A 56,897-nucleotide genomic window follows, 5' to 3' on the forward strand; every position below is an offset into this window, starting at 1 on the left:
AGAGAAAGGTCCATAGACGGATTTCGAGAGTTCCACCACCGCAAATGCACCTGGGTTGCCAGCGACAGCCGTGGCCAATTCGTTGTTGCCTGCGGCATTGGCATTTTGCGTCAGCGTATAGAGCGCGGCAGTCTTCGTCGTGCTGGCACTGTTGGCACCACCGTACACCTGACTCAGGGTTTTGGCGCCACTCAGGGCAGCGGCATCCACCGCATTCTGCAGTCTGGTCTTGTTCAGCATGATGTGTCCGCCGTCCAGAGCCAGCGCCGCCATCATGGTAATTGCCGCCAGTGCGATCACCATCAGTACGCTCACCGCTCCTTCCTGGCGCCTTGGCGTCGCAGTGAACGGCCGCTGAATACGAAGATTCATTATCAAGCCCTCATTTGCCGATGCTGATTCGGATCGGCTCCGCCAATACCTGGGTGTCCAGGCACCTGTTGCACTCTGTCAGCGAATCTTGACTACGTTGGTTTCGATGCCGCGGATAATGGTGATGGCTCCGCCACGCTCGCCACTGCTGCGCTGCACCACGCGTTTTGGCTCCGTCGCAGTGGCCACCACCATGGCCGGTGCGGCTGGCGCGACGGTCGCTATTTTCTTATCGAGGTTCAGCGGGTTGCGCAGCGCCAGTTGCAACTTGCCTTCCGTCTGAGCCGTGACCAGGGTTTCCGCCTCGGTAGCCGACATCTCCAGCGTCACTGCACGCACCACCACCGGTTGGGTCTTGTCGGTACCCGCCGTCTGGTCCACCGCCAGTACACGCAGGTTTTCGAGGATGGTCCTGGACACGGCGCTGTTACTGCCGGCACTGGTAGTTTTGGTCGCCAGTACATCGACCCGGTTGCCCGGCAACAGGAATCCGCCTACACCGACCACATCGTCCACACGGACCGATATGGCGCGTTTGTCGGGGGCAATCAGAGAAGCCAGGGTGCTGCCACCCAAGTGCTCGCTCAGACGCGCGCCGCGCACGATGTCGCCCTTGAGGATGTCGAACGTTGCGATCTTGCCCACTGCTTTGTCACTGGAGTCGAAGGCGTCATCCGGGATCGTGTCCATGGGCATGCGCATGGTTGTGACCTGCTGGGCCTCGACCATTTGCCCGAATGGAATCTCTACCGTGGCGACCACCACGCTTCGAAGATGGTCATCCGGGGTGGCATTGAGCCGCGCGCTCAGCCAGGAATCGGCCATCCATGCAGCACCAAGGCCCATGACCAGGGAAACGCCTATCAGGGAAAGAGTACGAGAGCTCATGTCAGTATCTCCGGTTCAAAGAAAGTCGAGCTGGACGAAGTAGTTGTGCCAGGCCCATTCCAACTCTTGCGGTGACAAGGGTCCGGAACCGCCCATATAACGCTGACGATCGAGCGCCATATTCAGGAGATCGCGGGGATGGCAAGGCACCAGAGGCATGCCTTCACTTGCATAAAGCCTTTGCAGGACATAACGCAGCAGCAGCGGGTCAAAAGGAATGCCCAGGCGCTCACTTTCCTGACGCCAGATCTTTTCGTACTCCTCGGGCTTCAGGTAACCGAATTGCAGCTTGTAGCCAATCCGGCGAAGGAAGGCCTCATCGGCCAGTTCCAAAGGATTGAGGTTGGTGGAGAACACCAGAATCAGATCGAACGGCAGCTCGCAATGGCGACCGCCGCCCAGGTTGAGGAAGTCGCGTTTCTCTTCCATCGGGACGATCCAGCGATTCAACAGCTCGGCGGGCGCCATGCGCTGGCGTCCCATGTCGTCGATGATGAACAGGCCATTACTGGCCTTGAGCTGCAAGGCGGCCTGGTACTGACGGGTGTAGGGGTCATAGCGAACGTCCAGCTGTTCCATGCTCAACTCACCGCCCGTAATGACGATCGGGCGTTTGCAGCACAGCAGTCGACGGTCGATCCCTTCGTTGAGCATCAGATTGTTCGGTTGACTGTTGTCATCCAGACGCTGATGCACTTGTGGGTCATAGATCTCGATCACCGACTCGTTGATCACGATGGCGTAAGGCACCCAGATGGCCTCGGCGAACAGACGAATCAGCCGACTGCTGACGTAGGTCTTGCCCGTACCCGCCGGGCCATAAATCATGATCGCGCGCCCGGAATTCAGCGCCACGCCCAACTGATCGAGCATCCCTTCGGTAAGCACCACGCCAGCAAGAGCGTTGTGCATATCGTTTGAGTTGATGCGGCCGTGGTGAATGGTCTGCAATTTGATCAGGGAGCGGTAAGTACTCACCGGGAAAGGAGCTGCGCCGATGTAGCCACTGCGCGACAGGGCATCGCGGGCGGCGCTGCGACCACGTTCGGTCAGGCCATAACGCAGCATCTGCCCACTGGTGGTTTGCGGCCCAACCTGACCCAGCACTTCGACCCGGCCATCCTTGCGCAGAAACGACAGAACTTCTTCCAGTACTGCGCCGGTCAGCGCCAGGCGCTCCACCAGACGCGACATGTCCAGTACACCGGCGTCATACAAATGCTTGCACACCAACTCACCAAGGAAACTGTCGCTCAGACCAGTTTCGCGGATGGTGCACGGCTGAGGAGCCAGTCGTTGCACCGCTTCCCGATCGCTGGGGTAGGCATCACTATCGACGATGACGTGCATGACTAACCTCCCAATCCACCGGCAACGAGTTGCCAGTAGACGCTGTTCAAAGTGCCGATCAATATTGCAATCGAATAAGGGAAAGGCTTGCCGGCTACTTCATCCGAAGTGGGCGCCAGATAAGCCTGCGCTCTCACAATCAGCCAATAGCGCCCCAAGGTTTGAAGTAATTGACCGCGGAACAGCACGATCAGGAAACCGCATACGCCGCCGGCAATCAGGCTAAACAAGGCGGCCCACAACGCGTAATGAACGGGTAAAAAACTTCCAACCATGGCCATTAACTTAACGTCACCGGCGGCCATGCCACCCACGGCGTACATCGGCAGAAACAGCCCAAAACAGATCAGCATACCCAACAGGCTGTCACCCAATCCGCTGACACCACCTGAATAAGTCTGACCGACCAAGCCCAGGGCAAGGCCAAACAGAACCAGCATGTTGGGAATACGGTGGCGAAGCAGATCGCTCACCACCGCGACGCCCAGCAGTCCTAGCAGTACAACTGTCGACACTAGCAATTCCATGGACATGGCGCGTCTCCCCTACCGGACTATCGTTAGCAGGCAGCACCTTTGACTGCAGCGCACAGCGCTGTAATCCTGGTGTTCACCTCGCCGCCCAAAAGAACAAACATTGCGGCAACAGCTACCGTAATTAACCCGCCGGCCACCGCGTATTCCACAATGGTCAGGCCATCTTCATCTTTGGCGAATTTGCTGATCAAAGTTCTGGCTGTTTGCAGATTCATTTCCTGTACCTCACTTCGGCGTTTATCTGGCTTAGAAAGTACATTTGGCGGGGACAGCGCGAAGTCCATCGAGTTGGCCGGTCTATCAGCGGAACAGTAATCACCGGTGCTCCATGGATTTCGCCGCGCCCCACCATCGTGAGTTGCCGTTATCAGCAGGCAGCACCTTTTACCGCAGCGCACAGTGCTGTGATTCTGGTGTTCACGGCGCCGCCCAAAAGAGTGAATATTGCGGCAACAGCCACCGTAATCAGCCCACCGGCCACTGCGTATTCCACAATGGTCAGACCGTCTTCATCTTTGGCGAACTTCACTACCGAAGCCTTGATTGTTTGCATGATCATTTTGCCCACCTCACTCGAATGTTGTTTTTTCGGGAGGCAGTACGTTTTGCACTGCCTGATGCAACCCTAGTCAGGGGCAAGGCATGGGCGTTAGGAAGATTTTGCACATCGCTAGGACTTTTTTGCGGGACGGCCAAATAAGGTTCATTGGCCTTTGCAGAAGTAACGGCAGGGGTAAAACAAGGCCTGGAAATGCAATGGCAATTACCGTTGATTCACAAGCGACGAGCGGTTGACGCCGGGTGCATCGAAGACACGCCAACAAACAGTCGACCTTGGCTGACTTCTTGGCAATACATAGAGCGAATAGAACTAAATTCCGTCTTTCTTATCAGCATTTAGTCTGCTAAGTGATAGCACATTAGCAATACTACTCAGCGAAGAGGGGCACGTAGAACCACAGAGTAGAGACATGACGTCCAATTTGACCAGAAGGCCATCGCTGCTGTGGTTCGATCTGACTCACGATCGTTCCACAAAGGAACTGATCGCGCAGTTCGAGAGCACCTGCGACTGCAAATTGACGAAAAACTCCCTGTTGCCCCACGGAGAACAGGCAGACATGATCTGCATTCATTTCGATCGCCCCGACACCCCCGGCTTGAGGTTGTTGCTGGAGATCAAACGCACCACCCCCACCATCCCGATCACCATGTTCACCGTGCAGCACTCGGAGGAACTGGCCGTCTGGGCCATGCGCTCCAGCGTCTGGGAATACATGGTGTTGCCGCTCTCATCCACTGAGAGAAAGCGTTACCTGACGGCAGTGGTACAGCTGTGCGAGCTGCGCAGAAATGCCAACGGTCTGGGTCAGACATCGCAGATCGATCACGCCCCGACCCTGCCGGACAGCATCCGCCTGACTTCCGGGCACCAAAAACACCAGGCGCTGAGCCATATCATGCTGTACATCGATCAGCACTTTCGGGACAGCATCGATCAGAGGGATTTGGCCAAGCGTTGCGGCATGACGACATTTCGCTTCAGCCGCCTGTTCAAGGAAGCCAATAGCGTTGGCTTCACCGATTACATCCTGAACAAGCGCATGAACTTTGCCAAGCAACTGCTCGACAATAGCCAGATGCCGATTACCAGCATCGGCTACGAGGCCGGCTTCAAGGACCCGTCCTACTTTGCCCGCGCCTTCAAGCAGTTCGCCAACTGCACGCCCAGCGAATACCGCTTGGCCCGCCAACTTAGAGCGGTAGCAGCGCAACCGCCGCTGGAAGATACCACCGCTGAAGTGCTCGAAAGCCTGGTGCAGAGTCTTGGAAGTTGAGACAACTTTTTACGCGCACAAAAAAACGCCGCTCAATGAGCGGCGTTTTTTTTGAATTTGGAGCGGGAAACGAGACTCGAACTCGCGACCCCGACCTTGGCAAGGTCGTGCTCTACCAACTGAGCTATTCCCGCAAATGGCGTCCCCTAGGGGACTCGAACCCCTGTTACCGCCGTGAAAGGGCGGTGTCCTAGGCCACTAGACGAAGGGGACACGCTGCCCGGAACACATGGTGTGTGTTTCGGTGCCCAGATCCGCATCCGAAGATTTGGTTCTGGTTTCACTCAGCCCTGCCCGAAAGCAAAGCCGTTTAAAACTGGAGCGGGAAACGAGACTCGAACTCGCGACCCCGACCTTGGCAAGGTCGTGCTCTACCAACTGAGCTATTCCCGCATTTGGCGTCCCCTAGGGGACTCGAACCCCTGTTACCGCCGTGAAAGGGCGGTGTCCTAGGCCACTAGACGAAGGGGACACACGTACAACATTCACTCCCTACCGCGTTTCGCTGTGTGCTTTACGCTGTAAGTGGCGCGCATTCTATGGATGGATTGAGGGGTCGTCAACCCCCAGATATAAATTTATTTAAATCAATGACTTCGCCCTGCTTTCAGAAGCGATTCAGGCTTTTCCGTCGCCTGACCTTTGGCGCCTATATTCTGGCATCCAGCAAGGCGCTATAGTCCACGCCGAGATGATGGCAATGTGCACCTCACACGCTATTTACTTATATATGCAGCAATACGGCCGATATAAGCAGAGCCATAGCCGATCAACTCGTCGAGCGGCCCTAGGCGCCCAAATGCCAAGCTACTACACTCGACTCGCACGCGAACCCCATAAAGAGGTCTTACCGGTGACACCACTCATGATCACCCTGCTAGTCATAGCCGGGATCGCACTATTGATCGCCATTGGCTACATGAACCATGTGGTGGAAAACAATAAGCTGGAAAAGGCCCGCACTAAGGTTGAACTCAACGACCGTCTGCGTCGCTGCGGCGAAATCACCGAGACCTTCCCCGGTCAGTTGATGACACCGGCACTCAAGCTGCTGTTGACCCGTCTGGAGATGAACGTCTGCCAGCGCCTGTTGAACCTGGAAAAAACCAACACCACGCTAAAGGCACGGATTGCCGAGCTGAGTGGCTTGGTCGCCCAGGGTGAATCGATCCCGGTCAACAACCCGCCGGCACCGATCCAGACCGAAGCCAAGGCCAAGGACGTGCGTTTCCTGCTCGAGGCTCTGCATGGCCAGATCACCCGCGCCGCACAGGATGGTTACCTGCCGACCAACGAAGCCAAGCACTGGATCCGCGAAGTCCGGCACATCCTGGTGCTGCTGCATATCGAGTTCTTCAACAACCTCGGCCAGCATTCCCTGCAACAGAACCAGCCCGGCCAGGCCCGCCTCGCGTTTGAACGCGGTGTGCAATACCTGCGCAAACAACAGGAACCGCAGATTTACGCTGAACAGCTGGAATACCTGGAAAAACTCCTGGCCCGCGCCAACGCCCAGGTCATGGACAAGATCGCGCCGGTGGAAGGCGAGATGAATCAATTGACTGAAGGCCTCAAAGACGTTGAGGCTGATGCCGACTGGAAGAAGAAAGTGATCTACGACTGATCATGCAAATGCTGAAAAGCCACCGGGTCAGGTGGCTTTTTTTTGCGTTGGGGTTGATGGGCGAGTCGTCAAGCCGCCAAGATCAAAAGATCGCAGCCTGCGGCAGCTCCTACCGAAGCCTGCGATCTTTGCTTCTGCTCTTTTCTCCTACAGCCTGAAGTGCCCCACCATCCCCTTCAACTCAACCCCCAACTGCGCCAGTTCAATACTCGACGCCGCATTGCCCTGCATCGCCAACGAAGACTGATCCGCACTGGCCCGAATACTGGTGACACTGCGATTGATTTCCTCGGCCACCGAGCTCTGCTCTTCGGCAGCCGCCGCAATCTGCTGGTTCATCTGCTGAATCAACGACACCGCCGCCGCAATACTTCCCAACGCACTCTCGGTCTGCAACGCATCGCTTACCGCCAGCTTCACCAACTCGCCGCTGCTCTGAATCTGCTGCACCGACGACTGCGCCGCCGAGCGCAAGGCACTGACCAATCGCTCGATTTCTTCGGTCGATTGCTGGGTTCGCCTGGCCAGCGCCCGAACCTCATCGGCCACCACCGCAAAGCCCCTGCCCTGCTCGCCGGCCCGCGCCGCCTCGATGGCCGCATTGAGCGCCAACAGATTGGTCTGCTCGGCAACGCTTTTGATCACGCTGAGCACCGTGCCGATGTTCTGGATTTCCGCACTGAGGCTTTCGATGCTGGCGCTGGCCGAGGTGGCCGAGTCGGCCAATTGTTCGATTCGCGCCATGCTCTGACGCACCACCTGCTGGCCGCTTTCGACCTTGCCATCCGCAGTCTGCGCCGCCTGGGCGGCCTCCTCCGCGTTACGTGCCACGTCGTGCACCGTGGCGGTCATCTGGTTCATCGCGGTCGCGACCTGCTCGGTTTCTTCCTTCTGGCTGCTGACTTCAAGGTTGGTCTGCTCGGTCACCGCCGACAGCGAGTGAGCAGAGCTTGCCAACTGCTCGATACCGGCCTGCAAACCACTGACGATACTGCTGAGCCCCGCGCCCATTTGTTGCATGGCTTGCATCAACTGGCCGATCTCGTCACGGCGGGTCACTTCAATCGTCGCACTCAAATCACCCGCGGCGATCTGCTGAGCGACACGGATCACGCTGCGCAGTGGTGCAACGATCAACCGGGTGATCACCCACGCGGCAATCAGCCCCACCAGCAAGGCCAGTGCCGAGGAGCCGATGATCAACAGCGAGTTCTTTTTCAGCTCTGCCTGCATCGACTGATCTTCGGCGACATAGGCCTGGTCCACCCGCTCCACCACTTGAGCGGCGCGCTGGTGAAGTTGCTCGTAGACGGCCTTTTCCTGCGCCAACAGACCGGTGTACTCGGTGAGTTTTTCACTGAAACTGGCGATGTGACCGGACACTTCATTGAGAACCGTCTGGTAACCCTCATCCTTGACCGTGGTTTTCAACTGCCCGATCTGGGTCAGCGCCTGGTCGGCCTGCTCGATCTTGCCCTGCCCGGCGCTGTCGTCACCCTTGCGACTCTGGTCCAGACGTACACGCGCTTCGTTCATGGCCTGCAACATCAGCTGCGATACCTGGCTGACCTGATTGGCCTGCTCGATGAATTGCGCGCCGTCCTTACCTTCGGATTCCTTCAAGGTATAGGCGCCATCGTCAGCAAGCCCGTTCTGCAGCACATCCAGGTTATTGGCCACGCTGGACACCGACCAACTGGCCATTTCCAGCGCCAGGTCCTTGGACTGACTCAGCGAGACGAACTCGTCAAACGCCTTGCGATAAGCCCCCAGTGACTGTTCGACGTCATTCATGACCGGCACGTTGGCCGCTGACTGGGCCTTGAGCCGGGTCGCCAGAGCGATCAGAGCGTCCACGCCTGCGTGCAAAGCCTCTGTGGTTTTCGGGTCACCGTGCAAGGCGTAGTCCTGCTCAAGCAAGCGCACCTTGAGCAAACCGCTATTGAGCGACGACATCTGTTTGAGCCCGTCAAAGCGATGACTGATGGTTTGCAGGGACCATACGCCGATGGCCGCCACCAGGGCTGTCAACAGCAGCACCAGTACAAACCCGACACCCAGTTTTTTTGCCATACCGAGGTTGGCAAAACGTCCTTGCACGGCCGAAATCATTGCGCTTAGTCCCCTGCCATTGTCTGTGGATGCAGATTCGCAATGGGCTTGTGCCAACACAAGTCTCTGGCGTCGGAATAATGGCAAAAAGCTACGCCCACGTCGTTTTCAGAATGCTTGAGGTCGATCCCGAGCGGTGGCCTGAAAAAATGCCCGGGCGCGAGGATCACAGGCATAGGCCACGTTGATGCGCTGCCAGTCATGGGTTTCACCGGTGGGGCTGAATGCCGTCGGACAAGACAGCAGGACACCGAAGCGCCGCGCCTGTGTCCGCACCTGAGTGTGATCGGACTTGCGCGATCGCGCCCAGATGAACAGGCCACCCACAGGTTTGCCGAAGACCTCCCATCCCGCGTCCTCGAGCACTTGCAACGCCGCCTCTCTGTCGGTGCTCAAACGCTGGCGCTGGCGCTGCACCAGTTTGCGATAGGCGCCGCTGGCCAACAGACGCGCCAGCACCGATTCGCAAAACCGTGAAGCGCCCATGCTGCTGATCATCTTGACCTCTGCCAGTCGCGAAATGACGTCGGCACTGGCCACGACAAAGCCGACCCGCAACGAACTGCTGAGCGTTTTGGAGTAACTGCCGACGTAAATCACGTTGTCATCGATGCCCAATGCCGCGAGACGCGTACCCGGGCCGCTGTGCAAGTCGGCATAGACATCGTCTTCGATCACCAACACGCCATGTTTTTGGGTCAGCTGCAGAACCTGCTGGGCCACCGCCGGTGTCAAACTGCTGCCAGTGGGGTTGTGATAGAAGCTGTTGATGAACAATCCACGGGGCTTGTGCTTCAGCAACAAGGCTTCGAGCACCTGGGTGTCTGGCCCGCGCGGGGTTCGTGGCACCTCGATCATGCTGACCCCGTGCAGCCTGAGCAGATCGAACAGCCTCGAATAGCCGGGACTCTCAACCACCACGCAATCACCCGGTTTGAACAAAGTGCGCACGATCAGATCGAGCCCATGGCTGGCACCTGCCGTGGTCAGGACTCGACTTTCATCCACCGCGATATTCAGCTGTTTCAGCCGTTTGACGATCTGCTGGCGCAGGGCAAGCAGGCCCAATGGCGTGCTGTAGTTGAACAACCCGGCCATATCGGTGCGGCTGACCTGGCGTATGGCGTAGCTCAGATCGTCGGTCTCGCGCCAGCTTTCGGGTAATCCGCCGCAGCCCAGCTTCAGTTCGCCCACAAGGCCGTTCTGCCGCTGCTCGGCCCCCTCGAACCAGGGAATATCCCGTTGCCCCTGAACGGCCAGCGCCGTTGCCGCGACAAAGAAACCGGCCCCATTACGCGTCGCCAACACCTCTTGAGCCACCAGCCGTTCACAGGCCTCGACGACACTGGATTGACTGAGCAGATTGATCCGCGCGATTTGCCGCACGGAAGGCAAACGCGTCCCTGGCGGCACCTCGTACCGACGGAGCCAGTCGGCCATTGCGTCGACGATTTGCTGTACGACCGGCACCAATGCCTGTCGATCGATTCTCAACTCCATGAGCAAGCAAACTCCTGTCCGTTTTGCGGAAAACAGTTAATCACAGGAGCGCTCGATGGTATGTGCGACAAAGCCGCCAAAACCCTCGGATCTAACCATTTGAAACACATTACCCGGCGCCTTCAGGGAACCGGCGCCGAACAATAAAAAATGTGGGAGCGGCGGTGCGGCACTCCCACAAGTTCCGCACCATCGCCGCCTAAAACATTAAAACGCCGTGACGCCACCATCCACCGCCAGCGAGTGACCGGTGGTGAATGCCGCGCCGTCGCTGCACAGGTACAGCACCGCACTGGCAATTTCCTCGACTTTGCCGATACGCCCGACCGGGTGCATGGCATTGGCGAACTCGCCCTTTTTCGGGTCGACTTCATAGGCACGACGGAACATGTCGGTGTCGATCACCGCCGGGCACACCGCATTCACGCGAATCTTTTTCTTCGCGTATTCGATGGCCGCCGACTTGGTCAGGCCGATGACTGCGTGTTTCGAAGCTGCGTAAATACTCATCTTCGGCGCGGCGCCCAGGCCGGCGACCGAAGCGGTGTTAACGATCGCACCACCGCCCTGGGCCAGCAGCAACGGCAACTGATACTTCATGCACAACCAGACACCTTTGACATTGACGCCCATGATCGCGTCGAACTCATCGACCGTGCCTTCGGCCAGTTTGCCTTTCTCGATCTCGATACCGGCATTATTGAAGGCATAGTCGAGACGGCCGTAGGTATTCACCACCTCGTCCATCAGATTTTTTACCTCGCTTTCCACAGTGACGTTACAGCGCACGAAGGTCGCTTCACCGCCAGCGGAGCGAATCAGCGCCACAGTGCCTTCACCGCCAGCCGCATCCAGGTCAGCGACCACCACTTTCAAACCTTCGGCGGCGAACGCCAAAGCGGTCGCGCGGCCAATACCATTGGCCGCGCCTGTCACAACGGCGACCTGGCCGGAAAACGTCATGCTCATTGTTATGTCCTCGAAGAGAAGAATGCGGGGGATCGCGTGTTTTCAGTTAGCCACAGCGCCCTGTGACACGGCAGCACTATCAGAAGGCCGGTTGAGTGCCCATGAGTTGCAGTGATAGAACGTGCGCCCTGACTATCACTGCACTGGATCGACGTGCATTCGCAGCGTCAGCCAACCTTGCGACATCGCCAATGAAGGTCTATCAACAAGGCTTCATTCATCTTGAGTGCCTGTCATGACTACCCAGACCAATCGCCAGTTCCTGCTCGCCAAACGTCCCGTGGGGGCGGCCACCCGTGAGACGTTCACCTATCAAGAAGTACCGGTCGGCGAACCGGCGGCGAGTCAGATTCTGGTCAAAAACGAATACCTGTCCCTGGACCCGGCCATGCGTGGCTGGATGAACGAGGGCAAGTCCTACATCCCTCCGGTCGGCATTGGCGAAGTCATGCGTGCATTGGGCGTAGGCAAAGTCATCGCTTCGAACAATCCGGGTTTTGCCGTGGGGGACTACGTCAACGGCGCCCTCGGTGTGCAGGATTACTTCCTCGGCGAGCCGCGAGGTTTCTATAAGGTCGATCCGAAACTGGCGCCGCTGCCACGCTATTTATCCGCGCTGGGCATGACCGGGATGACCGCCTACTTCGCCCTGCTCGATGTCGGCGCGCCGAAAGCTGGCGAAACGGTAGTGCTCTCGGGCGCGGCCGGTGCGGTGGGCAGCATTGCCGGGCAAATCGCCAAGATCAAAGGTTGCCGGGTGGTCGGCATTGCTGGCGGCGCGGACAAGTGCAAATTCCTGATCGAAGAACTGGGCTTTGACGGTGCCATCGACTACAAAAACGAAGACGTGCAGGCCGGCCTCAAGCGCGAATGCCCGAAAGGCGTCGACGTGTATTTCGATAACGTCGGCGGCGATATTCTCGATGCCGTGCTGAGCCGGCTGAACCTGAAGGCACGGGTGGTGATTTGCGGCGCCATCAGCCAATACAACAACAAGGAAGCGGTCAAAGGCCCGGCCAATTACCTGTCGCTGTTGGTCAACCGCGCGCGGATGGAAGGCTTCGTGGTGATGGATTACGCCGCACAGTTCGCCGCTGCCGGGCAGGAAATGGCCGGCTGGATGGCCAAGGGGCAGCTCAAGAGCAAGGAAGACATCGTTGAAGGTCTGGAAACATTCCCGGAGACGCTGATGAAGTTGTTCAGCGGCGAGAATTTCGGGAAGTTGGTGTTGAAGGTTTAACCCATACCCGCAAACAACACTAACCCATGTGGGAGCGAGCCTGCTCGCGATAGCGGGGAATCAGACAACATTTATGTCGACTGACACTCCGCAATCGCGAGCAGGCTCGCTCCCACATTTGGATCTGCGGCGTTTGGTTAAGCGAGTTCTGCGACAACGGCCGCCAACGCCTTCGCCGGATCCGCCGCCTGGCTGATCGGACGGCCGATGACCAGGTAGTCGGAACCGGCCTCCAGCGCCTGACGCGGGGTCAGGATACGACGTTGATCGTCCTGGGCACTGCCCGCGGGGCGAATCCCCGGGGTTACCAGTTGCAGCGACGGGTGAGCGGTTTTCAGGGCCCGGGCTTCCAGAGCCGAACAGACCAGACCATCCATCCCGGCCTTTTCCGCCAACGCGGCGAGGCGCAGCACCTGCTCCTGCGGCTCGATGTCCAGACCGATAGCCGCCAGATCCTCACGTTCCATGCTGGTCAGCACGGTCACGCCGATCAACAACGGTTTCGGGCCACTGCGCTTATCGAGCACTTCACGGCAGGCGGCCATCATGCGCAGACCGCCGGAGCAGTGCACGTTGACCATCCACACGCCCATTTCCGCAGCCGCCTTGACGGCCATGGCGGTGGTGTTCGGAATGTCGTGGAACTTGAGGTCCAGGAACACTTCAAAACCCTTGTCGCGCAAGGTGCCGACGATTTCCGAAGCGCAACTGGTGAACAGTTCTTTACCGACTTTGACCCGGCACAGCTTCGGGTCCAGTTGATCGGCCAGCTTCAGTGCGGCGTCACGGGTAGGGAAATCCAGGGCGACGATAATAGGCGTCTGGCAGGCGGACATGAGTGGGCTCTCAGGCAAGTCGAAATCGGCGCGCATTGTAGCGGAACCAGCGACGCTGCGGGACCCGATGATCGGTAATTCGTCGTCGCGGCTCAGACAAGACTAGTCCCTGCGTCAATTGTGTCGAGCCCGATACACACACGACACGCCCACAACACCCTTCAACGCTACCCTCGGCAGCCGCAACAGGTCCTACAGCACTTCCCGCCTCACGGCCGGACGCCTATGCTGAAGCCACAACCTCGCAGCCTATCTTTGTGGTTGGCAGCCTATCTGGCAGATGAACGCACGCATGCACAACTCCCCAGCACCTCTGAACGACGATCAAAAAGCGCCGGCCGACGATAAACGCTGGAGCATTCGCGCCCTGATCGTCGACGATGACGTCCCGATCCGCGAACTGATGATCGACTACCTGGCCCGGTTCAGTATCCACGCCAGTGGCGTTACCGATGGCGCTGCCATGCGTCAGGCGCTGCAAGCCGAGCATTTCGACGTGGTGGTGCTCGACTTGATGCTGCCCGGCGAAGACGGTTTGTCGCTGTGCCGCTGGTTGCGCGCCGAATCGGACATTCCAATCCTGATGCTCACCGCCCGTTGCGAACCCACCGACCGGATCATCGGCCTGGAACTGGGCGCCGACGACTATATGGCCAAGCCATTCGAGCCGCGGGAACTGGTTGCACGGATTCAGACCATTCTGCGTCGAGTGCGCGACGATCGCACCGAACAGCGTGCGAATATCCGTTTCGACACCTGGCGGCTGAACAGTGTGCTGCGCCAATTGATCGCCGCGGATGGGCTGGTGGTGCCGCTGTCCAACGCCGAATTTCGTCTGCTCTGGGTGTTCATCGAACGTCCGCGCCGGGTGCTCAGCCGCGAACAGTTGCTGGACGCCGCCCGTGGTCGCTCGATAGAAGCCTTTGATCGCAGCATCGATTTGCTGGTGTCACGCCTGCGCCAGAAACTCGGTGACGACCCGAAAGCCCCACAGCTGATCAAGACCGTTCGCGGCGAGGGTTATCTGTTCGACGCACGAGACATCGGCTGATGCGTGCGCGCTTCGATACGCTGTTTGGCCGCCTGTTTGGTGTGCTGCTGCTGGCGATCGTACTGGCGCATTTGTTAGCGTTTTTCTGGTTCAAACATTACGGACCGCCCCCTCCGCCTCCCCCGCCGCCGTCGGAGTTTTCCGAGCGCTTCGACGGACAACGCCCACCGATGGACCCGCGTTTCGACCACCGGCCACCGCGGCCGTGGTTCGGCGGGCCACTGGTGCCACTGACCTTTCAGTTTGTCTCGCTGATCATCGCCGCCTGGTACGGCGCCAAGCTGCTGACCCGACCGATTCAGCGCCTGAGCGATGCCGCCGAACGCCTGAGTGAAAATCTCGACAGTCCGCCGCTGGATGAGTCCGGCCCACGGGAAGCGCGGCAAGCGGCCCACACGTTCAACCTGATGCAGCAACGCATCCTGCAGCAAGTGCAGCAGCGCTCGCGAATGCTCGGCGCGGTGTCCCATGACCTGCGCACGCCGCTGTCGCGACTCAAGCTGCGGCTGGAGAAGATCGACGATGACAAGCTGCAAGGCCAGATGCGTCAGGACCTGGACGACATGATCAGCATGCTCGATTCCACCCTCACCTACCTCCACGAACAGCGCACCAGCGAGGCGCCACAATGGATGGACGTGCAGGCGCTGGTGGAGTCCCTGAGCGAAAACGCCCAGGACCAGGGCGCCAACGTCCTGACCTGTGGCCATTGCGCACCGTTGCAGGTTCAGCCGATGGCCTTGCGCTCGTGCATCAACAACCTGCTGGACAACGCCCTGCGTTATGCCGGGGACGCGCTGATCACGCTTGAGGACAGCCGCGAGGAACTGGTGATTCGGGTCATCGATCATGGCCCGGGTATCGCGGAGGATAAACGTGAAGCGGTGTTCGAACCGTTCTTTCGCCTGGAAGGTTCACGTAATCGCAACTCCGGCGGCGTCGGCCTGGGCATGACCATCGCCCGGGAAGCAGCGGAGCGTTTGGGTGGGCAGTTGAGCCTGGAAGAAACCCCCGGCGGTGGTCTCACGGCGGTCATCCGCCTGCCGCGCCTCTGAGCCACACCCAAATCCAATGTGGGAGCGGGCCTGCTCGCGATAGCGGTCTGTCAGTTGAATTGATATTGAATGTACCGCCGTCATCGCGAGCAGGCTCGCTCCCACAGGGTCAGGGTCCGACCGGACAAATGTGTGTACCGGACGGTACAAACCCCACATACCCACGACAACTTGCCCCTTGAGGCTGCAAAAACCGGTGCACCCACCGGTTTCCCATTCCAAGGAGTGAGCACAATGATCGGTAGTGTCAGCAACTACACGAGCTATACCAGCACCAGCAGCACCTCCACCAACAGCGCCCGCAGCCAGCAATTCCAGAAAGAACTGCTCGCCAAACTCGACAGCAACAGCGACGGCGCGGTGGATCAGGACGAACTCAAGAGCGCCCTGTCGCAGAAATCCGACGATGGTCTGCTGGTCAGCCTGAGCAAGAACTTCAGCGACCTGGACAGCGATGAAAGCGGCAGCCTGAGCAGCGAAGAAATGGCCACGATGGCCCCTCCGCCTCCACCGCAGCGTGATCAGGCACCGAACACCGAACTGGCCGATGCGCTGATCAGTGCTCTGGACACCGACGGCGACGGCGCCATCAGCAGCGATGAGCTGAGCAATGGCTTGACCAGCGCCGGCAGCACGGCCGACAGCACAGAAGTCTTCTCGGCCCTGGATAAAAACGAAGATGGCACCGTCAGCCAGGACGAACTCGCCGCCAGCCTGACCCCGCCGCCACCGCCACCTCAACAGATGTCCGGTGAAGAACTGTTCAGCCAGCTCGATGCGGACAGCGATGGCAGTGTCACCCCCACCGAACTGAGCAGCGCCCTGGGCAGCGACAGCACCTCGTCGACCAGCACCGACACAAGCGCTGCGTTGCTCAAAGTGCTCGATAGCGACAGCAGCGGTGGCGTCAGCAGCGATGAACTGAAAGCCGCCCTGCAAGCCGGTCGTGAGCAGAACTCCGACAGCTCGACCAATCAGTTCAACGTGACTGAAGCCCTGAACAAAATGATCGCCAATCTGAGCAAGCAGTATTCGCTCGATAACGTGGCGACCGTGGGCAAATACCTGAACGTGGCCACTTAAGTCAAAAGCCTCGCGGGCAAGCCTCGCTCCTACAACATGCGGGCAGACACATGACCTGTAGGAGCGAGCGGTGCGGCGATCCGACTTGCCCGCGAAGAGGCCCTGTGCCGCAACCAAAAACCTCAGGGCCGGCGATCTTCAACCCGAACCTGACTCTTGCTCCAATCGGTCAACAGGCTGTACGCAACTGCCAACAACGTCGGGCCAATAAACAAACCGATAAACCCAAACGCAATCAACCCGCCAAACACCCCGAGCAGCACAATCACCAACGGCAAATTCCCGCCCCGACTGATCAGGTACGGCTTAAGTACGTTGTCGACCCCGCTGATGATGAACGTCCCCCAAATCCCGAGGAACACCGCCATTCCGTATTCACCCTTCCAGGCCAACCACGCCGTGGCCGGAATCCACACCAACGGCGGCCCCATCGGGATCAGACTGAGCAAAAACGTCACAATCCCCAACACCAGCGCCCCGGGCACGCCGGCAATCAGGAAGCCGATCAACGCCAGCACCGCCTGAGCCGCCGCCGTACCGATCACGCCATTGACCACCCGCTGCACCGTGCCCGCCACCAGGTCGATGTAATACCCGGCGCGGTCGCCAATCAGCCGTTCCAGCAACCCATGGACAAACACCGCCAACCGCGGCCCGTCCCGGTAGAAAAAGAACACAAAGACAATACTCAGCGTCAGCTCGAGAATCCCGCCGCCAATCTGCGCACTGCGTGCCAGCAACCAGTTACCGACCTGCCCCAGATAAGGCTTGATCGCCAGCATCATCGCCGCGCCTTGCTGATCGATGCTGTTCCAGATACCCACCAACCGCTCGCCGACCAAGGGGATACCGCCCAGCCAGGTCGGGGCTTCGGGCAGACCATCGACCTGCACATCCTTGATGAACGCCGTGGCATCGCGCACGTGATCCGCCAGGTTGAACCCCAGCCACACCAACGGCGCCGCCACCAGCAGCATCCAGCCCACCGTCAGTAACAGCGCCGCCAGGGATTCACGGCCATGGAGCCAGCGGGTCAGCAGACGCATCAGCGGCCAACTGGCAAACGCCAGCACCGCGCCCCAGAACAGCGCCGACCAGAACGGCGCCATCACCCAGAAGCTCGCGCCAAACAGCACCAGGAGCAGGATCTGCACCAACAGCCGATCGTTATTGGGCATGTAAAGTCTCGAAAAAGTGAGTCAGCAAAGAGTAGGCGAACGCGCCGAGCACGTTCACCTGATGAAGCTTATCGCAACAGTTCGATGTGCAGGCCAGAGCCTTCGACACTGCCGGTCTCCATCCGCGCTGCCCGTACGCCCTGCCCGATCAGCGCCTGGCGCCAGGCTTCGGCATTTGGCCCTGACACATTGACGCGCACCGTGGTGTCCAGGTTCAGGCCTCGGGAGACCAAACGCAGCCAGGTGTCGTCAGGGTCACCCGCCAGTTTGGGGAAATCCAGTTTTCCGGTGCTTTTGAGCTGCCGCAGCAACGTCGCGGACGTCGGCAGCAGATCGCCCAGCGGCGCCGCGGCGTCGAACTGCTCGACGTGCAGATAAGCTTTGCGATTGCCGCGAGTGATGCTGTAAAGCGCGACGAGCGTGTTGTCCTGTGGCGCGGCCAGTCGCAGCAGCAAATAAGCCTGCTGATCATCGGCGCCATAGAGTTTGGCGTTACTGAACACTTCATTGGCCCACAGGCTGCTTTCGCCGCAATCGCGGGCCTGGCACCAGAACAGCAATTGGGCGCCTTGCTTTTGCAAGGCTTCGCGGGCGGCAGTAAACGCTTCTGTGGAGGAATGTTCCGGCGGTAACTCGTAAGTCACCGAGGAGGTTTGCCCGCGCGCGCTGACCTGACCGTCAAAGCGCAACTGACCGCTGATCTTGCGGATCGAGCCCAGCGGGTAGATCCGCTCAAGCTCCACCGCCGGGCGATAGTCGACGATCTGTGCATCGGCCATGCGCGGCACGATCGGCAGGTCCTGACTGCCCGGGATATCAGCGGCAAACAACCAGGGACTGAAACTGCACAGCGCCAGCAGAGTAAGAGAACGCATGGATAGACTCATCGGATCAGCATGGCCTGGGCACCCTTGACGACACTGGCGTCATCGATGCGCTCGGGCACCAGCAAACCACGCTGCACCGCGGGGCGCGCCTCCATGGCTGCCATCCAGCGTTGCAAGGCGGGTAAACCGTCCACCGCCACGCCGGACCAGTCATGACCGCGAACCCATGGGAAGGTCGCGATGTCGGCAATGCTGTACTCGCCCGCCAGAAACTCTACGGCTTGCAGACGCGTGTCGAGCACTTCATACAGGCGCCGGGTTTCATGTTGATAGCGGTCGATGGCGCCCTGGAGTTTTTCCGGGAAATAGCGGAAAAACACGTTGGCCTGGCCCTGCATCGGCCCGATTCCGCCCATCTGGAACATCAACCACTGCAACACCACCGAGCGCCCCTTGGGGTCTTGGGGCAGCAGCTTGCCGGTCATTTCAGCGAGGTAAATCAGAATCGCACCGGACTCGAACACGGCGAAATCGCCATTGGCACGGTCGACAATCGCCGGGATCCGGCCATTGGGGTTGATCTTGAGGAAGCCCTTGGACTTCTGTTCCTTTTTGTCGAAACTCAAGGCGTGCACCGTATAGGGCAGGCCGAGTTCCTCGAGCACGATAGAGACCTTGTGGCCATTCGGGGTCGCAGCGGTGTACAGATCTATCATGGTTGTCTCCCATTTCAACCCGCCCAGCCTCGACAGTTGCCCGGCGCAAGTCAAGGAACGGCGAAGAACCGATTGAAACAGTCTGCGACAAGGTCGGCACCGGATTCGTCATTCAGGTGCAAATGATGGCCGCCAGGCAGCTGTTCACGGCTAAAGGGTAGACGCTCCAGCAACTCGGGATGTTTGGCGAGCATGCCGTCGGCCGCGACCACCAGGTGGGCAGGACAACTGACGCGCTGGACGAAGGCCATCGCCTGTTCAGTGGTCAGACGTAGCGGCGACGGCAGCGTCAGGCGGTTATCCGTGCGCCAGGTATAACCGCCCGGCACCGGCATCAAGCCGCGCTGAGCCAGTAATTCGGCGGCTTCGCGACTGACCGCCACCAAACCTTTCATTCGTGCTTCGATGGCCCGGTCGAGGGTGTTGTAGACCGGTTTGCGTTTTGCCCGCAGATCCAGCTGCGCTTGCAGGGCCATGCCCATGCGCTCGGCGGCGTTTTCGCCTTTGTCTGTAGGAGGAATGATGCCGTCGATCAAGGCCAGGTGGGTCACCCGCTCCGGCAACGACCCGGCCAGCAACAGCGAGACGATCGCCCCCAGGGAATGCCCCAGCAGTGCAAAACGCTTCCACCCCAACTGCTCGGCCACTTGCAGCACGTCATGGGCGTAATCCCACAACGCGTAACCGGCGCCGTTCGGCCGATGCCCCGAGTGACCGTGCCCGGCCATGTCCAGCGCGATGATGCGCAAGCCTTTGAGCTTGGGCGCCAGCCGGGCAAAGCTGTTGGCGTTGTCCAGCCAGCCGTGCAGTGCGATCACCGGCAAGCCGTCTTCGGGGCCGAACAAGTGCGCCGCCAACTCGATATGTGGCAGGCTCAAGCGAACTTCTTCGACGACGCGGCTCATGCGCAATCCTGTTGGCTGCGACCTTCCCAGCGACTGAACAGATTCTTCAGCAGCGCGGCCGTGTCTTGTGGACGTTCGAGGGGAAACATGTGGCCGCCGGGCATGGTCAAGGACTCGCCCAGGGGCATGCGCCCGACGGAACGGGCGTGATGGCGCATCACCACGCGGCTCTTGTGCCCGCGAACCACCGCCAATGGCACTTTCAACTGCCGCGCGCGGCCGGGGCTGGTGTGAGGCACGCCGCGGTAGATGCTGATTTCCGTGGCCGGGTCGAAACGCAGGCGCAGTTTGTCGCCGACTTTTTGCAAACCATATTGAAGATAGGCGTCGAAACATTCCGGGTCGAAGCCGCGAAACAGGGTTTTACCGGCGAAATACAAGCGGGCCGCGTCCAGATCGGCAAACTCTTCCCGTCGCCCCAACGTACGGCCGGCCGGGGTCAGGCGATCGATGAAACCGAAGCGCTTGGCGGCACGGATCACCCATTGATCGGTACGGGTCAGTACCGGGGAATCGAGCATCACCACGCCACGATACAACTCAGGGCTACGCAATGCGGCGTGCAAGTGCAGCACGCCGCCAAAGGAGTGGCCAACGCCCCAGACCGGTTCAGGCTGTTGCTTGAGATGATGAATCAGCTCATCCACCAGATTGTTCCAGTTGTCGTCCGCCGGAAAACGCGGGTCATGGGCGTGCTGCTCCAGATGCGTCACCTGATACTCGGGCGCCAGCGCCGCGAACAACTTGCCGTAGGTCCCCGAAGGAAAGCCATTGGCGTGGGCGAAAAATATCTGTTGCGACATACCGGCAAATCCATGAGCGAGAACGAGGGTTGATTGTCCGTAAGACGGAGTCCTGCAGCAATGACCATAACTGCCAGGAATGGTGGTAGGAGATGTCGCCGCCAAAATTAAAAGATCAAAAGATCGCAGCCTTCGGCAGCTCCTACCGAAGCCTGCGATCTTTTGATCTTGCTGCTTCAACGCGCCGGAGGATTCTCCCCCAACGGCACCACTGCCATGGTCAGCCGCGACACACAACTGGCCTTGCCCTCATCGCTGGTCAAACGGATGTCCCAGACATGCGTCGTACGACCAATGTGAATCGCCTTGGCCACCGCCGTCACGCGTCCACTGCGCAGGCCGCGCAAATGGTTGGCGTTGATTTCCAGGCCCACGCAGTAAAACTTGCTGGCGTCGATGCACAGGAAACTGGCCATCGAACCGACGGTTTCGGCCAGCACCACCGAGGCGCCGCCGTGCAGCAAACCATAAGGCTGGTGCGTGCGATGGTCGATGACCATGCTCGCGGTCAGGGACTCGTCATCGAAGGCTTCGAAGCGAATATCCAGCACTTCGCCGATGGTGTTTTTCTGGATTGCGTTCAACTGCTCGACGTTGGGAGTGGTGCGCCACAGACTCATCGTTGCGTTCCTTTATGGGTGTTGTTCGTCGCTCAATCCTGCCACAGCACCGCCTCGCTGCGCTCGCTCCATTCTGCAAACCGAGCACCGTAAGCCGCTTCGATCATGTTGCGCTTGATCTTCAGGGTCGGTGTCAGGAAGCCGTTCTCTACCGCCCAACTGTCCTTGACCACCACCAATCGACGCAAGCGCTCATGCCTGTCGAGGACGCCGTTGACCTCCTCCAGCAGTTTTTCCAGGCTTGAATGCAAACCCGCCCGAGCCGATCCATTCGCGTCCTGCTGACCGACCGCCGACAGCACGCACAACCCCAGTGGTGCGCTCAGGCCGTCGCCAACTACACACACCTGTTCGATCCGCGAATGCACCGCCAGGCGATTTTCGATCGGCGCCGGGGCAACGTATTTGCCTTTGCTGGTTTTGAAGATTTCCTTCAGGCGCCCGGTCAGTCGCAGATTGCCTTCGGCGTCTTCCTCACCCTTGTCACCGGTGCGCAAAAAGCCATCGTCAGTGAGAGTTTCGGCGGTTTTCTCAGGTTCCTTGAAATAGCCGAGCATGGTCGCGCCGCTGCGCACCAATACTTCGCCGGACGACTCGATGCGCACTTCGACCTCCGGGCACGGCCTACCGATCCACCCGGGTTTGTTCTGCCCCGGCAGGCCGATGTGGGAGTAACCGCAGCTTTCGGTCATGCCGTACACCTCCAGCACATCCAGCCCCAGCTTGCGGTACCAGAGCAGCAGCGTCTGCGGCACTGGCGCCGCGCCGGACAAGGCGATGCGCAAGGCGTCCAGCCCCAGCCCGGCGAGGACTTTGTGCCCGACCCGTTTGCCGATGAAGGGCAACCCAAGCAGGAAGTCCAGACGCGTTGCCGGGATCTTGCCGTAGACACCCATCTGGAATTTGGTCCAGATCCGCGGCACGCCGAACAGCGCGGTCGGCCGTGCACGGCGCAAATCTGTGAGGAAGGTATCGAGGCTCTCGGCAAAGAACACGGTTTGCCCGGTATAGATCGACGCCAGCTCGACGAACATGCGCTCGGCAACATGGCACAGCGGCAGATAAGACAGCAGGCGGTCCGACTCATTAAGGCCGAACAGCTGCGTGCCATGGGTGGTGGCAAATCCCAAGGTGGCGAAACTGTGCATCACGCCTTTGGGTTTACCCGTGGTGCCGGAGGTGTAAATGATGGTCGCCAGTTGATCGGCGGCGGGTTTGGGGTCGTCCTGAATCGGCGAGCTGCGTTGCAGATCGGCCCAACTGAAATCGAAGGTTCCGGACGGACACAGTGGCAGGCTGATGGTTGGCAGGTCGGGGCTGACTCCGGCGGACATGCCCGGCCAGTCATCCAGCTTGCCGATGAACACCAGCGCGGCTTCGGAATGATCGAGTACCTGGGCCACGGAATCGGCGGTCAGATTGGGATACAGCGGCACCGAGACATGCCCGGCCATCCAGATGGCCAGGTCGGTGATGATCCAGTGAGCGCAGTTTTTCGAGATCAGCGCGATGTGGCTGCCTTGCGGTAGTTCGCGAGCCCGTAGCCAGTGGGCGGCACAGCGCGCCTGATGGCCAACGTCGGCCCAGGTCAGCGTCTCGACCTGACCGCCCCCTGTCGGTTGCACCAGAAAGCGCTGACGGGGATGGCGGGCTTCACGCTCGTAGAAGACGTCCAGCGGCAAACGAAAAGCAGCAGACATGCGACTTGCTCCCTTATTTTTGTCTGGAGCAAGCGTAGTCAACCAAGCAAGTGCTTGGTTGACTATTTCACACAAAAAAAACGAACGATGCCTTTACAAGAAACGGAACGCCACCGCTCTTGTAGGAGCGAGGCTTGCCCGCGAAGGGGCCTTCGAAAACGCTAAAAGCTTCGCGGGCAAGCCTCGCTCCTACAAGAGCAGAAGCAAAGCAAAAGCAGATTACGGGTGCTTGATGCCGTTGAGCCTCATCGACCCGATCAGCAGTTCATTGTTCTCAAGCTCGGCCAGGCCGGCGGTGCTGACTCTTTCCGGTGGGTAGCCGGCGCCGTGCTGCAGGTAGCTCAGCAGGCTGCCCACCAGCGGATTGTGACTGACCAGCAAGACGTCACTCACCGATACAAGCTGCTCCGCCACCTTGTCCGGATCGGTATCCGGGGTCAGCCAGTCGACCGTGCGAATTTCCGGCTCGAAACCCAGTGCCTCACGCACCAGCAAAGCGGTCTCCTGCGCTCGCAGGAAAGGACTGGCATAAATGGCGGTGAGCGGCTGGCCGATCAATTCGGCGGCAGTGCGCAACACCTCTACACGGCCATGGGCGGTCAATTTCCGCTCGGAGTCGGGGCGAGTATCGTGAGGTTCGGCTTCACCATGACGCAATACCCAGAGTTTCATAGCTTCGGTTCCTCATCTCGGGCCGGATGCGGTGCCGGCGCCACAACGTGAGGCGCTTCACCTTCCGGTGTACGCGGCGTCGGCCAGTCGGCGAACGGCCAGGGCTTCTGGTCGCTGTGAAAGCTGCCGAAACGACCGATCTGCGCCAGAAACTGGCTCAGGCTGTCGCCGAAATTCATCAAGCTGGCGCTCGGTGCGCCATAAATCAAACGATAGATCAGCTGCACCAACACCACCGCACCGAGGATGAACTGCGCCACTTGCCAGACCAGCACATAGACAACCATCCACAACACCCGCAGCAGGATGGATTCGTACTTGGCTTCTATTTTCGGATCGTTCATGTCTCGCTCCCTGCCCTAGTAGGTTGAATACTCAGTTGAAACCGCTGGTGGAAATAAAGTCCACGTCGGTTTTCGGTTCGGCGCGCATCAATAGCTCAATCACTTGGTCAAGCGTGCGCCCTTCGAACAGAATCGCGTGCAATCCGGCGACCAGCGGCATATACACGCCCACTTCCTGGGCTTTGGCCTTGAGCACCTTGAGGGTGTTCACGCCTTCGGCGACTTCGCCCAGACGCGTCACCGCATCCTCCAGGCTCAAGCCCTGGCCGAGGGCAAACCCGACCTGATAGTTGCGGCTTTTGGGCGATGAACAGGTAACGATCAAATCGCCGACACCCGCCAGCCCCAGGAACGTCATCGGGTTGGCGCCCTGATTCACCGCGAAGCGGGTCATTTCCGCCAGTGCCCGGGTGATCAGCATGCTTTTGGTGTTTTCGCCCATGCCCAACGCCACCGCCATGCCGGCGATGATGGCGTAGACGTTTTTCAGCGCCCCGCCCAGTTCCACGCCAAAGCGGTCGGCGCTGGCGTACACGCGAAAGGTGCGGCCATGCAGCGCGGCCTGGACTTGCTGGCAAAGATCTTCATCTTCGCTGGCGACCACCGTGGCGGTCAGCGCGTGTTCGGCGATTTCACGGGCAAGATTCGGCCCGGACAGCACGCCAATGCGCGCTTGCGGGGCGATGTCTTCGAGGATCTCGCTCATCAGCTTGAACGTATGGGCTTCGATGCCTTTGGTCAGGCTCACCAGCAGCTTGCCGCTCAACAGCTGGGCGTAGGGTGCCAGGACTGAGCGCAGCGCGCTGGACGGCAGCGCGACGAAGCACAGGTCGCAGGCCTCCAGCGTGGCTTGCAGGTCAGTGACCGCCTCCACAGCCGGAAGAATCTTGATGCCTTTGAGGTAACGCGGGTTCTCGCGATTGACCCGTATGGCCTCGGCCTGCTCGGGGTCACGCATCCACAACCGGACCTGATGCCCGTTCTCGGCCAGCAGATTAGCCACGGCGGTACCAAAACTTCCGCCTCCCAGGACCGCAATTGGGCGCTGTTCAGTCATATGCAATCCGTTAATCCATACCAGTGGCGATGTCGGCATTATACGGAGCGGCCCAGTCGCGACCAGCCCTCGCATCAATTACCGATACTTGTAGGAAGAAGACCAAGAAAACCAAGGAAAATGCCCACATCGTGACTGGAAAAGTCATTGCTCTCGGTTAACATGCGCGCCAATTAATCGCTATCAAGGCCGCGCCGTGTCTTTTGGCTCCCCTTATCCTCGCTCGCCACTGGTACTGGCGCTGATATTCAGCCCGCCATTGCTGGCCGACGACCTGTTTCTCGACAACGAACCGTTGCCGCAAGTGCTGACGGCGACGCGTCTGAAGCAATCGCCGGCGGCCGTGCCGGGGAGCATGACGGTGATCGATAACGAACTGATCCATGCCAGCGGCGCCCGGGACATCAGCGAGTTGCTGCGGCTGGTGCCGGGGATGATGGTCGGCAATATCAGCGGCAATCAGGCGGCGGTGAACTATCACGGCACCAACGCCAGCGAAGCACGGCGCATGCAAGTGTTGATCGACGGCCGCTCGGTGTACCGCGCGGGCCTGGCCACGGTGGACTGGAGTGATATTCCGGTGGCCATGGAAGACATCGAGCGCATCGAGGTATTCCGCGGCCCGAACACCGTCAGCTACGGCGCCAACGCACTGATGGCGGTGGTCAATATCATCACCCGCAAACCCGCCGACAGCCACGGCACGCGGCTGAAAGTCACCCGTGGCCAGCGCGGCATCAATGACTTCTACGCCAGCCAGGGCACGGGTTGGGACAGCGGCGACTTGCGTCTGTCTCTGTCCGGCCAACAAGACGACGGCTTCGACTCGGACCGCACCGGCGCCGATTACCGCGACAGCCGTCGCTTGAACCGCTTCAGCCTCGCCGTCAGCCAGACGCTGGATGAAAACCAGAGTATCGACTGGCAACTGAACGCCAAGGACGGAACCAACCAGCGGCCGTATACCTATCGTCCGGTGTTCTCGGGGATTACCGCCGCCGGGAATAATTCCGACGTCATCGCCAAGGATTATGCCGGCTCGCTGCGCTGGAACTTGGACATCAATCCCGATCACAGCCTTTATATCCAAGGCTCGGCGCAACACTGGGATCGCCAGCAGACGTGGCGTGCCTGCGATGCCGAGGTCTCGTTCAGCCCGGAGCTGACCCAACTGTGGCAACTCAACCCGAACTACACCGAACGCCTGGCGCGCAACATGGAACGTTACACCGGTTCCGGCGCGCCGGCGGGTACTGCGGCTGAACGTGCGCTGGGCAATCAGGTACTGCGGCAATGGCAAAATGGCGCCCGACAAACCGTCTGCGGCGACATCGACCAGAGCGCCCGGGAATCGCGCTACGACCTCGAACTGCAAGACACCCTGAGCCTGTCCGACAGCCTGCGGCTGGTCAGCGGCATGAACTATCGTTACGACCGGGCAGACTCCGAGACTTACTTCAATGGCACGCTTGACGACACCACCTGGCGAGCGTTCGGCCAACTCGAGTGGCGTGCCACCGAGCACTGGTTGCTGCAAGGCGGTGCGATGTATGAAGACACGCAATTGACCGGCAACTCGCTGACCCCGCGGGTGGCGGTCAATTACCTGATCAACCCGCGCCACGGCTTGCGTGCAGTGTATTCGGAAGCCATCCGCTCACCGGACATGTTCGAGAACAACGTCAACTGGAGTTATCAGGTGACCAACCTGCAGCCCAGTGCCTACGGTCAGACCAGCGCCCGCTATTTCGTCAGAACCCGCGGCCCGGGCGATCTCGAACAGGAACGCATGCGCTCCCGGGAACTGGGTTACAACGGCTACTTCGCAGAGTGGGGGCTGGCGGTCGACGTGAAGCTGTTCTACGACGAAATCACCGGCATGATCAGCGAACCGCTGCGCAACAATCAGTACATTGCCAGCAACTCGAACAGCTCGCGCTTCAGCGGGACTGAAGCCCAGCTCGACTGGCGCGTCAGCAGCGCCGATCGTCTGCGCCTGACCTACGCCTATGTCGATGCCGAGGCCAGTAACCCGCTGGACGCACAACAGACGGCGCGCAACAGCGGCTCCGCCGGTTGGCTGCGCAACTGGGACCATGGCTGGAACAGCGCACTCTTCTACTATGGTGCCGACGCCCTCAACGGTTACCGCTTCGAACGGATCGACACCCGCATCGCCAAACGCATCGGCTTGGGCAAGGCCAATCTGGAACTGGCCGCAATCCTCCAGCAACGCCTCGACAATCAGCCCACCACCTTCGTCGACAACAACTACGACGAGCGCCGGGTGCTCTACTTCAGCGCGGAGCTGGAGTTCTAGGATGAAGCATCGCCCGTCACCGAAGACGCCAACCCTTGGCCGCCTGCTGGCCGGATTGTGCCTGGTGTTTACCGGGCTGCTGTGCACGCTGCCCGCACGAGCCGCCGACATTCTGCTGACGGGGGCCGAGGACAGCCCCGGCGTGCAGTCTTTCGTTCAGGCCCTGAGCGAGTTGCGCCCCACCGACAGCGTGCGTTTCCAGCCTGTCACCAGCCTGCCGGCACCTGGTCACATGCCCGCTGGCACCCGCCTGATTCTGCTCGACTTGCCCAGCCTCGACTGGCGCCTGCAAGACCCCCAGGGCCCGGCGACACTGGTCCTGCGCATCAGTCGCCTGCAAGCCCGCCAACGCCTGGGCAATGACCTGCCCTCGCACCTCAGCCTGCTCTGGAGTGATCCGCCGCTGGATCGACAGTTGCGCCTGACCCGGCTCCTCCTGCCTCAGGCCCGGCGGGTGGGCGTGCTTTACGACAGCCACAGCGAATTCCTTTTGAAAGAACTGCGTCAGGCCGCCCTGCCCCTGGGCCTTGAAGTGGTCCCCGAGCGCTGGGATAACACCCATGACAGCCGTCCCTTGCAGGCCCTGCTGAAAAACAGTGATGTGCTGCTGGGCCTGGACGACCCTGACCTGTACAACCCTAAAACGGTGAAAAACCTGCTGCTCAGCAGCTATGCGCGGCAACTGGCGCTGATCGGTCCCAACGCAGCCTTCGTCAGGGCCGGCAGCCTGGCCAGCACCTACAGCGACCAGAACGATTGGCTGAGGATTCTCGACGAACTGCTCGACCGCCCCTCGAGCACCTGGCCGCGCGCACTCTATCCGCAACACTTCAAGGTCTTAAGCAACCCGCAAGTCGCTCGTTCATTAAGCATTGAACCGATGGATGAAGCCTCTGTCGCAACACAGCTGGCCGAAGGAGAACGCCGCCCATGACCTTCCGTCGCGGTTGGGACATCAATACCCGCACCCAGATCATCAGCCTCGGCCCGGCTCTGCTGCTGACGTTGCTGCTGATCAGTTTTTTCACCTTCGTGCGAATCCAGGACCTGCGCCAGGAGCTCAATCACACCGGGCAACTGATCGCCAACCAACTGGCGCCGGCCACCGAATACGGAGTGATCTCGGGCAACAATGAAGTGCTCGAAAGTTTGCTCAAGGCCACCCTGGCCACGCCCAATGTGCGTTTTCTGGAAGTACAGGACAGCGCCAACCGGATTCTGGTGTACGTCGAGCAACCGTCGGAAACCCACAAGCACTCGCACCAAGTGGAAGTGTTCCAGGCACCGGTACGCCTGCAACGCATCGCGCTCAACAATGACTTCTTACAGAACAGCCGTACCACCGCCAGCGTGCCGGGCGAGGATTATCTGGGCCGGGTGATCGTCGGCCTGTCCAATGACGCCTTCAACCAGCGCCAGCAGGAAATCCTCTTCAAGGCCGGGATCCTGGCCTTGTTCGCCCTGTTGTTTACATTTTTGCTGGCTCGGCGCCTGGCCGGCAGCCTGTCACAACCGATCCACGACATCGGTAACGCCGTCAAGGCGATCCAGGAAGGCGACTACAAGACGCCCCTGCCGATTGTCGACGACACCGAACTGGGCGCCCTGTCGCAACACATCAACAACCTTGCCCAAGGCCTTGAACAAGCCAGTCGCGAACAACACCAGGCCATGGCGCAATTGATCCAGACCCGCGAAGAAGCGGAAAAAGCCAACAATGCCAAATCCGATTTCCTGGCAATGATGAGCCATGAACTGCGCACACCGATGAATGGCGTGCTGGGCATGCTGCAACTGCTGGAAACCACCGAGATGACCGAGGAGCAGATCGAATACGCGGCGCTGGCCTCGGAATCCACCGAACACTTGCTCAAAGTCATCAACGATATTCTCGATTTCTCGCGCATCGAGCGCTCGGAACTGGAGCTGGAGCACATCCCGTTCAACCTCGCGGACCTGATCAGCAGTTGCGCCCAGTCGTTCCAGCACAGCGCAGCGCAACGCGGGCTCGACCTGCAACTGCTGATCCCCGAGGACATGCGCACGCTGCAGGTACTGGGCGACCCGACCCGGATCCGGCAGATCCTGGTCAATCTGGTCGGTAATGCCTTGAAGTTCACCGAACACGGCTGCGTATCGATCGAACCGCAATGGCAGTCCCTGGACCACGAACTGCTGTGGTTCACCTGCACGGTGCGCGACAGCGGGATTGGCATCTCGCCCGCAAGCCTGGAATCGATGTTTAAGGCGTTCCAGCAGGCCGACAGTTCTATTTCAAGACGTTACGGCGGCACCGGACTGGGGCTGCCGATTGCCCGTACCCTGGCTGAGCGGATGGGCGGCACGCTGCGCGCCCAGAGCGAAGAAGGCGTTGGCTCGGTATTCACCCTGGAAATTCCTCTGGCGCTCCATAAGCAGTCACTGCCCATGCTGAAGCCGCGCATACACGCCGGCAATGATCATGGAGAAGGTCGTAATGTGCTGTTGGTAGAGGATAATCCGGTCAATCGCACCGTCGTCGAAGCAATGTTGCGCAGCCTGGGCTTTACTGTCAGCGTCGTCACGGATGGTGCCCAAGCGGTGCGCAGTGCCGAGAGTCTGATTTTTGAAGCGATTCTGATGGACTGCCGACTGCCGGTCATCGACGGTTACGAGGCCACCCGTCAGATCCGCCAATTGCCCGGCTGCGCTGACGTGCCGATCATCGCCCTGACGGCCAATGTCTTGCAGGGCGACCGTGAAGCCTGTCTGTCGGTGGGGATGAACGATTACCTGGCCAAGCCCTTCAAACGCGCTGATCTGCAGCAAATTTTGCAGCGATGGGTGCAGTAGTACAGGCCTTTCGGCTATCTGCGACTGGCGTGAATGACGAAATTGCGGCAGTCTTAGGCACCCGAACAGGTCCCCAAAGGGGCTTGAATAATAATTTCAGTGCACAAGTGTACATTCATGTCCTTGGTGCTGTGACTTTCACCACAACGCAATAGTCTATGAGTAGGCTGCTGACTCGAGGCATGAACGCTTCGATCGGCCGGGAAGATTCGCCCCACCCTGCCGCATGGACTATTGAGGAGCTCGCATGACCAAACAAAACGCCTTTACTCGGGAAGACCTGCTGCGCTGCAGTCGTGGTGAGTTGTTCGGCCCGGGTAACGCGCAACTGCCGGCCCCGAACATGCTGATGGTCGATCGCATCACCCATATCAGCGAAGAGGGTGGCAAGTACGGCAAAGGTGAATTGGTCGCCGAGCTGGATATCACTCCAGACCTGTGGTTCTTCGCCTGCCACTTCGAAGGTGATCCGGTCATGCCGGGCTGCCTGGGCCTTGATGCCATGTGGCAACTCGTCGGTTTCTTCCTCGGCTGGCAAGGCTTGCCGGGCCGCGGTCGCGCCCTGGGTTCGGGCGAAGTGAAATTCTTTGGCCAGGTACTGCCGACCGCCAAGAAAGTCACCTATAACATCCATATCAAACGCGTCCTGAAGGGCAAGCTGAACATGGCCATTGCCGATGGTTCGGTGACCGTCGACGGTCGCGAAATCTACACCGCCGAAGGCCTTCGGGTCGGCGTATTCACCTCCACTGACAACTTCTAAGGGTTATTCGCATGCGCCGCGTCGTTATCACTGGTCTGGGCATCGTTTCGTGCCTGGGCAATGACAAAGAGACCGTCTCCGCTAACCTGCGTGCAAGCCGCCCTGGCATCCGGTTCAACCCGGAATATGCTGAAATGGGTCTGCGTAGCCAGGTTTCCGGCTCCATTGACCTTCCTCTCGAAGAGCTGATCGATCGCAAGATCTATCGCTTCGTCGGCCACGCGGCGGCTTACGCCTACCTGGCCATGAAAGACGCCATTGCTGACTCCGGTCTGACCGAAGAGCAGGTTTCTAACGTGCGTACCGGCCTGATCGCCGGCTCCGGTGGCGCGTCGACCTTGAACCAGATGGAAGCGCTGGACATCCTGCGTGAGAAAGGCGTCAAGCGCGTCGGCCCGTACCGCGTTACGCGGACCATGGGCAGCACCGTTTCTGCTTGCCTGGCCACGCCGTTCAAGATCAAGGGTGTGAACTACTCGATCTCCTCCGCTTGCGCCACCAGTGCTCACTGCATCGGTAACGCCATGGAACAGATCCAGTTGGGCAAACAAGACATCGTTTTCGCCGGTGGTGGTGAAGAAGAGCACTGGAGCCAATCGTTCCTGTTCGATGCCATGGGCGCCTTGTCTACTCAGTACAACGAAACCCCGGAAAAAGCCTCCCGTGCCTACGACGCCAAGCGTGACGGTTTCGTCATTGCCGGCGGTGGCGGCATGGTTGTGGTTGAGGAGCTGGAACACGCTCTGGCCCGTGGCGCGAAGATCTACGCGGAAATCGTTGGCTACGGCGCGACCTCCGACGGCTACGACATGGTCGCCCCGAGTGGCGAAGGCGCTATCCGCTGCATGCAGATGGCCATGTCCACCGTCGACGCACCGATCGACTACCTGAACACCCATGGCACCTCGACTCCGGTCGGCGACGTCATGGAAATGAAAGGTGTACGTGAAGTGTTCGGCGACAAGGCTCCGGCCATCAGCTCCACCAAGAGCCTGTCGGGTCACTCCCTGGGCGCCGCCGGCGTTCACGAAGCGATCTACTGCCTGCTGATGATGGAAGGCAACTTCATGGCCGGTTCCGCCAACATCGACGAGCTGGACCCGGAAGTGGCAGACATGCCAATCCTGACCAAGACTCGCGAAGACGCCACCATCAACACCGTGATGAGCAACAGCTTCGGCTTCGGCGGCACCAACGCCACGCTGGTACTGAAGCGCTGGGCAGGTAAATAACACCTCGCCGTTTCGCTGTACACAAAAACGCCCCGACTGGTTCGGGGCGTTTTTTTTGCGCCTGCTTTTTGTAGGAGCCAGGCTTGCCGGCGAAGGCGTCCTTGAGTACGCCTTCGCCGGCAAGCCTGGCTCCTACAGGTAATCAGGTTCAAATCCGTGGTTTTCCCCTCGCGAACATGAAACATATGTCATGAAACCAAGCGGCCTGCGACTGAATGTCGCGTATTTCGCGGGCTGCAGGACTTTTGTCGATTTCGCAAAAAACCGTTACCGAACCCGGCCGTTTACTTAGCCAGCTAACAAAATATATAAAAGAGGCCTGCACACGCCTTGCTGCAGATAACAGAGATTGGAGCTAGCAGATGACTGTAAAAGTAACTGAACGCGACGATTCACATATGTCCCACGAAGGCATCGCCGCCGGTATCCGCATCTGGGACGTACATCAACAAGACATGCTGGTCGGGATGTTCCACTCCGAGACCGAAGCCCACCAATACAAGGCCGAACTGGAAATACTGGAGCAGCAGCGCGAAGCACGCTCTGCATGAAAATGACCGCACTGAAAACGATAAACCCCACCATGAGCGCAATGCTGTTCATTTAGGCGCAGCAGCGTTGCGATCCACTGGGTATCGTTTTTTGACATCTTCCCCGCCCCGGGGCCTCGCCAGTCTGGGGCGTTTCAAATCCTGTGTGATGGGCATAAAAAAATCCGGAATCCTTATCAGATTCCGGATTTTCCTGCCGCACAAGGATCAGTCGACAGTCCTTAAGTGAACAGCAATGTGCGCAATAAGCGGCGTTTTTCCTGGATCGCTACGGCGCCTTATTCAGCAGCCGGCGCTTCCGGTTTGCGGCGCTTGAGCGGGGCCATGCCGTCCTTGCTGACCAGCGACAAGGCGTCGGTCTTCGGGCGGTTGGCGATCTTGCGCTTGGTCGGGGCCTTGGCGCCGGTTTTCTTTTTGTCGCCCTTGGCGTCGACCTTTTTCTTCTTCACGCCAACGGCTTTGCCCGAGGCCTTGACCTTTTTCGGTCCGCCGTAGGTGCCTTTGACTTCCTTGATGGTGCGGCGCTCGAAGCTCTGCTTGAGGTAGCGCTCGATGCTCGACATCAGGTTCCAGTCGCCGTGGCAGATCAACGAGATGGCCAGGCCATCGTTGCCGGCGCGGCCGGTGCGACCGATGCGGTGAACGTATTCATCGCCGCTGCGCGGCATGTCGAAGTTGATCACCAGATCCAGGCCGTCCACGTCCAGGCCGCGAGCGGCGACGTCGGTGGCCACGAGGATCTTCACGCCGCCCTGCTTCAGACGGTCGATGGCCAGTTTGCGATCTTTCTGGTCCTTGTCACCGTGCAGCACGAACGCCTTGTATTCCTGCGCCACCAGACGGCCGTAGATACGGTCGGCCATGGCGCGGGTGTTGGTGAACACGATGGCCTTCTGATAGGTCTCGTTGGCCAGCAGCCAGTTCACGATCTGTTCTTTGTGCTGATTGTGGTCGGCGGTGATGATCTGCTGACGAGTCGTGGCGTTCAGATCGCTGACGTTGTTCAGCTGCAAGTGCTCAGGGTTGTTCAGGACCTTGGCGACCATCTCGCGCAGGCCCGAACCACCGGTAGTAGCGGAGAACAGCATGGTCTGCTGGCGGTTGGTGCACTCTTCCACCAGACGCTGCACGTCTTCGGCAAAACCCATGTCGAGCATGCGGTCGGCTTCGTCGAGCACCAGCACTTCGACTTCTTTGAGGTCGAGGTTGCCGGCGTTCAGTTGCTCGATCATCCGGCCCGGCGTACCGATCAGGATGTCCGGCACCTTGCGCAGCATGGCGGCCTGGACCTTGAAGTCTTCACCGCCGGTGATCAGGCCGGACTTGATGAAGGTGAACTGAGCGAAGCGCTCGACTTCCTTGATGGTCTGCTGGGCCAACTCGCGGGTTGGCAGCAGGATCAGGGTCTTGATGCTGACGCGGACTTTGGCCGGGCCGATCAAGCGGTTGAGGATCGGCAAAACGAATGCAGCGGTTTTGCCGCTACCGGTTTGCGCTGTCACCCGCAGGTCACGCCCTTGGAGCGCCAGCGGAATAGCCGCTGCTTGCACAGGCGTTGGCTCGACAAATTTAAGCTCGGCCACGGCTTTGAGCAGGCGTTCGTGCAGGGCGAATTGGGAAAACACGGGTGCTACCTCGAAGAAATACAAAAAAACAGCTGCATAGGGTAACGGTTTCGAGCGCGAAGGCCGAGTTTCTTTATACAAACGGCTGCAAACAGTGGTTTTTTTATTGTTTGACTGGTACCAAAACGTCATCCGAAACGTCTTAAATGCTCTAATCACCCCGTCGCGTCCTACAGAAGAACCGTTTTCACCCATGGATATCAAACAGCTCTGGCTCAACGCCCAAGACCTCTGGGGTGCCCTCGATCAGCACCCGCTCCTGCATTCCACGCTCGCGCTGATGTTGCTGCTGGTGGTGGCGCTGGTACTCGGACGGGTGGCGCGGTACCTCATTCTTCACGCGACCAAAATCCTCGGCCGCCAGCCGTCGCTGCACTGGCTCACCGATTTTCGCCACAACAAGGTATTTCATCGCCTGGCACAGATGACGCCGTCGCTGGTGATCCAGTTCGGCCTGCACCTGGTGCCGGAGTTGGGCAAGACCAGCCTGAACTTCCTCGGCAACGTGGCGCTGGCGTTCACCATTCTGTTCCTGGTGCTGGCCGTCAGCGCATTGCTCAATGCCCTGCTGGACATCTATGCCCGCACCGAGCATGCCCGCACCCGCTCGATCAAGGGCTACGTGCAACTGACGAAAATGGTGCTGTTCGTGTTTGGCGCGATCATCATCGTCGCCACGTTGATCGACCGTTCACCGCTGTTGCTGCTGTCGGGTCTGGGTGCCATGTCGGCGGTCATTCTGTTGGTCTACAAAGACACCCTGCTGTCGTTCGTCGCCAGCGTGCAACTGACCAGCAACGACATGCTGCGGGTCGGCGACTGGATCGAGATGCCGCAAGTCGGTGCCGACGGTGACGTGGTGGACATCACCTTGCACACGGTCAAAGTGCAGAATTTCGACAAGACGATTGTGTCGATCCCGACCTGGCGCCTGATGTCCGAGTCGTTCAAGAACTGGCGCGGCATGCAGCAATCCGGCGGGTGCCGAATCAAGCGCAGCCTGTTCATCGACGCCAGCGGCGTGCGGTTTATTCGCGATGATGAAGAGTTGAAGTTGTCCCAGGTGCATCTGCTGACCGATTACATGGGCCGCAAGAAAGCCGAGCTCAAGGCCTGGAACGAAGCTCAGGGCAATGTCGCGGCGATGTCGGCCAACCGCCGGCGGATGACCAACATCGGCACCTTTCGCGCCTATGCGCTGGCCTACCTGAAGAGTCACACGGAGATTCAGCCGACCATGACCTGCATGGTTCGCCAGATGCAGACCACCGCTCAGGGCATACCCCTGGAGATCTACTGCTTCACCCGCACCACCGCGTGGGCTGATTACGAGCGGATTCAGGGGGATATTTTCGATTACCTGCTGGCGGTGCTGCCGGAGTTTGGCTTGAGTCTTTATCAACAGCCGAGCGGTGGTGATCTACGGTCCGGGTTGCTCCCGGCGATGTTGGGCGCGAGCCACATTCCCGAGCCCGAAAAACACGTCATGTAGCCCCGTTTCTCCCCTGTGGGAGCGAGCCTGCTCGCGATGGCTGAGTATCAGTCAGCATAAATATTGACTGTCATACCGCTATCGCGAGCAGGCTCGCTCCCACAGGGTTTAGTGTGCGGCCGCCGTTTTTTGTACACCCAACCGACTAATCCACACCGCCACCAGAATCACCGACCCGCCCAGGAACAACCGCCCCAATTCCTCATGCTGATTCCAGATCAGCAAATTGATCAGCAACCCCACCGGCACATGCAGGTTGTTCATCACCGCCAGCGTCCCGCCGTTCACCAGGCACGCGCCTTTGTTCCACCAGTACAAACCCAGCGCCGTCGAGACCAGGCCGAGGAACAGCAGCACGCCCCATTGCAGCGGCGCTTCGGGCAGGAAGTTCTGTTTGCCGAACAGCAGAAACGCCGGCAACGCCACCGCCAACGCGCCCAGGTAGAAGTAGCCGAAACGCCGGTAATGCGGCAGATCGCTCGGGTGACGGGCCACCAGATGTTTGTAGAGCACCTGCCCGGCGGCGTAGGTGAAATTGGCCAGTTGCAGCAACAGGAAACCCATGAAGAAGTCCGGGTTGATCCGATCAAACCGAATCACTGCCGCGCCCGCCACCGCCACCAGTGCCGCAATCAACGCCCACGGATTGAAGCGCCGGTTCAGCGCGTCTTCGATCAGGGTCACGTGCAGCGGCGTGAGGATGGTGAACAGCAGCACCTCCGGCACCGTCAGCACTCGAAAACTCAGGTACAGGCAGACGTAGGTCACGCCGAACTGCAACGCGCCGATCAGCAACATCCCGCGCATAAACGCCGGCTCGACCTGACGCCAGCGCGTCAGCGGAATGAACACCAGCCCCGCCAGCAGCACCCGCACCAGTACCGCAAAGTAACTGTCGACATGCCCGGCCAGGTATTCGCCGATCAAGCTGAAGGAAAACGCCTGGATCAGCGTGACAAAAAGTAGATAGCCCATGGTCGCCTCATTTCGAATGGCGGCGACGATAGCGGTTTTTGCCCGTCATCGCGAACAGTCAGGCAATACAAAACCCTGTGGGAGCGAGCCTGCTCGCGATGGCGGTGGCGATGGCGGTGTGTCAGCCAACATCATTGTTGAATGTAACGCCTTCATCGCGAGCAGGCTCGCTCCCACAGGGGTTGTGTGCTCATTCAAAAAATCGCAGACAAAAAAAAGCCCGATCTCGCTAATGCGTTCAATCGGGCTAGAGCACTCTAGGAGCAACAAGTGCAAAGGGAGGTTCGATGCGCGTACAGGCTTGAAGGGTTGCGCCAGGTCACTAGACCATCCAGCGATTATCTGGCGATTAACGGGTCAGGCGACCTGGGAGAGCTTGGCGTTGGCCTGGTTCAGGCCTTTCTCCTGGAAGTCACCGCCCAGGTTCATGCCTTCAGCGTGAATGAACGTTACGTCATGAATCCCGATGAAGCCCATCACCTGACGCAGGTACGGTTCCTGGTGATCGGCGGTGCTGCCGGCATAGATCCCGCCGCGAGCGGTCAGGACATAGGCGCGCTTGCCGCTGAGCAAACCTTGCGGGCCGGTTTCGGTGTACTTGAACGTCACGCCGGCACGCAGCACGTGGTCGAGCCAGGCTTTAAGGGTGCTCGGAATGGCGAAGTTGTACATCGGCGCGGCCATCACCAGTACATCGGCGGCCAGCAGTTCATCCGTCAACTGGTTGGAGCGTTCCAGCGAGGCCTGCTCGATGTCGTTGCGTTGTTCGGCGGGTTTCATCCAGCCGCCCAGCAAGTTGATGTCCAGGTGCGGCACCGGGGTGGTGGCCAAGTCGCGGACGGTGATCTGGTCGGCCGGGTGTGCGGCTTTCCATTGGCTGATGAAGGTCTGGGTCAGCTGGCGGGAAACCGAGTCTTGCTGACGGGCGCTGCTTTCGATGATCAGAACGCGGGACATGGGATGTAGCCTCCATCTGAGAATGCTGTAGGTCGATGGAGTGAAGGTTAAACAGAGTTATATCGATGAAAAAGCGCAAATAACTGCTATAAAGCATCGATAAATTCGTTTATAAGCGGAGCATGTCTCAGCCGGCATGCTCCGCTCGATGTCATTTCGGGGTGCAGGTCAGGTCGATACGCAGCTTGATGATGGTGCGGGTGAACTTGGCCGTGGCATTTTTGTGTTTGCCGGCGGGTATGTCGATCTTGCGGGTGCGTGGCGCTTCCGGGCCGTTATTGAAAACCACTTTGCAAGACACGTCGGTGTCGCCGTAGTTGTTGACCTGAATGGAGCCGATGTCGGCGTCCGTGTCGTAGGCGTTGTAGTCGACCTTCAAACCGTTGAGCTGTTTATTGACATCGATCGGATAGGCAAACGCAGTCAGCGGCAACATCGCCAACACCGCACAACCCGCCATCACACAACACAGTTTTTTCATTCGGCAGTCTCCAATAAGAACTGCCAGCTTAGGACAAGAGGAGCTCAACATGAAAGCGCCCCGCGTGACCCTTGATCAATGGCGAACGTTGCAGGCCGTGGTCGACCACGGCGGTTTCGCCCAGGCCGCCGAAGCGCTGCACCGCTCGCAATCGTCGGTCAGCTACACCGTAGCGCGCATGCAGGACCAACTCGGCGTGCCATTGCTGCGCATCGACGGCCGCAAAGCGGTGCTCACCGAGGCTGGCGGCGTGCTGCTGCGCCGCTCCCGGCAACTGGTGAAACAGGCCAGTCAGCTGGAAGACCTGGCCCATCACATGGAACAAGGCTGGGAAGCGGAAGTGCGGCTGGTGGTCGACGCCGCCTACCCAAGCGCCCGCCTCGTCCGCGCACTCACCGCGTTCATGCCACAAAGCCGTGGCTGCCGGGTGCGTCTGCGCGAAGAAGTGTTGTCGGGCGTGGAAGAAGTGCTGCTCGAAGGCGTGGCCGATCTGGCCATCACCGGGTTCAGCATTCCCGGGTATCTGGGCGCGGAGTTGAGCGACGTCGAATTCGTCGCGGTCGCCCACCCCGAGCATCCACTGCACCGGCTGAACCGTGAGCTGAACTTCCAGGACCTGGAAAGCCAGATGCAAGTGGTAATCCGCGACTCCGGTCGTCAGCAACCGCGAGATGTCGGCTGGCTCGGTGCTGAACAGCGCTGGACCGTCGGCAGCCTGGCCACCGCGGCGACTTTCGTCAGCAGTGGCCTGGGCTTCGCCTGGTTGCCCCGGCACATGATCGAGCGCGAACTCAAGGAAGGTACGCTTAAAGTGCTACCGTTGGATCAGGGTGGCAGCCGCAACCCGAGCTTTTATCTGTATTCAAACAAGGACAAACCCTTGGGCCCGGCCACGCAGATTCTCATCGAACTGCTGCGCACCTTCGACACCGCGCCGCTGGATGCCCCTTTCGCCGCCCCTGAACAAGCCTGACATGGAGTGTACGCATGGCCTATTTCGAACATGAAGGTTGCAACCTGCACTATGAGGAATATGGCCACGGCACGCCGCTGCTACTGGTCCATGGGCTGGGTTCCAGCACCCTGGACTGGGAAATGCAGATCCCGGTGTTATCCACCCACTACCGGGTGATCGTCCCGGATGTACGTGGACACGGTCGCTCGGACAAACCCCGGGAGCGTTACAGCATCTCCGGTTTCAGCGCCGACCTGATCGCCCTGATGGATCACCTGAACCTGGGCCCGACCCATTATGTGGGCCTGTCCATGGGTGGCATCATTGGTTTCCAACTGGCGGTGGACCAGCCCCAGCGGTTTAAAAGCCTGTGCATCGTCAACAGCCAGCCGCAAGTCAAAATGCAGAAACCCAGTGACTATTGGTGGTTGGCCAAACGTTGGTGCATGGCTCGACTGCTAAGCATGGAATCCATCGGCAAGGCCTTGGGACGTATGCTATTCCCCAAACCCGAGCAAGCTCATCTGCGGCAAAAGATTGCCGAGCGCTGGGCAAAAAACGACAAACATGCTTATCTCGCCAGCTTCGATGCCCTCGTTGGCTGGGGCGTTCAGGAACGACTTTCCAGAGTCACCTGTCCAACCCTCATCGTTAGTGCCGACCACGATTACACGCCGGTCTCGGTGAAAGAAGACTATGTAAAATTGCTGCCCGATGCGCGGCTGGTGGTGATCGCCGATTCGCGCCACGCCACCCCGCTGGATCAACCCGAACGCTTCAATCAAACCCTGCTCGAGTTCCTCACCGCAGTCGACACACACCCAATCAGGATCACTGACCCATGCTGAAAAAAATCGCCCTCGTCGCCGGCTCCGCTCTGTTCGCCGCCAACCTGATGGCCGCCACGCCTGCCAAGGCGCCGCACGTATTGCTGGACACCACCAACGGCCCGATCGAAATCGAACTGGACCCGGTCAAGGCCCCGATCAGTACCAAGAACTTCCTTGATTACGTGGACAGCGGCTTCTACAACAACACGATTTTCCACCGTGTGATTCCAGGCTTTATGGTCCAGGGCGGCGGTTTCACTCAACAGATGCAGCAAAAGGAAACCAAGGCGCCGATCAAGAACGAATCCAAAAACGGTCTGCATAACGTGCGTGGCACGCTGTCCATGGCCCGTACTTCCGTCCCGGATTCGGCCACCAGCCAGTTCTTCATCAACGTCAAAGACAACGACTTCCTCGATCAGGGCGATGGCTATGCCGTGTTCGGTAAAGTCGTTAAAGGGATGGACGTCGTCGATGTCATCGTCAACTCCCAGACCACCACCAAAAGCGGCATGAAAGACGTGCCGGCCGATCCCGTGTTCATCAAGTCGGCCAAGCGCATCGACTGAGACTAAGCTGAACAGGGAGTTTTGAGCGGCTGCCGGTTCTTCCGGAGCCGCTCATATCGTTTAAAGGAGCGCCCGTACGCGGGCGGAGAACTGATGCTTTATCGCCGTTTTGAAAAACTGATCGACATTTTCCGCGATGCACCGACCGCGGCTCCACCAGATCGGGTTCTGCCTTTCTATACCTATTACCTGAAGCAGGTCTGGCCGAGTTTCGCCGTCCTGCTGATCGTCGGTCTGGTCGGTGCCCTGATCGAAGTCGCGCTGTTCAGCTACCTGAGCCGTATCATCGACCTGACCCAAGGCACACCCAACGTCGATTTTTTCAAGGAACACGGCATCGAACTGGCCTGGATGGCGGTGGTTGCGCTGGTCCTGCGCCCGGTGTTCGTCGGCCTGCATGACCTGCTGGTGCACCAGACCTTGAGCCCCAGCCTGACCAGCCTGATCCGCTGGCAGAACCACAGTTATGTGCTCAAACAGAGCCTGAATTTCTTCCAGAATGACTTCGCCGGGCGCATCGCCCAACGCATCATGCAGACCGGCAACTCGTTGCGCGATTCGGCTGTACAAGCCGTTGATGCGCTGTGGCACGTGCTGATCTACGCGATCAGTTCGCTGGTGCTGTTCGCCGAAGCCGACTGGCACCTGATGATCCCGCTGCTGACCTGGATCGCCGCCTTCATCGGCGCCCTCTACTACTTCGTGCCACGGGTCAAGGAACGCTCGGTCGTGTCCTCCGATGCGCGCTCCAAACTCATGGGGCGGATCGTCGATGGCTACACCAACATCACCACCCTGAAGCTGTTCGCCCACACCAACTTCGAGCAGCAATACGCCCGCGAAGCGATCAAGGAACAAACCGAAAAAGCCCAACTGGCTGGCCGTGTGGTCACCAGCATGGACGTGGTCATCACCAGCATGAACGGCCTGCTGATTGTCAGCACCACCGGTCTTGCGCTGTGGCTGTGGACGCAATCGCTGATTTCAGTGGGTGCCATTGCGCTGGCCACGGGCCTGGTGATCCGCATCGTCAACATGTCGGGCTGGATCATGTGGGTGGTTACCGGCATCTTCGAAAACATCGGCATGGTTCAGGATGGTTTGCAGACTATCTCTCAGCCGGTCAGCGTTACTGACCGCGAACAGGCCAAGCCCTTGGCGGTAGCCCGCGGCGAAGTGCGTTTCGAGCACGTGGATTTCCACTACGGCAAGAAGAGCGGGATCATCGGCGACCTCAACCTGACGATTAAACCCGGCGAGAAAATCGGTTTGATCGGCCCGTCCGGTGCTGGCAAGTCGACCCTGGTCAACCTGCTGCTGCGGCTGTATGACGTGCAGGGCGGGCGGATCCTCATCGATGGCCAGAACATCGCCGAAGTCGGCCAGGAAAGCCTGCGCGAACGCATCGGCATGATCACCCAGGACACCTCGCTGCTGCACCGTTCGATCCGCGACAATTTGCTGTACGGCAAACCCGACGCCACCGACGCTGAACTCTGGGAAGCCGTGCACAAGGCCCGTGCCGACGAATTCATCCCGTTGCTGTCGGACTCTGAAGGCCGTACCGGTTTTGATGCGCATGTCGGTGAACGCGGAGTGAAACTCTCCGGTGGCCAGCGTCAGCGGATTGCGATCGCTCGGGTGCTGCTCAAGGACGCGCCCATCCTGATCATGGACGAAGCCACCTCGGCGCTGGATTCGGAAGTCGAAGCGGCGATCCAGGAAAGCCTCGAAACCCTGATGCAGGGCAAGACCGTGATCGCCATCGCCCACCGCCTCTCGACCATTGCCCGGATGGACCGGTTGGTGGTGCTGGAAAACGGCAAGATCGCCGAAACCGGCAGCCACGCCGAGCTGCTGGCCCATGGCGGTTTGTATGCGCGATTGTGGCAGCATCAGACCGGCGGGTTTGTCGGGATCGATTGAACCGCAAAGATCAAAAGATCGTCCGAACGCGGCCCGAGCCTTCGGCAGCTCCTGCAGAGGCTGCGACCCTGGCGCCACCAGCCACACAGAAGAACGCAAGAGACCGCCAGAACCCGCCAACCACGGGCTCTGGCGTTTTTTATGGTCACTGGAATTCCGTAACAAGCCTGCCGTGCTCAGCCAAGGTCCTGGGAGGGTTCTGTAGTCCATACTCAATGCACAACGACAGTGTTATCTCAATAGAGGAACTCGCTATGTCTTTGTTCAAACGTTCGGCTACAGAATTGGTAGGTACGTTCTGGTTGGTGTTGGGCGGCTGCGGCAGCGCGGTTCTGGCGGCAGCGTTTCCAAACGTGGGGATCGGTTTGCTGGGGGTGTCCCTGGCATTCGGTTTGACGGTGCTGACGATGGCCTTCGCTATCGGCCATATTTCGGGCTGTCATCTCAACCCTGCGGTTTCGGTCGGGCTGGTGGTCGGCGGACGCTTCCCTGCCAAAGAACTGCCCGCCTACATCATCGCCCAAGTGATTGGCGCGATCATCGCAGCGGCTCTGCTGTATTTCATCGCCAGCGGCAAACCCGGCTTCGAGCTGGCCAGCGGCCTTGCATCCAATGGCTACGGTGAACACTCGCCAGGCGGCTACTCGATGGCGGCGGGGTTTGTCAGTGAACTGGTGATGACCGCAATGTTCATCCTGATCATCCTCGGCGCCACCGACAAACGCGCCCCGGCCGGGCTGGCGCCCATCGCCATCGGCTTGGCGCTGACCCTGATCCACCTGATCTCGATTCCGGTCACCAACACCTCGGTCAACCCGGCCCGCAGTACGGGCCCGGCGCTGATTGTCGGCGGCTGGGCGATTCAACAACTGTGGCTGTTCTGGCTGGCGCCGATTCTGGGTGCGGTCATCGGCGGTGTGACCTATCGCTGGCTGGGTAAAGAAGACAGTTAACCGGCGCGAACTAACCTGCAGTAAGCAGCGAAGATTAGCCTTGCCGATAAGGCAAGGCCGTCTTCGCTTCTTCTGCATACCCCAACACCCCGACACGTTCCCGTTCAAGGAAGTCTTTCACCGCCGACTTCAAGCCCGGATGGCGCAGGTAGTGCCAGGAATGGGTGATCACCGGCTCGAACCCGCGAATCAACTTGTGCTCACCCTGAGCACCGGCGTCAAAACGTTGAAAGCCATTGGCAATCGCGTAATCCATACCCTGATAGAAACAGGTCTCGAAGTGCAAACGATCGAACTCCGCGAGGCAGCCCCAGTAACGGCCATAAAAGCTGTCGCCGCCAACCAGACTGAAGGCCATGGCCACCGGCCGTGAACCCTGTTTAGCCAACACCACGCGAATCGACTCCGGCATGCGCTCAGCCAGCAGGCTGAAAAATTCCCGCGTCAGATAGGGCGTTTGCCGACGCACCGCGTAGGTATTGGCGTAGCAGGCATACACAAAGTCCCACTGCGCCTCGGTCAGTTGCCGCCCCTCCAGCCATTCAAAATCGATACCCTGCCCCGCCACTTGCTCACGCTCCTTGCGCATTTGCTTGCGCTTGCGCGAACTGAGGGCGTCGAGGAAGTCCTGAAAGTCCCGATAACCGCGGTTCTGCCAGTGATACTGACAGCCAATGCGCTGCAACCAGCCAGGCTGTTCAGCCAATGCTGCGTCAGTAAACGAATCGGTGAAGTTGATATGGGCACTGGAAAGTTTTTCGATCTCCAGATAACCCGGCAGGCTCTGCAGCAGTTCAAAACCGTCCTCGATTGTGGCCGCCAGCAATCGCGGCCCGCTGACGGGGCTGAACGGCACCGCCGTCAACAGCTTGGGGTAGTAATCGATGCCGGCACGCTCACAGGCATCGGCCCAGGCGTGGTCGAACACGTACTCGCCGTAGGAATGCCATTTGCGGTAACTGGGCAACGCAGCGATCAGGCGATCGCCTTCGGTATGCAGCAAATGCTCGGGCTGCCAGCCGGAATGCGGGCCGAGGCTGCCGCTGTCTTCCAGCGCACTCAGAAAGGCATGGCGCAAAAACGGCTGATTCTCCGGCACCAGGGCGTCCCAGGTACGGGATGCGATTTGCGACAGTGTGTGCAGACGTTGCAGCGGCATTTTCCTCTCCACCTCTTGGCGTGACAGCCCCGCGAGTATCGCCGATCGCCGGGCAATCCACACGCGTCAATCCGATGCAAGGCTCTGAATCGGGCATTTCGGAAACCTTTGTATCGTCATCGACCCGCCATCACTTTGCCACTGCCCTGTCATAAACCATCGCGATACTGGCGCCTGTTTTTAGAGCGCCGGGTTCTACCCGGCCACTGTTTTCCGACCTTCAACCGTCGGTTGTGTCCAGGGTGGTTCAGCCATCCCTCTCATCTTCGGAGATTGCTATGCGTCTTGCTTCCACGAAAACTGCGGCGGCCTTGTGCGGTGGCCTGTTGCTGGCCATGAGTGTTCCGGCCAGTGCCGCAGTCGACGCCAAACTGCTCGACATGCTCAAGGCTAACGGTTCTATTTCCCAAGCGCAGTACGTTGAACTCCAGACCGAACTGGCCAAGGATCAGAAGGCCCAGCAAATCGCGCAGCAGGCGCAGCAAGAGACCAACGAACAAGTAGCGGTCGCCGCGAAGAAAGCCAACGAGCTGAGCGCCTTCGACCAGAAACTGGCCTGGGCCGCCAAGACCCAATTCAAGGGCGATGTTCGCGTGCGCCAGGAAACGGTCAAGATCGACGGCGAACCCAACAACGGTGGCCGCGACAAGGATCGTCAACGCATCCGCGCCCGTCTGGGTGCCTACAGCGAAATCAACCCGCAAGTGGACACCGGCATCCGCATCGCCACCGGCGGTGGCGACGATGCTCGTTCGACCAACCAGGACATGGACAACTACTTCGACAAGAAGCAGATCTGGCTGGATCTGGGCTACATCGACTACCACCCGGACGCCATCAAAAACCTGCATGTGATCGGCGGCAAGATGCTGCAACCGTGGGTCAGCATGGGTGATGTGATCTGGGACAGCGACATCAACCCGGAAGGTCTGGCAGTGACCTACAAATACCCGCTGGGCAGCAGCGCCGAACTGTTCGGTAGCCTGGGCAACTACAACCTCAAGGACAACGTCGACGGCGAAGGCGTGCAATTTCGTCACGACCTGCGTCTGACCGCCGGCCAGTTGGGCAGCCGCTTCGCCATCACCGACAACCTGAAACTGACCGTCGGCGGCAGCGTCTATGCCTACCAGAACGACGAAGACAGCCGTTGCACCGGCACGTCCACGCCGTGCGCCCTGGCCGTCAACGGCAACTCGGCCAACAACGAGTTCCGCCTGTACGAAGGTTTCAGCCAGATCGATATCGGCGGCCTGCCGATGCCGCTGTCGTTCTACGGCCAATACGTGAAGAACAACGACGCCGTGACCGATCAGGACACCGCCTGGTTGCTCGGTGCCAAGTCGAAAGTCTTCGGCTTCAACCTGGACTACAACTACCGCGACGTGCAGCGTAACGCCGTGGTCGGCGCCTTCACCGACTCAGACTTCGCCAACGGCACCACCGGTTCTCGCGGCCACAAGCTCAAGGTGGGTTACGACATCGACAAGAACTTCGCCGTCGGTGCCACTTACTTCCTGACCAAAGCCGACTTCGCCAGCCGTACCCAGCGCGATGCCGACGCCAACACGCTGCAACTGGACGCGGAAGCGAAGTTCTAAGCAACCAAGCAACACACTTCAAACGATGCGTTTTACATCCGGTCGTATCGTTTGAAGCGGTTCAACAGTCTGGCGCGGGGCAACGATCCCCATCATCCGTTCGTTTCACCCGCGCCGGCCTGTGTTTTCCTTCAGGAACGATCTTTACGCCGCTGCGCCGCCAGCCGCTCGGCCAGTGCCTCGACATCCTCGACCGGCTTCTGCGGCATCACCCGCAAGGTCGCCTGCATCAAGCGCATCTGCCGAATGAACCGTCGGCAATTGGGGCAAAACATCAAATGATGCCGCATCATCAGTCGCTCGCGAAAACTCAACTGGCCATCGAGATAATCACTGGAACGCGCCACTTGTTCCTTGCAGGTCAACATTCGCCGGTTTCCTCAAAATGCTCCACGGTCGCAAAGACCTTCAACCGTGCCCGATGCAGCAGCACACGGACATTGGAGAGCGAGATTTCCAGAAGATTACAAATCTCCTCCAGCTCCAGCCCCTGCCGCTCGCGCAACAACAAAACACTGCTTTGCAGTTCTGACAGGCTGAGCAACGTATGTTCCAGGCATTCGCGCAGTTCGTTTTCGGTCAACAGCGCCTCTGGCGTGTCTTGATGCCAGGCGAACGGCGCCACCAGCCAATGACCATCACTGGGTGAAAAACGATCGTCATCGATCGTGCCATGGGGCGACGGCAGGTCATCGAGCAGCACTTCCCGGCGGTTCTGCTTGTAGCGGCTTTTGGCCGAGTTGGCAGTGATGGTCAGCAGCCAGGTCTTGAGGCTCGAACGCCCCTCGAACCCGCCAAGATTACGCACCACCGACAGCCAGGCATCCTGTACCACTTCGTCGGCATGCCGGTTGCCGACAATGGCATAGGCCACCGCGCGCATGGCGCTTTGATAAGTGCTGACCAGTTCCTTGAAAGCCTTCTGCTCGCCTGCCAGCAGGCGGTCGAGCAGTTGAGCGTCGTCAGCGGCGGCCATTGGTGCCTCTTATCCGAATGAGTGGGGACACAGAAAAAGATCGCAGCCTTCGGCAGCGCCTACATCGATCGTATCCATCCACAATAGCGGGTTGAAATCCAATTCTGTAGGAGGGGCCGCAAGCTGCGATCTTTTCAGGCGTCTTTCAGGCAAATTCAGCGCTTGCGCAGAATCACGCTACCGATCGAGTAACCGGCGCCGAACGAGCTGAGTACAGCCAGCGAACCGCTGACCAGATCGTCCTGATTTTTGTGAAACGCAATCACCGAACCGGCAGAGCTGGTGTTGGCGTAGGTGTCGAGAATCACCGGGGCTTCCTCTTCGGTGGCTTCGCGGCCCAGCAGTTTCTTGACGATCAGGTGGTTCATGCTGAGGTTGGCCTGGTGCAGCCAGAAGCGCTTCACGTCGCTGACGTTGAGCTGGTTTTCTTCCAGGTGCGTGGCGATCAGCTCGGCGACCATCGGGCAGACATCGCGGAACACCTTGCGGCCTTCCTGAACGAACAATTTGTCGGGGGCACCAATGCCCTCTTCCGCGGCGCGGTTGAGGAAGCCGAAGTTGTTGCGGATGTTGTTGGAGAACTTGGTCAGCAGTTTGGTGCTGACCACGTCGAACTGATACTTGGACGTCGCGAGATCCGCACGTTCGATGATCACCGCCGTGGCAGCGTCGCCGAAGATGAAGTGGCTGTCGCGGTCGCGGAAATTCAGGTGACCGGTGCAGACTTCCGGGTTGACCATCAGGATCGCCCGGGCCTGGCCCAGTTGCACACTGTTGGCCGCGGCCTGGATGCCGAAGGTCGCCGAGGAGCAGGCGACGTTCATGTCAAAACCGAAACCCTGAATGCCCAGCGCTTCCTGTACTTCGATGGCGATGGCCGGGTAGGCGCGTTGCAGGTTGGAGCAGGCGACAATGACACCGTCGATGTCAGCGGCGGTCTTGCCGGCACGCTGCAAGGCTTGTTCGGCCGCACCGATGGCCATCTGGCAAAGCACCGACCACTCGTCATTCGAACGCTCGGGCAAGCGAGGTGCCATGCGCTGCGGGTCGAGGATGCCATCCTTGTCCATGACAAAGCGGCTTTTGATGCCAGACGCTTTTTCGATAAACGCCGCGTTGGACTCGGTCAATGCCTCAACTTCGCCGCGCGCGATGGCCTCGGCATTGTCAGCGTTGAACTGCGCGACGTAAGCGTTGAAAGACTGCACCAGCTCTTCGTTGGAAATGCTGTTGGCCGGGGTGTACAGGCCGGTGCCGCTGATGACGACGTTATGCATGGTCGTTTCTCTAATCCATTCAGGCAGAAAGCGCTGGCACCGACGTACCAACACACAAAGGGTCTAATCCAGGTTCCGGACGCAAACCTGGCATCGCTTTATTCCGATCCGCCCGGGCCCGTGAAAGCTCAAAACCGCGGGGCTGGCGTTTATAGGCGCGAAGTTTGCCATAAACGTTGGCTTTTGGCGCCTTTTGCGAGAGCAACAGCCTATCTAATGTGGGAGCGAGCCTGCTCGCGATGGCGGCCAAATATTCGACATAGATGTTGAATGTGATGGCCTCATCGCGAGCAGGCTCGCTCCCACAGGGGTCAAGGTTCGACCTGGCTCCACTGTTTGCTCAAGCGCTTGTCGGAGATCGGCACCTTGGTCCCCAATTGCTGCGCAAACAGCGAGACCCGGTATTCCTCCAGCCACCAGCGATAGAGTTCCAGCTGCGGATCGCGCTTGCCTTCCTGGGCGTGTTTGTTGGCGCGGGTCTGGTATTGAGCCCAGAGACCGGATAATTCGCCGCTCCAGACCCGGTCTTTTTGCACTTGAGCGCCGAGTTTTTCCAAACGTTGCTCGACGGCCTTGAGGTAACGCGGCAGTTCCTTGAGCCACGGCATCGGGGTTTCACGCACGAACCCTGGATACACCAGATGGCTGAGCTGCTGCTTGATGTCGTTCAAGGCCACGGCTTGCGCCAGGTCGATCTTGCCCTTGAAGCGCTTTTGCAGGCCGTGCCATAGCTTGAGAATTTCCAGGGTCAGCTTGGCCAGCCGTTCAGCGTGCTCGGTCCAGCCGCCGCGCTTGCGCTCGGCCAGCGACGCGAGCCCGGCGCCATCGCGTGGCAACGGGTCTTCGCCGTCGAGGATGCAACTGTCGAGACTGGCCAGCAGAATGTCCTCCACCAGGCTGTCGATGCGCCCCAGTTCGCGGTACATCAGGCCCAACTCGGTCAGCCCCGGCAACTTGCCGCGCAGGAACTTCGCCGGTTCCGCCAATTGCTGCATCAGCAAGCGTTGCAAGGCCCGGCGATGCTGGAACTCGGCTTCGGCCGGGGTCGAGAATCGCCCTTCCTTGACGGTACCGGCCTCTTCCACCAGCGCCGGATACACCGTCATCGACAGCCCGGCGATTTTCTGCTGGGTTTTCTCGGCCACGGCGGCAAAGACTTTCGCCTCCACAGGCTGTTGGCTTTTCGCGGTTTGCGGTACGGCTAATGCAGCTTGGCTGGCCTCGGCAAAGCGTGCGGTCAACTCGGCCAGGTCACGGCCTTCACCGAGGGACTTGCCCTGACCGTCGACGATTTCCAGGTTCATCCGCAAATGACTGTCGACCTGCTGCGACGCTTCGGCCCACGCCTCATCGCTGACCCGTGCGCCAGTCATGCGCAGCAACTCACGGCCCAGCGCCTGAGGCAACGAGCCCTCGGCAAATGTGATGCGCTGCAACGCGGCTTTGACGAAGTCCGGCACTGGCACGAAATTCTTGCGCAGGGCCTTGGGCAGGTTACGCACCAACCCAATGCACTTGGCCTCGATCACCCCCGGCACCAACCATTCCAGACGTTCCGGTGGCAGCATCGGCAACAGCGGCGCCGGCACACGCAAGGTCACGCCATCACGCGGATGGTTGGGCTCGAAGTGGTAGCTGAGCGCCAGCTCCAGATCGCCGATGTGCAGGGTGTCCGGGTAATGCGCGGCGGTGACTTCACTGGCTTCGCGGGCCAGCACGTCTTCTTCGCGCATGATCAGCAGCTGCGGATCTTTCTGGCTGTTGACCCGGTACCAGCTGTCGAAGGTGGCAGTCTGGTGGATCTCTGCCGGCAGTCGCGCCTCGTAGAAGGCGAACAGGGTTTCTTCATCAGCCAGAATGTCGCGCCGACGGGCCTTGGCTTCCAGCTCGTCGAGCTGTTCCAGCAGTTGCTGGTTGGCCGTCAGGCACTTGGCTCTGGATTGAATCTCGCCGCGCACCAACGCTTCGCGGATAAACAACTCGCGGGACACCACCGGGTCGACCGGCCCGTAATGCACCGGCCGGCGCCCGACCACGATCAGCCCAAACAGGGTGATCTGCTCGAAAGCCACGACCTGACCGCGCTTCTTCTCCCAATGGGGCTCGAAGTGGTTTTTCTTGATCAGGTGCCCGGCCAGCGGCTCGATCCAGTCGGCGTCGATCTTGGCGACCATGCGCGCGTAAAGCTTGGTGGTTTCCACCAGCTCGGCGGTCATCAACCATTGCGGACGCTTCTTGCCCAGGCCCGACGACGGGTGAATCCAGAAGCGCCGCTGACGGGCGCCGAGGTAATCGCCGTCTTCGGTTTTCTGGCCGATCTGGCTGAGCAATCCGGAAAGCACGGCTTTGTGCAGTTTCGGGTAATCCGCCGGCTCTTTGTTGAGGCTCAGCTGCATGTCGCGACAGATCAGGCTCAACTGACGATGGGAGTCGCGCCACTCGCGCAGACGCAGGTAATTGAGGAAATTCTTGCGGCACCAGTTGCGCAGCGGACTGGCCGTCAGCGCCTGGCGCTGCTCTTCAAAACCACGCCACAGATTGACCAGCCCGGCGAAATCCGAGTCCACGTCTTTCCACTGGGCGTGAGCCTGATCCGCCGCTTGCTGACGCTCCGGCGGACGTTCGCGCGGGTCCTGAATCGACATGGCGCTGGCGACAATCAACACTTCCTGCAAGCTGCCGAGTTTGGCCGCTTCCAGCAGCATGCGGCCCATGCGCGGGTCCACCGGCAGCCGCGCCAATTGTCGGCCAAGCGGCGTCAGTTGGCTGTTGCGATCCACCGCAGAGAGTTCTTGCAGCAGGTTGAAACCGTCGCTGATGGCCTTGCCGTCCGGTGGCTCGATAAACGGGAAATCGGTGATCTCGCCGAGGCGCAGATGGAGCATCTGCAGAATCACCGCCGCGAGGTTGGTCCGCAGGATTTCCGGGTCGGTGAATTCCGGCCGACCGATGAAATCTTCTTCGCTGTAGAGGCGGATGCAAATGCCCGGTTCAACCCGCCCGCAACGACCTTTACGCTGGTTGGCACTGGCCTGGGAAATGGCTTCGATGGGCAGGCGCTGAACCTTGGCGCGGTAGCTGTAACGGCTGATGCGCGCGGTACCGCTGTCGATCACGTAACGAATGCCCGGCACCGTCAACGAGGTTTCCGCGACGTTGGTCGCCAGTACCACGCGACGCCCAGGGTGCGACTGGAAAATCCGCTGCTGCTCGGCCGGGGACAGCCGCGCGTACAACGGCAGAATCTCGGTGTGTTTGAGTTGGGCCTTGCGCAGCATGTCCGCCGCATCGCGAATCTCGCGCTCGCCGGGCAGGAACACCAGCACGTCGCCGGGGCTCTTGCGTTCGCTGCGTTCGAACGCAGCGATTTCGTCGAGGGTGGCGAGGATCGCCTGATCCACGGTCAGGTCATCCTCGACACGGTTGCCCTCTTCGTCCTGCTCCAGGGTCAGCGGGCGATACCAGGTGTCCACCGGGAAGGTGCGTCCGGAGACTTCGACGATTGGCGCATCATCGAAATGCTTGGAAAAGCGTTCAAGGTCGATGGTCGCCGACGTGATGATGACCTTCAGGTCCGGACGACGCGGCAGCAGGGTTTTCAGGTAACCGAGCAGGAAGTCGATGTTCAGGCTGCGCTCGTGGGCTTCGTCGACGATGATCGTGTCGTAGCGTTCGAGGTAGCGGTCGTTCTGGGTTTCCGCGAGCAGGATGCCATCGGTCATCAGTTTGATCAGGGTGTTGGAATCGCTCTGATCCTCGAACCGCACCTGATAGCCGACCAGCGCGCCCAACGGCGTCGCCAACTCTTCAGCGACCCGGCTCGCCACACTACGGGCGGCGATTCGACGGGGCTGGGTGTGGCCGATCAGGCCGTGCTGACCGCGACCGATTTCCAGGCAGATCTTCGGCAACTGAGTGGTTTTACCCGACCCGGTTTCGCCGGCAATGATCAGCACCTGGTGCTTTTGCAGCGCCTCTTTGATTTCGTCGCGCTTGGCGGCGATCGGCAGGCTGTCGTCGTAACGAATCACCGGCAAACTGGCACGCCGCGCCAACACCTGATCGCAGGACGCCTGCGTGCGCGTCACCCACTGGGCCAGTTTGGCCTCGTCAGGCTTTTTGCGCAGCTCAAGCAACTGCCGCCGCAGCCGGTGGCGGTCGGCGAGCATGGCGTGATCGAGATTTTTCAGCAGTTTGTCGATGGAGGGCGATTCGTCGGTCATCGGGTACGCAATTCAGTCGTCTAGTGGCGCAGAGGGCGGATTGTCGCAGATTTTACGACCGCTGCGCGGCCGATCGCGAGCAGGCTCGCTCCCACATTGGATCTATAGCGACCACAAAAACGGGGGCGCCACGATCAAATGTGGGAGCGAGCCTGCTCGCGATCGATTGCGCAGCAATCGCAGAGAACTACTCGTTGTCGAGGCCTTTGCGGCGGTACGGGAACACGTCGATCACTTTGCCGGCCCGAATTGCCTCCTGCAAACCCTTCCAGTAATCAGCGTTGTATAACTCGCCATGCAACTGATCGAACAACTTTCGTTGCCCCGAATCAGCAAACAGAAACGGCGGAAACTCCTCGGGAAACACATCCAGTGGCCCGATCGAGTACCACGGCTCGGAGGCCATTTCATCTTCCGGCGTACGCGGTTGCGGGATGTGGCGGAAGTTGGCTTCGGTCAGAAAGCAGATTTCGTCATAGTCATAAAACACCACACGACCGTGACGGGTGACGCCAAAGTTCTTCAGCAACATGTCGCCGGGAAAAATGTTCGCCGCCGCCAGTTGCTTGATCGCCAGACCATAATCCTCCAGCGCCTCGCGAACCTGCGCCTCGTTGGCGTGCTCCAGATAGAGGTTCAACGGCGTCATCCGGCGTTCCGTCCAGCAGTGGCGGATCAGCACCGTGTCACCTTCCAGCGATACCGTGGATGGCGCCACTTCAAGCAACTCCGCCAGGCATGCCGGCTCGAATTTGCTCAAGGGGAAACGGAAGTCGGCGAACTCCTGAGTGTCGGCCATGCGCCCGACCCGGTCGACGCTTTTCACCAGGCGATACTTTTCGATCACCGTGGCGCGGTCGACGTTTTTCGACGGTGAGAAGCGGTCCTTGATGATTTTGAAAACGGTGTTGAAGCCCGGCAACGTAAACACGCTCATAACCATCCCGCGCACGCCGGGGGCCATGATGAACTGGTCGTCGGTGTTGGCCAGATGATTGATCAGCGCCCGATAGAACTCGGACTTGCCATGCTTATAGAAGCCGATCGAGGTGTACAGCTCGGCGATGTGCTTGCCCGGCAGAATACGTTTGAGAAAGCCGATGAATTCCGCCGGCACCGGCACATCGACCATGAAGTACGAACGGGTAAAAGAGAAGATGATCGACACCTCCGCCTCGTCGGTGATCAGCGCATCGATCTGGATGCCCCGACCTTCGCGGTGCAGCAGCGGAATCACCAGCGGCCATTGATCGTCCTGGGTGTAAATGCGTCCCACCAGATAGGCGCCCTTGTTGCGGTAAAGCACCGAGGAAAACACCTCGACACTCAGTTCCGGATCCTTGCAGACCCAGTCCGGCAGGTTCTCGCGCAATTGCGCTTCGAGGCGGCGCAGGTCGCCGGGCAAATCGGCGTAATCCTCGCTGAAGCGATAGTCGGAAAAGATGCTGGTGAGCATGCCCGACAACTGCCCATGGGGCTTGTAGGTGCGGGTTTGCGCGGCCCGGGCGCGGCGCAGGCTTGGCCGGGTCGTGTGGATGAACATGCAGCCGTCGCTGATCAGGTCATGGCTGAACAGCCCGCAGAAAATCGAGTTGTACCAGGTCTCGGACAGCTCATCGTCGAAACGCAGGTCGATCAGGCTGATGTAAGCGCTTTTGACCAGCGGCCAGCTGCTGACATCCATCAACACATCGGTCGCGAACGACGCGTGCAAGCGCCCTACCGTTTCGCCGACCTTTTCTTCGTAGAGGTTGATCCGCGCCGCCGACGCGACTTGCGTCTCCTGCCATTGGGCCTGCTCGAAGCGGGCTCGAGCGCCGTCGGTGATTTGACGGAAATGCTCGCGGTAATCGTCAAAGCCATCGAGGATCATTCGGGCGATGTCGGCGGCTGGCCATTGCTGCGGCATAGGTAAAACCTCGGCGGCTGTTCTTGTCGTTGGAGCCTGAGCTTAGTGGCCCTGTGTTACGCAACGCAACCATTGCCTTGTGCCCAGACTGGCGCGACACTTGCGCGCCAATCAAGGAAGGAAAGTGCTGTGAACCCCGTCGATATCCTGCGTTTGTTGTCACTTGCCGCCATTTGGGGTGCGAGCTTTCTGTTCATGCGCATTATTGCCCCAGTGATTGGCACAATCCCCACTGCGTTTTTTCGCGTGTCGATTGCGGCGACCGGGCTGCTGGTGATCCTCGGGCTGATGCGCATCAGTTGGGATTTCAAAGGCAAACTCAAGACCGTGATGCTGCTCGGGGTGATCAACTCCGGGATTCCGGCGACTCTTTACTCCGTCGCGGCCCAAGTGCTGCCGGCCGGTTATTCGGCGATTTTCAACGCCACCACGCCGTTGATGGGCGTGTTGATCGGCGGCCTGTTCTTCCATGAAAAACTCACCGCCGCCAAGCTTGGCGGGGTTTTCCTCGGATTGCTTGGCGTGGGTGTCCTGACCCGTGCCGGCCCGGTGGCGTTCGATATGGAACTGCTGATGGGTGCCCTCGCCTGCCTGCTGGCCACTACGTGTTATGGCTTTGCCGGGTTCCTTGCGCGCCGCTGGCTCGATCACGCGGGCGGCCTCGACAGCCGTCTTTCGGCGCTCGGCAGCATGTTGGGTGCGACGTTGTTTTTGCTGCCGCTGTTCGGTTACAGCGTGATCAGTCAGCCACCGGCGAGCTGGGGCGGCTGGAGCGTCTGGCTGTCGTTGCTCGGGTTGGGCTTGGGGTGCACGGCGTTTGCGTACATCATTTACTTCCGTTTGCTCAGCTCGATCGGGCCGGTGAAGTCGATGACCGTGACTTTCATGATCCCGCCGTTCGGCGTGTTGTGGGGGGCGCTGTTGCTGGATGAGCCATTGTCGATGGCGCACCTGTATGGCGGGGTGTTGATTGCGGCGGCATTGTGGCTGGTGTTGAAGCCGGCGGTGGTGAAGCCGGTTGAGGTGGCTGCCCGGTAGTGATGTGGTGTTGCTGATGACGCCTTCGCGGGCAAGCCTCGCTCCTACAGTGGAAAGGCATTCCCCCTGTAGGAGCTGCCGAAGGCTGCGATCTTTTGATCTTGCTCTTCGGCGGCCCCGAAAAAAATCGCAGCCCACGCCAGCGCCTACATTGGGTCCTGTTACGACGAAGATCCAATGCAGGAGCTGTGCCTGGAGCAGCCTTTGGGTTTCAAGCGCTCTTACGGAACACAAACACCAGGCCGACAATGATCAGCCCCATCCCCAACAGACTCAACATCGCCAGGCGATTACCAAAAATCAGGTAGTCCATCACCGCCGTCACCGCTGGCACCAGGTAGAACAGACTGGTGACATTCACCAGATTGCCCCGGGCGATCAAGCGGTATAGCAACAACGTCGCCAGCACCGATACCACCAATCCCATCCACAACACCGGCACAATGAACCCCGCGCCGTGTTCGAAATGAAACGGCTGGAACGGCACGAATATCCCGCAGAGCAACAGCCCGGCAAGGTACTGCACCGGCAGTGTGCCGAGGGGATTGTCGGTGATGCGTTTCTGCATGATCGAACCGAACGTCATGCTCGCCAGCGCCAACAGACCGAAAAGCATTCCGGCCAACGACATGCCGGCCAGCCCGATACCCTGATAGACCACCATGATCAACCCAGCCAAGCCCAGTGCCAGACCGAACATCCGACTTATTGATCGGTGCCGCTCCATGATCACTACGGTGAGAATCGGTTGAACGCCCATGATGGTTGCCATCACGCCCGGCGTGACTTTCAGGTCCAGGGCCAACAGATAGAAAATCTGATAAGCCCCCAACAGCACCACGCCCGTGGCCATCGCATACAACATCGGCTTGCCGCCCTTGGGCAGCTTCAGCTTGAGCAACGGCACCAGCAGCATCAAGCCGCACAAGGCGATGACAAAGCGAATCAGCAGAAAGGCAAAGGGTGATGCATGGGCC

General features: G+C 59.6%; 51 protein-coding genes, 4 tRNA genes and 1 pseudogene (2 of these 56 cut by a window edge). 20 read left to right on the forward strand and 36 right to left on the reverse strand.

Translation table 11 applies throughout. From position 1 onward, the window contains the following. The 6 genes from KGB14_RS04865 to KGB14_RS04890 all read right to left on the reverse strand — a co-directional run. Nucleotides 1-375, reverse strand: the 5' portion of a protein-coding gene (locus KGB14_RS04865) for a TadE/TadG family type IV pilus assembly protein (protein ID WP_223484438.1). It extends 963 nt beyond the left edge of the window; the window shows 375 of its 1,338 coding nt (coding positions 1-375); its start codon is at nucleotides 373-375; its stop codon lies off the left edge, out of view. Between the two features lie 75 nt (nucleotides 376-450). Next, nucleotides 451-1,260 (reverse strand): Flp pilus assembly protein CpaB, encoded by an 810-nt coding sequence (gene cpaB, locus KGB14_RS04870; RefSeq protein WP_223484353.1) that lies wholly within the window; start codon nucleotides 1,258-1,260, stop codon nucleotides 451-453. A 15-nt stretch (nucleotides 1,261-1,275) separates the two neighbouring features. Then, entirely contained in the window at nucleotides 1,276-2,610 is a 1,335-nt protein-coding gene (locus KGB14_RS04875) for an AAA family ATPase (RefSeq protein WP_223484354.1), read from the reverse strand. A gap of 2 nt (nucleotides 2,611-2,612) precedes the next feature. Further along, nucleotides 2,613-3,143, reverse strand: coding sequence for a prepilin peptidase (locus KGB14_RS04880; RefSeq protein WP_223484355.1), 531 nt, complete (start codon nucleotides 3,141-3,143; stop codon nucleotides 2,613-2,615). Nucleotides 3,144-3,169: 26 nt separating this feature from the next. Beyond that, nucleotides 3,170-3,361: a Flp family type IVb pilin gene (locus KGB14_RS04885; RefSeq protein ID WP_223484356.1), complete on the reverse strand. Its 192-nt coding sequence runs from the start codon at nucleotides 3,359-3,361 to the stop codon at nucleotides 3,170-3,172. A gap of 152 nt (nucleotides 3,362-3,513) precedes the next feature. After that, nucleotides 3,514-3,705 carry a Flp family type IVb pilin gene (locus KGB14_RS04890; protein ID WP_223484357.1) on the reverse strand — a complete coding sequence of 64 codons (192 nt, stop codon included), beginning with the start codon at nucleotides 3,703-3,705 and terminating at the stop codon, nucleotides 3,514-3,516. A gap of 412 nt (nucleotides 3,706-4,117) precedes the next feature. Here KGB14_RS04890 and KGB14_RS04895 point away from each other — a divergent pair, with 412 nt between their 5' ends. After that, the gene (locus KGB14_RS04895) at nucleotides 4,118-4,984 is read left to right on the forward strand and encodes an AraC family transcriptional regulator (protein ID WP_223484358.1); all 867 of its coding nucleotides are present in this window, start codon (nucleotides 4,118-4,120) and stop codon (nucleotides 4,982-4,984) included. A 58-nt stretch (nucleotides 4,985-5,042) separates the two neighbouring features. Here KGB14_RS04895 and KGB14_RS04900 read toward each other — a convergent pair. The 4 genes from KGB14_RS04900 to KGB14_RS04915 form a co-directional block, all read right to left on the reverse strand. Further along, nucleotides 5,043-5,118 (reverse strand) — tRNA-Gly (locus KGB14_RS04900). A 3-nt stretch (nucleotides 5,119-5,121) separates the two neighbouring features. Next, nucleotides 5,122-5,197 (reverse strand) — tRNA-Glu (locus KGB14_RS04905). Between the two features lie 104 nt (nucleotides 5,198-5,301). Continuing rightward, nucleotides 5,302-5,377 (reverse strand) — tRNA-Gly (locus KGB14_RS04910). Nucleotides 5,378-5,380: 3 nt separating this feature from the next. Further along, a tRNA-Glu gene (locus KGB14_RS04915) sits at nucleotides 5,381-5,456 on the reverse strand. A gap of 393 nt (nucleotides 5,457-5,849) precedes the next feature. Between KGB14_RS04915 and KGB14_RS04920 the strand changes: the two genes are divergently transcribed. Further along, the gene (locus KGB14_RS04920) at nucleotides 5,850-6,608 is read left to right on the forward strand and encodes a hypothetical protein (protein ID WP_223484359.1); all 759 of its coding nucleotides are present in this window, start codon (nucleotides 5,850-5,852) and stop codon (nucleotides 6,606-6,608) included. 147 nt (nucleotides 6,609-6,755) lie between these two features. On the opposite strand, the gene KGB14_RS28630 is transcribed toward KGB14_RS04920, so the two are convergent. The 4 genes and pseudogenes from KGB14_RS28630 to KGB14_RS04935 form a co-directional block, all read right to left on the reverse strand. Then, a complete protein-coding gene (locus KGB14_RS28630; protein WP_411740773.1) occupies nucleotides 6,756-7,637 on the reverse strand; it encodes a methyl-accepting chemotaxis protein in 882 nt (293 codons plus the stop codon). A gap of 27 nt (nucleotides 7,638-7,664) precedes the next feature. After that, nucleotides 7,665-8,720: pseudogene (locus KGB14_RS28635) on the reverse strand (methyl-accepting chemotaxis protein); the annotation flags it as partial. Nucleotides 8,721-8,828: 108 nt separating this feature from the next. Continuing rightward, nucleotides 8,829-10,220, reverse strand: coding sequence for a PLP-dependent aminotransferase family protein (locus KGB14_RS04930; protein ID WP_223484361.1), 1,392 nt, complete (start codon nucleotides 10,218-10,220; stop codon nucleotides 8,829-8,831). Nucleotides 10,221-10,427: 207 nt separating this feature from the next. Beyond that, entirely contained in the window at nucleotides 10,428-11,189 is a 762-nt protein-coding gene (locus KGB14_RS04935) for an SDR family oxidoreductase (protein WP_223484362.1), read from the reverse strand. Between the two features lie 235 nt (nucleotides 11,190-11,424). Here KGB14_RS04935 and KGB14_RS04940 point away from each other — a divergent pair, with 235 nt between their 5' ends. Then, the gene (locus KGB14_RS04940; RefSeq protein WP_223484363.1) at nucleotides 11,425-12,429 is read left to right on the forward strand and encodes an NADP-dependent oxidoreductase; all 1,005 of its coding nucleotides are present in this window, start codon (nucleotides 11,425-11,427) and stop codon (nucleotides 12,427-12,429) included. Nucleotides 12,430-12,566: 137 nt separating this feature from the next. Here KGB14_RS04940 and pyrF read toward each other — a convergent pair whose 3' ends face one another. Further along, nucleotides 12,567-13,265, reverse strand: coding sequence for an orotidine-5'-phosphate decarboxylase (gene pyrF, locus KGB14_RS04945; protein WP_223484364.1), 699 nt, complete (start codon nucleotides 13,263-13,265; stop codon nucleotides 12,567-12,569). 292 nt (nucleotides 13,266-13,557) lie between these two features. Here pyrF and KGB14_RS04950 point away from each other — a divergent pair, with 292 nt between their 5' ends. From KGB14_RS04950 to xopAW, 3 genes are all read left to right on the forward strand, one after another. After that, nucleotides 13,558-14,316 (forward strand): response regulator, encoded by a 759-nt coding sequence (locus KGB14_RS04950; RefSeq protein ID WP_223484365.1) that lies wholly within the window; start codon nucleotides 13,558-13,560, stop codon nucleotides 14,314-14,316. After that, nucleotides 14,316-15,371 (forward strand): sensor histidine kinase, encoded by a 1,056-nt coding sequence (locus tag KGB14_RS04955; RefSeq protein ID WP_223484366.1) that lies wholly within the window; start codon nucleotides 14,316-14,318, stop codon nucleotides 15,369-15,371. Before KGB14_RS04950 ends, KGB14_RS04955 begins: the two co-directional genes overlap by 1 nt. A 234-nt stretch (nucleotides 15,372-15,605) precedes the next feature. Beyond that, on the forward strand, nucleotides 15,606-16,454 hold the full coding sequence (gene xopAW / locus KGB14_RS04960) for a XopAW family type III secretion system calcium-binding effector (RefSeq protein WP_223484367.1): 849 nt from the start codon (nucleotides 15,606-15,608) through the stop codon (nucleotides 16,452-16,454). Nucleotides 16,455-16,576: 122 nt separating this feature from the next. Here the strand turns inward: xopAW and KGB14_RS04965 are convergent, their stop codons facing one another. The 10 genes from KGB14_RS04965 to KGB14_RS05010 form a co-directional block, all read right to left on the reverse strand. After that, a complete protein-coding gene (locus tag KGB14_RS04965; RefSeq protein WP_223484368.1) occupies nucleotides 16,577-17,632 on the reverse strand; it encodes an AI-2E family transporter in 1,056 nt (351 codons plus the stop codon). Nucleotides 17,633-17,700: 68 nt separating this feature from the next. Continuing rightward, entirely contained in the window at nucleotides 17,701-18,507 is an 807-nt protein-coding gene (locus KGB14_RS04970) for a DUF4892 domain-containing protein (protein ID WP_223484369.1), read from the reverse strand. 8 nt (nucleotides 18,508-18,515) lie between these two features. Next, nucleotides 18,516-19,175, reverse strand: a complete 660-nt coding sequence (locus KGB14_RS04975) for a glutathione S-transferase family protein (RefSeq protein ID WP_223484370.1) — start codon at nucleotides 19,173-19,175, stop codon at nucleotides 18,516-18,518. Nucleotides 19,176-19,225: 50 nt separating this feature from the next. Further along, a complete protein-coding gene (locus KGB14_RS04980) occupies nucleotides 19,226-20,080 on the reverse strand; it encodes an alpha/beta hydrolase (protein ID WP_223484371.1) in 855 nt (284 codons plus the stop codon). Next, nucleotides 20,077-20,883 carry an alpha/beta fold hydrolase gene (locus KGB14_RS04985; RefSeq protein WP_411740772.1) on the reverse strand — a complete coding sequence of 269 codons (807 nt, stop codon included), beginning with the start codon at nucleotides 20,881-20,883 and terminating at the stop codon, nucleotides 20,077-20,079. Before KGB14_RS04985 ends, KGB14_RS04980 begins: the two co-directional genes overlap by 4 nt. A 176-nt stretch (nucleotides 20,884-21,059) precedes the next feature. Beyond that, nucleotides 21,060-21,503, reverse strand: coding sequence for a hotdog fold thioesterase (locus tag KGB14_RS04990; RefSeq protein ID WP_105342844.1), 444 nt, complete (start codon nucleotides 21,501-21,503; stop codon nucleotides 21,060-21,062). Nucleotides 21,504-21,535: 32 nt separating this feature from the next. Further along, nucleotides 21,536-23,203: an AMP-binding protein gene (locus KGB14_RS04995; protein ID WP_223484372.1), complete on the reverse strand. Its 1,668-nt coding sequence runs from the start codon at nucleotides 23,201-23,203 to the stop codon at nucleotides 21,536-21,538. 219 nt (nucleotides 23,204-23,422) lie between these two features. Beyond that, nucleotides 23,423-23,875 (reverse strand): phosphohistidine phosphatase SixA, encoded by a 453-nt coding sequence (gene sixA / locus KGB14_RS05000; protein WP_223484373.1) that lies wholly within the window; start codon nucleotides 23,873-23,875, stop codon nucleotides 23,423-23,425. After that, the gene (locus KGB14_RS05005) at nucleotides 23,872-24,219 is read right to left on the reverse strand and encodes a DUF4389 domain-containing protein (protein WP_223484374.1); all 348 of its coding nucleotides are present in this window, start codon (nucleotides 24,217-24,219) and stop codon (nucleotides 23,872-23,874) included. Before KGB14_RS05005 ends, sixA begins: the two co-directional genes overlap by 4 nt. A 31-nt stretch (nucleotides 24,220-24,250) precedes the next feature. Next, a complete protein-coding gene (locus KGB14_RS05010; protein ID WP_223484375.1) occupies nucleotides 24,251-25,276 on the reverse strand; it encodes an NAD(P)H-dependent glycerol-3-phosphate dehydrogenase in 1,026 nt (341 codons plus the stop codon). A 196-nt stretch (nucleotides 25,277-25,472) separates the two neighbouring features. Between KGB14_RS05010 and KGB14_RS05015 the strand changes: the two genes are divergently transcribed. The 6 genes from KGB14_RS05015 (at nucleotide 25,473) to KGB14_RS05040 (ending at nucleotide 32,974) form a co-directional block, all read left to right on the forward strand. Next, the gene (locus KGB14_RS05015; protein ID WP_223484376.1) at nucleotides 25,473-27,596 is read left to right on the forward strand and encodes a TonB-dependent receptor plug domain-containing protein; all 2,124 of its coding nucleotides are present in this window, start codon (nucleotides 25,473-25,475) and stop codon (nucleotides 27,594-27,596) included. 1 nt (nucleotide 27,597) lies between these two features. Continuing rightward, nucleotides 27,598-28,530 (forward strand): ABC transporter substrate-binding protein, encoded by a 933-nt coding sequence (locus KGB14_RS05020; RefSeq protein ID WP_223484377.1) that lies wholly within the window; start codon nucleotides 27,598-27,600, stop codon nucleotides 28,528-28,530. Beyond that, nucleotides 28,527-30,428 carry an ATP-binding protein gene (locus KGB14_RS05025; RefSeq protein WP_223484378.1) on the forward strand — a complete coding sequence of 634 codons (1,902 nt, stop codon included), beginning with the start codon at nucleotides 28,527-28,529 and terminating at the stop codon, nucleotides 30,426-30,428. The genes KGB14_RS05020 and KGB14_RS05025 overlap by 4 nt, the downstream gene beginning before the upstream one ends. Before the next feature lie 247 nt (nucleotides 30,429-30,675). After that, nucleotides 30,676-31,191, forward strand: coding sequence for a 3-hydroxyacyl-[acyl-carrier-protein] dehydratase FabA (fabA, locus tag KGB14_RS05030; RefSeq protein WP_007899046.1), 516 nt, complete (start codon nucleotides 30,676-30,678; stop codon nucleotides 31,189-31,191). A gap of 11 nt (nucleotides 31,192-31,202) precedes the next feature. Next, nucleotides 31,203-32,423, forward strand: a complete 1,221-nt coding sequence (gene fabB / locus KGB14_RS05035) for a beta-ketoacyl-ACP synthase I (RefSeq protein ID WP_223484379.1) — start codon at nucleotides 31,203-31,205, stop codon at nucleotides 32,421-32,423. A 362-nt stretch (nucleotides 32,424-32,785) separates the two neighbouring features. After that, nucleotides 32,786-32,974: a hypothetical protein gene (locus KGB14_RS05040; RefSeq protein WP_223484380.1), complete on the forward strand. Its 189-nt coding sequence runs from the start codon at nucleotides 32,786-32,788 to the stop codon at nucleotides 32,972-32,974. A 278-nt stretch (nucleotides 32,975-33,252) separates the two neighbouring features. Here the strand turns inward: KGB14_RS05040 and KGB14_RS05045 are convergent, their stop codons facing one another. Beyond that, nucleotides 33,253-34,599: a DEAD/DEAH box helicase gene (locus KGB14_RS05045; RefSeq protein WP_223484381.1), complete on the reverse strand. Its 1,347-nt coding sequence runs from the start codon at nucleotides 34,597-34,599 to the stop codon at nucleotides 33,253-33,255. 193 nt (nucleotides 34,600-34,792) lie between these two features. Here KGB14_RS05045 and KGB14_RS05050 point away from each other — a divergent pair, with 193 nt between their 5' ends. Further along, the gene (locus KGB14_RS05050; RefSeq protein WP_223484382.1) at nucleotides 34,793-36,091 is read left to right on the forward strand and encodes a mechanosensitive ion channel family protein; all 1,299 of its coding nucleotides are present in this window, start codon (nucleotides 34,793-34,795) and stop codon (nucleotides 36,089-36,091) included. Nucleotides 36,092-36,199: 108 nt separating this feature from the next. Here KGB14_RS05050 and KGB14_RS05055 read toward each other — a convergent pair whose 3' ends face one another. From KGB14_RS05055 to KGB14_RS05065, 3 genes are all read right to left on the reverse strand, one after another. Beyond that, nucleotides 36,200-37,066: a carboxylate/amino acid/amine transporter gene (locus KGB14_RS05055; protein ID WP_223484383.1), complete on the reverse strand. Its 867-nt coding sequence runs from the start codon at nucleotides 37,064-37,066 to the stop codon at nucleotides 36,200-36,202. 357 nt (nucleotides 37,067-37,423) lie between these two features. Next, nucleotides 37,424-38,023 (reverse strand): FMN-dependent NADH-azoreductase, encoded by a 600-nt coding sequence (locus KGB14_RS05060; RefSeq protein ID WP_223484384.1) that lies wholly within the window; start codon nucleotides 38,021-38,023, stop codon nucleotides 37,424-37,426. A 151-nt stretch (nucleotides 38,024-38,174) separates the two neighbouring features. Further along, entirely contained in the window at nucleotides 38,175-38,504 is a 330-nt protein-coding gene (locus KGB14_RS05065) for a 3-phosphoglycerate kinase (protein ID WP_223484385.1), read from the reverse strand. A gap of 49 nt (nucleotides 38,505-38,553) precedes the next feature. Between KGB14_RS05065 and KGB14_RS05070 the strand changes: the two genes are divergently transcribed. From KGB14_RS05070 to aqpZ, 5 genes are all read left to right on the forward strand, one after another. Beyond that, nucleotides 38,554-39,477, forward strand: a complete 924-nt coding sequence (locus KGB14_RS05070) for a LysR family transcriptional regulator (protein WP_223484386.1) — start codon at nucleotides 38,554-38,556, stop codon at nucleotides 39,475-39,477. 14 nt (nucleotides 39,478-39,491) lie between these two features. Beyond that, the gene (locus KGB14_RS05075) at nucleotides 39,492-40,307 is read left to right on the forward strand and encodes an alpha/beta fold hydrolase (protein WP_223484387.1); all 816 of its coding nucleotides are present in this window, start codon (nucleotides 39,492-39,494) and stop codon (nucleotides 40,305-40,307) included. Then, nucleotides 40,301-40,858, forward strand: coding sequence for a peptidylprolyl isomerase (locus tag KGB14_RS05080; RefSeq protein ID WP_223484388.1), 558 nt, complete (start codon nucleotides 40,301-40,303; stop codon nucleotides 40,856-40,858). The genes KGB14_RS05075 and KGB14_RS05080 overlap by 7 nt, the downstream gene beginning before the upstream one ends. 93 nt (nucleotides 40,859-40,951) lie before the next feature. Beyond that, complete coding sequence (locus KGB14_RS05085; protein WP_223484389.1) at nucleotides 40,952-42,784, forward strand: ABC transporter ATP-binding protein; 1,833 nt, start codon at nucleotides 40,952-40,954, stop codon at nucleotides 42,782-42,784. 254 nt (nucleotides 42,785-43,038) lie between these two features. Further along, nucleotides 43,039-43,737 (forward strand): aquaporin Z, encoded by a 699-nt coding sequence (gene aqpZ / locus KGB14_RS05090; protein WP_223484390.1) that lies wholly within the window; start codon nucleotides 43,039-43,041, stop codon nucleotides 43,735-43,737. Between the two features lie 34 nt (nucleotides 43,738-43,771). Here aqpZ and KGB14_RS05095 read toward each other — a convergent pair whose 3' ends face one another. Next, nucleotides 43,772-44,896 (reverse strand): GNAT family N-acetyltransferase, encoded by a 1,125-nt coding sequence (locus tag KGB14_RS05095; protein ID WP_223484391.1) that lies wholly within the window; start codon nucleotides 44,894-44,896, stop codon nucleotides 43,772-43,774. A gap of 278 nt (nucleotides 44,897-45,174) precedes the next feature. On the opposite strand from KGB14_RS05095, the gene KGB14_RS05100 reads away from it, so the two are divergent. Next, nucleotides 45,175-46,497 carry a putative porin gene (locus tag KGB14_RS05100; RefSeq protein WP_223484392.1) on the forward strand — a complete coding sequence of 441 codons (1,323 nt, stop codon included), beginning with the start codon at nucleotides 45,175-45,177 and terminating at the stop codon, nucleotides 46,495-46,497. A 131-nt stretch (nucleotides 46,498-46,628) separates the two neighbouring features. Here the strand turns inward: KGB14_RS05100 and KGB14_RS05105 are convergent, their stop codons facing one another. The 5 genes from KGB14_RS05105 to aceK form a co-directional block, all read right to left on the reverse strand. Continuing rightward, entirely contained in the window at nucleotides 46,629-46,865 is a 237-nt protein-coding gene (locus KGB14_RS05105) for an anti-sigma factor family protein (protein ID WP_007934080.1), read from the reverse strand. Next, nucleotides 46,859-47,473 (reverse strand): RNA polymerase sigma factor, encoded by a 615-nt coding sequence (locus KGB14_RS05110; RefSeq protein ID WP_223484393.1) that lies wholly within the window; start codon nucleotides 47,471-47,473, stop codon nucleotides 46,859-46,861. The genes KGB14_RS05105 and KGB14_RS05110 overlap by 7 nt, the downstream gene beginning before the upstream one ends. Before the next feature lie 155 nt (nucleotides 47,474-47,628). After that, complete coding sequence (locus KGB14_RS05115; RefSeq protein ID WP_223484394.1) at nucleotides 47,629-48,750, reverse strand: beta-ketoacyl-ACP synthase III; 1,122 nt, start codon at nucleotides 48,748-48,750, stop codon at nucleotides 47,629-47,631. Between the two features lie 311 nt (nucleotides 48,751-49,061). Beyond that, nucleotides 49,062-52,973, reverse strand: a complete 3,912-nt coding sequence (gene hrpA / locus KGB14_RS05120; RefSeq protein WP_223484395.1) for an ATP-dependent RNA helicase HrpA — start codon at nucleotides 52,971-52,973, stop codon at nucleotides 49,062-49,064. A 187-nt stretch (nucleotides 52,974-53,160) separates the two neighbouring features. Next, the gene (aceK, locus tag KGB14_RS05125) at nucleotides 53,161-54,882 is read right to left on the reverse strand and encodes a bifunctional isocitrate dehydrogenase kinase/phosphatase (RefSeq protein ID WP_223484396.1); all 1,722 of its coding nucleotides are present in this window, start codon (nucleotides 54,880-54,882) and stop codon (nucleotides 53,161-53,163) included. Nucleotides 54,883-55,011: 129 nt separating this feature from the next. Between aceK and KGB14_RS05130 the strand changes: the two genes are divergently transcribed. Beyond that, entirely contained in the window at nucleotides 55,012-55,920 is a 909-nt protein-coding gene (locus KGB14_RS05130; protein ID WP_223484397.1) for a DMT family transporter, read from the forward strand. Nucleotides 55,921-56,131: 211 nt separating this feature from the next. Here the strand turns inward: KGB14_RS05130 and KGB14_RS05135 are convergent, their stop codons facing one another. Then, nucleotides 56,132-56,897: the 3' portion of a DMT family transporter gene (locus KGB14_RS05135; protein ID WP_223484398.1), read on the reverse strand. 98 nt of this gene lie beyond the right edge of the window; 766 of the gene's 864 nt are visible here — the last part of the coding sequence; the start codon falls outside the window, past its right edge; its stop codon occupies nucleotides 56,132-56,134.

It is taken from the genome of Pseudomonas sp. A-RE-19, from assembly GCF_019956555.1.
GTDB lineage: Bacteria > Pseudomonadota > Gammaproteobacteria > Pseudomonadales > Pseudomonadaceae > Aquipseudomonas.

Bases quoted from the DNA above. Each gene is read 5' to 3' on its own strand.
- KGB14_RS05105 (WP_007934080.1), bottom strand. From the start codon at position 46,865: ATGTTGACCTGCAAGGAACAAGTGGCGCGTTCCAGTGATTATCTCGAT.
- hrpA (WP_223484395.1), bottom strand. From the start codon at position 52,973: ATGACCGACGAATCGCCCTCCATCGACAAACTGCTGAAAAATCTCGAT.
- KGB14_RS05060 (WP_223484384.1), bottom strand. From the start codon at position 38,023: ATGTCCCGCGTTCTGATCATCGAAAGCAGCGCCCGTCAGCAAGACTCG.
- KGB14_RS05025 (WP_223484378.1), top strand. From the start codon at position 28,527: ATGACCTTCCGTCGCGGTTGGGACATCAATACCCGCACCCAGATCATC.
- aceK (WP_223484396.1), bottom strand. From the start codon at position 54,882: ATGCCGCAGCAATGGCCAGCCGCCGACATCGCCCGAATGATCCTCGAT.
- KGB14_RS05075 (WP_223484387.1), top strand. From the start codon at position 39,492: ATGGCCTATTTCGAACATGAAGGTTGCAACCTGCACTATGAGGAATAT.
- KGB14_RS04920 (WP_223484359.1), top strand. From the start codon at position 5,850: ATGATCACCCTGCTAGTCATAGCCGGGATCGCACTATTGATCGCCATT.
- KGB14_RS04880 (WP_223484355.1), bottom strand. From the start codon at position 3,143: ATGTCCATGGAATTGCTAGTGTCGACAGTTGTACTGCTAGGACTGCTG.
- KGB14_RS05080 (WP_223484388.1), top strand. From the start codon at position 40,301: ATGCTGAAAAAAATCGCCCTCGTCGCCGGCTCCGCTCTGTTCGCCGCC.
- aqpZ (WP_223484390.1), top strand. From the start codon at position 43,039: ATGTCTTTGTTCAAACGTTCGGCTACAGAATTGGTAGGTACGTTCTGG.
- KGB14_RS05005 (WP_223484374.1), bottom strand. From the start codon at position 24,219: ATGAACGATCCGAAAATAGAAGCCAAGTACGAATCCATCCTGCTGCGG.
- KGB14_RS05095 (WP_223484391.1), bottom strand. From the start codon at position 44,896: ATGCCGCTGCAACGTCTGCACACACTGTCGCAAATCGCATCCCGTACC.
- KGB14_RS05020 (WP_223484377.1), top strand. From the start codon at position 27,598: ATGAAGCATCGCCCGTCACCGAAGACGCCAACCCTTGGCCGCCTGCTG.
- KGB14_RS05070 (WP_223484386.1), top strand. From the start codon at position 38,554: ATGAAAGCGCCCCGCGTGACCCTTGATCAATGGCGAACGTTGCAGGCC.
- KGB14_RS05010 (WP_223484375.1), bottom strand. From the start codon at position 25,276: ATGACTGAACAGCGCCCAATTGCGGTCCTGGGAGGCGGAAGTTTTGGT.
- KGB14_RS04970 (WP_223484369.1), bottom strand. From the start codon at position 18,507: ATGCGTTCTCTTACTCTGCTGGCGCTGTGCAGTTTCAGTCCCTGGTTG.
- KGB14_RS04950 (WP_223484365.1), top strand. From the start codon at position 13,558: ATGCACAACTCCCCAGCACCTCTGAACGACGATCAAAAAGCGCCGGCC.
- KGB14_RS04965 (WP_223484368.1), bottom strand. From the start codon at position 17,632: ATGCCCAATAACGATCGGCTGTTGGTGCAGATCCTGCTCCTGGTGCTG.
- KGB14_RS04995 (WP_223484372.1), bottom strand. From the start codon at position 23,203: ATGTCTGCTGCTTTTCGTTTGCCGCTGGACGTCTTCTACGAGCGTGAA.
- KGB14_RS04890 (WP_223484357.1), bottom strand. From the start codon at position 3,705: ATGATCATGCAAACAATCAAGGCTTCGGTAGTGAAGTTCGCCAAAGAT.
- KGB14_RS05055 (WP_223484383.1), bottom strand. From the start codon at position 37,066: ATGGGCTATCTACTTTTTGTCACGCTGATCCAGGCGTTTTCCTTCAGC.
- KGB14_RS04935 (WP_223484362.1), bottom strand. From the start codon at position 11,189: ATGAGCATGACGTTTTCCGGCCAGGTCGCCGTTGTGACAGGCGCGGCC.
- fabB (WP_223484379.1), top strand. From the start codon at position 31,203: ATGCGCCGCGTCGTTATCACTGGTCTGGGCATCGTTTCGTGCCTGGGC.
- sixA (WP_223484373.1), bottom strand. From the start codon at position 23,875: ATGAAACTCTGGGTATTGCGTCATGGTGAAGCCGAACCTCACGATACT.
- KGB14_RS05040 (WP_223484380.1), top strand. From the start codon at position 32,786: ATGACTGTAAAAGTAACTGAACGCGACGATTCACATATGTCCCACGAA.
- KGB14_RS28630 (WP_411740773.1), bottom strand. From the start codon at position 7,637: ATGCAAGCCATGCAACAAATGGGCGCGGGGCTCAGCAGTATCGTCAGT.
- KGB14_RS05115 (WP_223484394.1), bottom strand. From the start codon at position 48,750: ATGCATAACGTCGTCATCAGCGGCACCGGCCTGTACACCCCGGCCAAC.
- KGB14_RS04985 (WP_411740772.1), bottom strand. From the start codon at position 20,883: ATGTCGCAACAGATATTTTTCGCCCACGCCAATGGCTTTCCTTCGGGG.
- fabA (WP_007899046.1), top strand. From the start codon at position 30,676: ATGACCAAACAAAACGCCTTTACTCGGGAAGACCTGCTGCGCTGCAGT.
- KGB14_RS04895 (WP_223484358.1), top strand. From the start codon at position 4,118: ATGACGTCCAATTTGACCAGAAGGCCATCGCTGCTGTGGTTCGATCTG.
- cpaB (WP_223484353.1), bottom strand. From the start codon at position 1,260: ATGAGCTCTCGTACTCTTTCCCTGATAGGCGTTTCCCTGGTCATGGGC.
- KGB14_RS05085 (WP_223484389.1), top strand. From the start codon at position 40,952: ATGCTTTATCGCCGTTTTGAAAAACTGATCGACATTTTCCGCGATGCA.
- pyrF (WP_223484364.1), bottom strand. From the start codon at position 13,265: ATGTCCGCCTGCCAGACGCCTATTATCGTCGCCCTGGATTTCCCTACC.
- KGB14_RS05100 (WP_223484392.1), top strand. From the start codon at position 45,175: ATGCGTCTTGCTTCCACGAAAACTGCGGCGGCCTTGTGCGGTGGCCTG.
- KGB14_RS04990 (WP_105342844.1), bottom strand. From the start codon at position 21,503: ATGAGTCTGTGGCGCACCACTCCCAACGTCGAGCAGTTGAACGCAATC.
- KGB14_RS04955 (WP_223484366.1), top strand. From the start codon at position 14,316: ATGCGTGCGCGCTTCGATACGCTGTTTGGCCGCCTGTTTGGTGTGCTG.
- xopAW (WP_223484367.1), top strand. From the start codon at position 15,606: ATGATCGGTAGTGTCAGCAACTACACGAGCTATACCAGCACCAGCAGC.
- KGB14_RS04875 (WP_223484354.1), bottom strand. From the start codon at position 2,610: ATGCACGTCATCGTCGATAGTGATGCCTACCCCAGCGATCGGGAAGCG.
- KGB14_RS04940 (WP_223484363.1), top strand. From the start codon at position 11,425: ATGACTACCCAGACCAATCGCCAGTTCCTGCTCGCCAAACGTCCCGTG.
- KGB14_RS05065 (WP_223484385.1), bottom strand. From the start codon at position 38,504: ATGAAAAAACTGTGTTGTGTGATGGCGGGTTGTGCGGTGTTGGCGATG.
- KGB14_RS05110 (WP_223484393.1), bottom strand. From the start codon at position 47,473: ATGGCCGCCGCTGACGACGCTCAACTGCTCGACCGCCTGCTGGCAGGC.
- KGB14_RS04975 (WP_223484370.1), bottom strand. From the start codon at position 19,175: ATGATAGATCTGTACACCGCTGCGACCCCGAATGGCCACAAGGTCTCT.
- KGB14_RS05050 (WP_223484382.1), top strand. From the start codon at position 34,793: ATGGATATCAAACAGCTCTGGCTCAACGCCCAAGACCTCTGGGGTGCC.
- KGB14_RS04980 (WP_223484371.1), bottom strand. From the start codon at position 20,080: ATGAGCCGCGTCGTCGAAGAAGTTCGCTTGAGCCTGCCACATATCGAG.
- KGB14_RS04930 (WP_223484361.1), bottom strand. From the start codon at position 10,220: ATGGAGTTGAGAATCGATCGACAGGCATTGGTGCCGGTCGTACAGCAA.
- KGB14_RS04885 (WP_223484356.1), bottom strand. From the start codon at position 3,361: ATGAATCTGCAAACAGCCAGAACTTTGATCAGCAAATTCGCCAAAGAT.